This window comes from Pseudomonas putida (genome assembly GCF_050989985.1).
Taxonomy (GTDB): Bacteria; Pseudomonadota; Gammaproteobacteria; order Pseudomonadales; family Pseudomonadaceae; genus Aquipseudomonas; species Aquipseudomonas putida_AI.
Window position 1 is genome coordinate 3241981 of record NZ_CP158815.1, and the last position, 57671, is coordinate 3299651.

49 protein-coding genes and 5 pseudogenes (1 of these 54 running past the window's edge) are annotated in these 57671 nt (G+C 56.4%); 30 read left to right on the forward strand and 24 right to left on the reverse strand.

From position 1 onward, the window contains the following. Positions 1-805, reverse strand: a pseudogene (locus ABTV29_RS15085) (diguanylate cyclase); it reaches 272 nt to the left of the window's first position. 703 nt (positions 806-1508) lie between these two features. Here ABTV29_RS15085 and ABTV29_RS15090 point away from each other — a divergent pair. The 3 genes and pseudogenes from ABTV29_RS15090 (at position 1509) to ABTV29_RS15100 (ending at position 5520) form a co-directional block, all read left to right on the forward strand. Next, entirely contained in the window at positions 1509-3410 is a 1902-nt protein-coding gene (locus ABTV29_RS15090; RefSeq protein WP_433771891.1) for a potassium transporter Kup, read from the forward strand. 197 nt (positions 3411-3607) lie between these two features. Then, positions 3608-4981 (forward strand): annotated as a pseudogene (locus tag ABTV29_RS15095) (transposase). A 428-nt stretch (positions 4982-5409) separates the two neighbouring features. Continuing rightward, positions 5410-5520 carry a hypothetical protein gene (locus ABTV29_RS15100; protein WP_433771505.1) on the forward strand — a complete coding sequence of 37 codons (111 nt, stop codon included), beginning with the start codon at positions 5410-5412 and terminating at the stop codon, positions 5518-5520. Between the two features lie 201 nt (positions 5521-5721). Here ABTV29_RS15100 and ABTV29_RS15105 read toward each other — a convergent pair. Then, positions 5722-6627: pseudogene (locus ABTV29_RS15105) on the reverse strand (amino acid ABC transporter substrate-binding protein). Between the two features lie 49 nt (positions 6628-6676). Continuing rightward, the gene (locus ABTV29_RS15110) at positions 6677-7597 is read right to left on the reverse strand and encodes a universal stress protein (RefSeq protein ID WP_433771507.1); all 921 of its coding nucleotides are present in this window, start codon (positions 7595-7597) and stop codon (positions 6677-6679) included. Positions 7598-7870: 273 nt separating this feature from the next. Here ABTV29_RS15110 and ABTV29_RS15115 point away from each other — a divergent pair, with 273 nt between their 5' ends. The 3 genes from ABTV29_RS15115 to ABTV29_RS15125 all read left to right on the forward strand — a co-directional run bounded on the left by ABTV29_RS15115 (position 7871) and on the right by ABTV29_RS15125 (position 10235). Next, the gene (locus ABTV29_RS15115) at positions 7871-8944 is read left to right on the forward strand and encodes an NAD(P)-dependent alcohol dehydrogenase (RefSeq protein WP_433771509.1); all 1074 of its coding nucleotides are present in this window, start codon (positions 7871-7873) and stop codon (positions 8942-8944) included. A gap of 41 nt (positions 8945-8985) precedes the next feature. Beyond that, positions 8986-9207 carry a hypothetical protein gene (locus ABTV29_RS15120; RefSeq protein WP_433771511.1) on the forward strand — a complete coding sequence of 74 codons (222 nt, stop codon included), beginning with the start codon at positions 8986-8988 and terminating at the stop codon, positions 9205-9207. Between the two features lie 104 nt (positions 9208-9311). Then, entirely contained in the window at positions 9312-10235 is a 924-nt protein-coding gene (locus ABTV29_RS15125; protein WP_433771512.1) for a universal stress protein, read from the forward strand. Positions 10236-10288: 53 nt separating this feature from the next. Here ABTV29_RS15125 and ABTV29_RS15130 read toward each other — a convergent pair whose 3' ends face one another. Continuing rightward, the gene (locus ABTV29_RS15130; protein WP_433771514.1) at positions 10289-10852 is read right to left on the reverse strand and encodes an N-acetyltransferase family protein; all 564 of its coding nucleotides are present in this window, start codon (positions 10850-10852) and stop codon (positions 10289-10291) included. Between the two features lie 223 nt (positions 10853-11075). Here ABTV29_RS15130 and ABTV29_RS15135 point away from each other — a divergent pair, with 223 nt between their 5' ends. Continuing rightward, on the forward strand, positions 11076-11987 hold the full coding sequence (locus ABTV29_RS15135; RefSeq protein ID WP_433771516.1) for a universal stress protein: 912 nt from the start codon (positions 11076-11078) through the stop codon (positions 11985-11987). Here ABTV29_RS15135 and ABTV29_RS15140 read toward each other — a convergent pair. Together ABTV29_RS15140 and fnr are read right to left on the reverse strand one after the other, a co-directional pair. Further along, entirely contained in the window at positions 11977-12960 is a 984-nt protein-coding gene (locus tag ABTV29_RS15140; RefSeq protein WP_433771518.1) for a zinc-dependent alcohol dehydrogenase family protein, read from the reverse strand. The two genes, ABTV29_RS15135 and ABTV29_RS15140, sit on opposite strands and share 11 nt — an antisense overlap. A gap of 23 nt (positions 12961-12983) precedes the next feature. Next, on the reverse strand, positions 12984-13742 hold the full coding sequence (fnr, locus tag ABTV29_RS15145; RefSeq protein WP_433771893.1) for a fumarate/nitrate reduction transcriptional regulator Fnr: 759 nt from the start codon (positions 13740-13742) through the stop codon (positions 12984-12986). 235 nt (positions 13743-13977) lie between these two features. Here fnr and ABTV29_RS15150 point away from each other — a divergent pair. Both ABTV29_RS15150 and ABTV29_RS15155 read left to right on the forward strand, forming a co-directional pair. Then, a pseudogene (locus ABTV29_RS15150) lies at positions 13978-14073 on the forward strand (hypothetical protein); the annotation flags it as partial. Positions 14074-14114: 41 nt separating this feature from the next. Then, positions 14115-14999 carry a universal stress protein gene (locus ABTV29_RS15155; protein WP_433771519.1) on the forward strand — a complete coding sequence of 295 codons (885 nt, stop codon included), beginning with the start codon at positions 14115-14117 and terminating at the stop codon, positions 14997-14999. A gap of 50 nt (positions 15000-15049) precedes the next feature. On the opposite strand, the gene ABTV29_RS15160 is transcribed toward ABTV29_RS15155, so the two are convergent. Next, on the reverse strand, positions 15050-15475 hold the full coding sequence (locus tag ABTV29_RS15160; RefSeq protein ID WP_433771521.1) for a potassium channel family protein: 426 nt from the start codon (positions 15473-15475) through the stop codon (positions 15050-15052). Positions 15476-15501: 26 nt separating this feature from the next. Beyond that, positions 15502-17322 (reverse strand): ATP-dependent zinc metalloprotease FtsH, encoded by a 1821-nt coding sequence (gene ftsH / locus ABTV29_RS15165; RefSeq protein ID WP_433771523.1) that lies wholly within the window; start codon positions 17320-17322, stop codon positions 15502-15504. A 101-nt stretch (positions 17323-17423) separates the two neighbouring features. On the opposite strand from ftsH, the gene ABTV29_RS15170 reads away from it, so the two are divergent. The 5 genes from ABTV29_RS15170 (at position 17424) to ABTV29_RS15190 (ending at position 21323) form a co-directional block, all read left to right on the forward strand. Beyond that, complete coding sequence (locus ABTV29_RS15170; protein WP_433771525.1) at positions 17424-17597, forward strand: hypothetical protein; 174 nt, start codon at positions 17424-17426, stop codon at positions 17595-17597. Between the two features lie 142 nt (positions 17598-17739). Continuing rightward, on the forward strand, positions 17740-17994 hold the full coding sequence (locus ABTV29_RS15175) for an Lpp/OprI family alanine-zipper lipoprotein (RefSeq protein ID WP_433771527.1): 255 nt from the start codon (positions 17740-17742) through the stop codon (positions 17992-17994). Positions 17995-18072: 78 nt separating this feature from the next. Next, positions 18073-18993, forward strand: coding sequence for a universal stress protein (locus ABTV29_RS15180; protein ID WP_433771529.1), 921 nt, complete (start codon positions 18073-18075; stop codon positions 18991-18993). Between the two features lie 98 nt (positions 18994-19091). Beyond that, positions 19092-20480, forward strand: coding sequence for an MBL fold metallo-hydrolase RNA specificity domain-containing protein (locus tag ABTV29_RS15185; RefSeq protein WP_433771531.1), 1389 nt, complete (start codon positions 19092-19094; stop codon positions 20478-20480). 351 nt (positions 20481-20831) lie between these two features. After that, complete coding sequence (locus tag ABTV29_RS15190) at positions 20832-21323, forward strand: hypothetical protein (protein ID WP_433771533.1); 492 nt, start codon at positions 20832-20834, stop codon at positions 21321-21323. Between the two features lie 200 nt (positions 21324-21523). Here ABTV29_RS15190 and ABTV29_RS15195 read toward each other — a convergent pair whose 3' ends face one another. Then, positions 21524-22573: a phosphotransferase gene (locus tag ABTV29_RS15195; protein WP_433771535.1), complete on the reverse strand. Its 1050-nt coding sequence runs from the start codon at positions 22571-22573 to the stop codon at positions 21524-21526. Positions 22574-22739: 166 nt separating this feature from the next. Between ABTV29_RS15195 and ABTV29_RS15200 the strand changes: the two genes are divergently transcribed. After that, entirely contained in the window at positions 22740-23627 is an 888-nt protein-coding gene (locus tag ABTV29_RS15200) for a universal stress protein (RefSeq protein ID WP_433771537.1), read from the forward strand. 18 nt (positions 23628-23645) lie between these two features. Here ABTV29_RS15200 and ABTV29_RS15205 read toward each other — a convergent pair whose 3' ends face one another. Together ABTV29_RS15205 and ABTV29_RS15210 are read right to left on the reverse strand one after the other, a co-directional pair. Next, positions 23646-24611: a ribose-phosphate diphosphokinase gene (locus ABTV29_RS15205; RefSeq protein ID WP_433771539.1), complete on the reverse strand. Its 966-nt coding sequence runs from the start codon at positions 24609-24611 to the stop codon at positions 23646-23648. A gap of 112 nt (positions 24612-24723) precedes the next feature. Then, positions 24724-25296: a phosphoribosyltransferase family protein gene (locus ABTV29_RS15210; protein WP_433771541.1), complete on the reverse strand. Its 573-nt coding sequence runs from the start codon at positions 25294-25296 to the stop codon at positions 24724-24726. A 344-nt stretch (positions 25297-25640) separates the two neighbouring features. On the opposite strand from ABTV29_RS15210, the gene ABTV29_RS15215 reads away from it, so the two are divergent. Continuing rightward, positions 25641-26531, forward strand: a complete 891-nt coding sequence (locus ABTV29_RS15215) for a universal stress protein (RefSeq protein ID WP_433771543.1) — start codon at positions 25641-25643, stop codon at positions 26529-26531. A gap of 276 nt (positions 26532-26807) precedes the next feature. Beyond that, on the forward strand, positions 26808-27269 hold the full coding sequence (locus tag ABTV29_RS15220) for a hypothetical protein (protein ID WP_433771544.1): 462 nt from the start codon (positions 26808-26810) through the stop codon (positions 27267-27269). A 301-nt stretch (positions 27270-27570) separates the two neighbouring features. On the opposite strand, the gene ABTV29_RS15225 is transcribed toward ABTV29_RS15220, so the two are convergent. The 3 genes from ABTV29_RS15225 to ABTV29_RS15235 form a co-directional block, all read right to left on the reverse strand. After that, positions 27571-27759: an AbrB/MazE/SpoVT family DNA-binding domain-containing protein gene (locus ABTV29_RS15225; RefSeq protein ID WP_433771546.1), complete on the reverse strand. Its 189-nt coding sequence runs from the start codon at positions 27757-27759 to the stop codon at positions 27571-27573. A 133-nt stretch (positions 27760-27892) separates the two neighbouring features. Then, complete coding sequence (locus ABTV29_RS15230; protein ID WP_433771548.1) at positions 27893-31774, reverse strand: hypothetical protein; 3882 nt, start codon at positions 31772-31774, stop codon at positions 27893-27895. 464 nt (positions 31775-32238) lie between these two features. After that, complete coding sequence (locus tag ABTV29_RS15235; RefSeq protein WP_433771551.1) at positions 32239-33024, reverse strand: response regulator transcription factor; 786 nt, start codon at positions 33022-33024, stop codon at positions 32239-32241. A 134-nt stretch (positions 33025-33158) separates the two neighbouring features. Here ABTV29_RS15235 and ABTV29_RS15240 point away from each other — a divergent pair, with 134 nt between their 5' ends. The 3 genes and pseudogenes from ABTV29_RS15240 to ABTV29_RS15250 all read left to right on the forward strand — a co-directional run bounded on the left by ABTV29_RS15240 (position 33159) and on the right by ABTV29_RS15250 (position 36432). Beyond that, entirely contained in the window at positions 33159-33974 is an 816-nt protein-coding gene (locus tag ABTV29_RS15240; RefSeq protein ID WP_433771553.1) for a carbon-nitrogen hydrolase family protein, read from the forward strand. Between the two features lie 141 nt (positions 33975-34115). Beyond that, the gene (locus tag ABTV29_RS15245; RefSeq protein WP_433771555.1) at positions 34116-35225 is read left to right on the forward strand and encodes a polyamine ABC transporter substrate-binding protein; all 1110 of its coding nucleotides are present in this window, start codon (positions 34116-34118) and stop codon (positions 35223-35225) included. 85 nt (positions 35226-35310) lie between these two features. Beyond that, positions 35311-36432 (forward strand): annotated as a pseudogene (locus ABTV29_RS15250) (P1 family peptidase). A gap of 426 nt (positions 36433-36858) precedes the next feature. Here ABTV29_RS15250 and yghU read toward each other — a convergent pair. Beyond that, positions 36859-37689: a glutathione-dependent disulfide-bond oxidoreductase gene (yghU, locus tag ABTV29_RS15255; protein ID WP_433771895.1), complete on the reverse strand. Its 831-nt coding sequence runs from the start codon at positions 37687-37689 to the stop codon at positions 36859-36861. Positions 37690-38093: 404 nt separating this feature from the next. Here yghU and ABTV29_RS15260 point away from each other — a divergent pair, with 404 nt between their 5' ends. The 8 genes from ABTV29_RS15260 to ABTV29_RS15295 all read left to right on the forward strand — a co-directional run bounded on the left by ABTV29_RS15260 (position 38094) and on the right by ABTV29_RS15295 (position 45681). Continuing rightward, positions 38094-38870 carry a transporter substrate-binding domain-containing protein gene (locus tag ABTV29_RS15260; RefSeq protein ID WP_433771556.1) on the forward strand — a complete coding sequence of 259 codons (777 nt, stop codon included), beginning with the start codon at positions 38094-38096 and terminating at the stop codon, positions 38868-38870. 62 nt (positions 38871-38932) lie between these two features. Next, positions 38933-39610, forward strand: coding sequence for an amino acid ABC transporter permease (locus tag ABTV29_RS15265; RefSeq protein WP_433771558.1), 678 nt, complete (start codon positions 38933-38935; stop codon positions 39608-39610). Continuing rightward, on the forward strand, positions 39607-40341 hold the full coding sequence (locus tag ABTV29_RS15270; protein WP_433771560.1) for an amino acid ABC transporter ATP-binding protein: 735 nt from the start codon (positions 39607-39609) through the stop codon (positions 40339-40341). Before ABTV29_RS15265 ends, ABTV29_RS15270 begins: the two co-directional genes overlap by 4 nt. Positions 40342-40361: 20 nt before the next feature. After that, positions 40362-41597 carry a cysteine desulfurase-like protein gene (locus ABTV29_RS15275; RefSeq protein ID WP_433771562.1) on the forward strand — a complete coding sequence of 412 codons (1236 nt, stop codon included), beginning with the start codon at positions 40362-40364 and terminating at the stop codon, positions 41595-41597. Positions 41598-41633: 36 nt separating this feature from the next. Beyond that, positions 41634-42512: a MurR/RpiR family transcriptional regulator gene (locus ABTV29_RS15280; RefSeq protein WP_433771564.1), complete on the forward strand. Its 879-nt coding sequence runs from the start codon at positions 41634-41636 to the stop codon at positions 42510-42512. Positions 42513-42566: 54 nt separating this feature from the next. Next, positions 42567-43463 carry an allantoinase PuuE gene (locus ABTV29_RS15285; protein ID WP_433771566.1) on the forward strand — a complete coding sequence of 299 codons (897 nt, stop codon included), beginning with the start codon at positions 42567-42569 and terminating at the stop codon, positions 43461-43463. A 38-nt stretch (positions 43464-43501) separates the two neighbouring features. Then, positions 43502-44938, forward strand: a complete 1437-nt coding sequence (gene hydA / locus ABTV29_RS15290; RefSeq protein ID WP_433771568.1) for a dihydropyrimidinase — start codon at positions 43502-43504, stop codon at positions 44936-44938. After that, positions 44935-45681, forward strand: coding sequence for a 2-keto-4-pentenoate hydratase (locus ABTV29_RS15295; RefSeq protein WP_433771570.1), 747 nt, complete (start codon positions 44935-44937; stop codon positions 45679-45681). The genes hydA and ABTV29_RS15295 overlap by 4 nt, the downstream gene beginning before the upstream one ends. Positions 45682-45897: 216 nt before the next feature. Here ABTV29_RS15295 and ABTV29_RS15300 read toward each other — a convergent pair whose 3' ends face one another. The 5 genes from ABTV29_RS15300 to ABTV29_RS15320 form a co-directional block, all read right to left on the reverse strand. Further along, positions 45898-46509: a DUF3885 domain-containing protein gene (locus ABTV29_RS15300; protein WP_433771572.1), complete on the reverse strand. Its 612-nt coding sequence runs from the start codon at positions 46507-46509 to the stop codon at positions 45898-45900. Positions 46510-47048: 539 nt separating this feature from the next. Next, the gene (locus tag ABTV29_RS15305; protein ID WP_433771574.1) at positions 47049-48113 is read right to left on the reverse strand and encodes a Rieske 2Fe-2S domain-containing protein; all 1065 of its coding nucleotides are present in this window, start codon (positions 48111-48113) and stop codon (positions 47049-47051) included. A 27-nt stretch (positions 48114-48140) separates the two neighbouring features. After that, positions 48141-49214 (reverse strand): Rieske 2Fe-2S domain-containing protein, encoded by a 1074-nt coding sequence (locus tag ABTV29_RS15310; protein ID WP_433771576.1) that lies wholly within the window; start codon positions 49212-49214, stop codon positions 48141-48143. A gap of 86 nt (positions 49215-49300) precedes the next feature. Then, positions 49301-50254 (reverse strand): PDR/VanB family oxidoreductase, encoded by a 954-nt coding sequence (locus ABTV29_RS15315; protein WP_433771578.1) that lies wholly within the window; start codon positions 50252-50254, stop codon positions 49301-49303. A 164-nt stretch (positions 50255-50418) separates the two neighbouring features. Beyond that, positions 50419-51654 (reverse strand): FAD-dependent oxidoreductase, encoded by a 1236-nt coding sequence (locus ABTV29_RS15320; RefSeq protein ID WP_433771580.1) that lies wholly within the window; start codon positions 51652-51654, stop codon positions 50419-50421. Positions 51655-51875: 221 nt separating this feature from the next. On the opposite strand from ABTV29_RS15320, the gene ABTV29_RS15325 reads away from it, so the two are divergent. Next, complete coding sequence (locus ABTV29_RS15325) at positions 51876-52853, forward strand: LysR family transcriptional regulator (protein WP_433771582.1); 978 nt, start codon at positions 51876-51878, stop codon at positions 52851-52853. Here ABTV29_RS15325 and ABTV29_RS15330 read toward each other — a convergent pair. Next, entirely contained in the window at positions 52811-53254 is a 444-nt protein-coding gene (locus ABTV29_RS15330) for a GlcG/HbpS family heme-binding protein (RefSeq protein ID WP_433771897.1), read from the reverse strand. The two genes, ABTV29_RS15325 and ABTV29_RS15330, sit on opposite strands and share 43 nt — an antisense overlap. Positions 53255-53265: 11 nt before the next feature. Next, positions 53266-54615: an amidohydrolase family protein gene (locus ABTV29_RS15335; protein WP_433771584.1), complete on the reverse strand. Its 1350-nt coding sequence runs from the start codon at positions 54613-54615 to the stop codon at positions 53266-53268. Between the two features lie 260 nt (positions 54616-54875). Here ABTV29_RS15335 and ABTV29_RS15340 point away from each other — a divergent pair, with 260 nt between their 5' ends. Further along, positions 54876-55262, forward strand: coding sequence for a nuclear transport factor 2 family protein (locus ABTV29_RS15340; protein WP_433771586.1), 387 nt, complete (start codon positions 54876-54878; stop codon positions 55260-55262). Between the two features lie 78 nt (positions 55263-55340). Here the strand turns inward: ABTV29_RS15340 and ABTV29_RS15345 are convergent, their stop codons facing one another. Together ABTV29_RS15345 and ABTV29_RS15350 are read right to left on the reverse strand one after the other, a co-directional pair. Further along, complete coding sequence (locus ABTV29_RS15345; protein WP_433771588.1) at positions 55341-56498, reverse strand: alpha/beta hydrolase family protein; 1158 nt, start codon at positions 56496-56498, stop codon at positions 55341-55343. Between the two features lie 59 nt (positions 56499-56557). Continuing rightward, a complete protein-coding gene (locus tag ABTV29_RS15350; protein ID WP_433771590.1) occupies positions 56558-57520 on the reverse strand; it encodes a LysR family transcriptional regulator in 963 nt (320 codons plus the stop codon). Between the last annotated feature and the right edge of the window lie 151 nt (positions 57521-57671).

Genomic DNA, 57671 nt, shown 5'->3' on the forward strand with positions numbered 1-57671 from the left:
CGCAGCGACCGGCTAGGTCACCTTTGCGAAGATTTTTCTTAAGTTCGGCGCTCAGCTGGCGTAGCACGCTGTCGCCAACGAGATGGCCGTAAGTGTCGTTGATCTGTTTGAAGTGATCGATATCAATGATCGCGATCACCGTTTCGAAGCTTTCCTGCCGGCAGGTGAAAAACTGCAGGTGAAGCAAATCCTTCCACGCCCCATGATTGAGCAGGCCGGTGAGACTGTCGGTACAGCTCAGGGCGCTAAGACGGCGCTTGTGGTCGGCGAGCTTAATGGCCAGGCAATATCAGACCCAGCCCAGTGCTAATGGGTAGAGCGTCAGCATCGGCAAGCAGGCGTAGATATGTAGGGCGGTTACAGTAAGTTGCACCTGCGGGCCGAACAGTGTCATCGCAAGCAGAATTCCGACAACTTGGGCCAGCGCGCCATGCACGAATAAACGCTGGCCGCCTGCAGCTACGTTGTTCATCGTCATCATCGAAAGGATGGTTACGGCAGGTAACGGATTGAACTGCATGGTCGCGGTCCAGAACCCACCCATCACTGAGTCGTAGAGTAAGTTGCGCCGCTCCGCCTGATACGGCTCACTAGCACGGGTGGCCAATTGATAAGCCAGATGCGGCCAAACCAAGCCGTTGAAAAGCAACAGTACCCATACCCATCCCGGCAGGCCCAGCGGCGCAATGGCGGCCAGTACGCTCAGCATGCCAATCGCCAGGCCAATAACGCGTGGCAGGTAGATTCGTTTGGCAAAAGACCGTCCTTTGCCAATCTTATTTTCCGTTATTCCATTACTATTCATCTTTCGCTCCCTCGATCGTTATTGTCTATTGCTGGAGTTGCTGCTAATCGCGTAATTCGCATAAACATTCTTCAATATTAACGCGAGGGTGAAGAGCGTTCTTGCAAGCGCTCTCAAAGCTTAGGCAAACCGCTCTGGCTCCTGGCCCGCCACGATCGTACAAGTCTCGCTGGCGTTTCGATCATAATATTGTATCGCCAGCAGAGCGACTTCTGAATCTGTCCTGGCTGGCTTCATAGGCACATCTGACGGGCTGATTATGGCCGATTGTGTTGAAAAATCTGCTTCGGTTTCCACGGCAGAAAGTACGCGTCCGAGATTGAAGTCCTGAATTTTCGCAGAGGTCTTCGGGCTGAAATTTTACGTAGCAGCGTGCTGAAAACTGCGTTCACCGCCCAATGTTCTGGGAGTTTTGGAAAGCCGACTTTTTCAACAGAATAGGCCGATTGCTGCCTGTCGCGGGTGGGCGCAAACGCCCAATTGCCGATCATTTATGTTTGTAACATCAGGGGGCGATTTATCAGAATGGCTTGGGGCTGCCGTTTAACTTTTACGCTTTCTTTACGGTAGGCGTTTTTGTCCGCAAGGATACTGGCCGCGATTTTTCAGACCGTCCAAGCGCCTGCAGTTCTAATGACGCTGGCAATGTTTTGCCCAAGGATGGCGTGAACTTCCTTCCCCCGAAATTTGAGTGAAGCTACCCTTGAGTAAAACGGTGACCAGTGAACCTGTAGAATCCCCATCCAAAACGTCAGGAGTGGGCTTGCTTGTCGCCGCCGTTGGAGTGGTTTACGGGGACATTGGCACCAGCCCCCTTTACACGCTGAAAGAAGTCTTTTCCGGCCACTACGGAGTTCAGGTGAATCACGACGGAGTGCTAGGCATTTTGTCGTTGATCTTTTGGTCACTGATCTGGGTGGTCTCGATCAAATATGTGCTGTTCATCCTGCGTGCCAACAACCAGGGCGAAGGCGGCATCATGGCGTTGACGGCATTAGCCCGCCGCGCGGCAGCATCTTATCCGCACATGAGTAAGGTACTGGTGCTACTCGGCCTGTTTGGAGCGGCACTTTTTTACGGGGACAGCATGATTACCCCGGCTATTTCGGTGCTCTCTGCGGTTGAAGGACTACAGCTGGCGTTCGACGGAATCGAGCACTGGGTAATGCCCTCATCAGTGATCGTGCTGGTGGCGCTGTTCTTGATACAGAAGCACGGCACGGCTCGCATCGGTATTCTGTTCGGCCCAGTGATGGTGCTGTGGTTTGTAGTGTTGGGTGCGCTGGGGATCTATGGCATTTTCCAGCGGCCGGAAGTACTGCAAGCGCTCAATCCATATTTGGGAGCGCATTTTTTTATCGCTCATCCGGGAATCGGTGTAGCCATCCTTGGTGCGGTGGTACTCGCGCTGACAGGTGCCGAAGCACTGTATGCCGACATGGGGCACTTCGGTCGAAAGCCCATTGCCCGCGCGTGGTTCATATTGGTGTTGCCAGGACTGGTACTCAATTATTTTGGCCAAGGTGCCTTGATCTTGGAGAATCCGGAAGCGGTGCGCAATCCGTTTTATTTGCTCGCGCCTGGTTGGGCCCTGCTACCGATGGTCGCGCTCTCCACACTGGCGACCATCATCGCTTCTCAAGCCGTGATCTCCGGCGCTTTTTCCCTGACTCACCAGGCCATCCAGCTTGGGTATGTCCCTCGCATGTTTATCCAGCACACCTCCAGTCAGGAGCAGGGACAGATTTACATCGGCACGGTTAACTGGGCGTTGATGGTCGGTGTTGTGCTGCTGGTGCTTGGTTTCGAGTCGTCCAGCGCTTTGGCCGCAGCTTATGGCGTCGCGGTGACGGGCACCATGTTGATTACCACCATCTTGTCCTCGGCGGTGGTCCTGCTTCTATGGAAAACCCCGCGCTGGTTGGCCATTCCGATGCTGCTCGGATTTCTGCTAGTAGACTGCCTGTACTTTGCGGCCAATGCACCAAAGATCTTCCAAGGCGGTGCGTTCCCGGTGATTGCTGGTATCGGCCTGTTCATTTTGATGACCACCTGGAAACGGGGTCGCAAGATCATTGTTGAACGGCTGGACGAAACCGCACTGCCTCTACCACTGTTCATCGGTAGCATCCGCACGCAACCTCCCCATCGCGTGCAAGGCACGGCGGTGTTTCTAACGGCTAGGGCCGATGCCGTTCCGCATGCGCTGCTGCACAACCTGCTGCATAACCAGGTTTTGCATGAGCAAGTGGTGTTGCTCACTGTGGTGTCTGAAGACAGTCCTCGTGTGAGTGCTGACCAACGGTTTGAGGTTGAAACATATGGCGAAGGGTTCTTCCGGGTCAATCTGCACTTTGGCTTTATCGAGGAGCCCGATGTTCCCTTGGCGTTGAGTCTCTGTCACTTGGCTGAACTGGACTTCAGTCCGATGCGCACCACCTACTTCCTCAGCCGAGAAACGGTGATCCCGACCAAACGCGCCGGTATGGCTCGTTGGCGAGAAAGCCTGTTCGCCTTTTTACTCAAGAATGCCAATAGCAACCTGAAGTACTTCAAGCTGCCGTTGAATCGGGTGATAGAACTGGGTACACAGGTTGAGATGTAAGGAATTAGCAAGGCCGCACTGGCGGTCTTGTTTGTTCGAAGAGTAAGAGGCATGAAGACCACCGTGATCAGCGTCTGTTTCAGCAGTTGATCCCGGGCTTCATGAGTATCTGCTCCTGGCCGATTCTGTTGAAAAAGTAGCTCCCCCGTCTGGCCTGCGGCAAAATTCTCGCATCGGCCAGCAGGGAAGCACGCAGCATGATGGGACAGTTATCGAGTGGGCAGGAGCGACTGTTTTACTCGTTCAACCTTGAAGATCACATCCCCGCCAATCACCTTCTGCGCAGTATTGATCAGTGTCTCGATCTGAGTGACCTGCGCCACTACATCGCCGATTTTTATAGCCCGATTGGGCGCCCGTCGATTGATCCTGAACTGATGATCCGCATGCTGATCGTGGGCTATTGCTACGGTATTCGCTCCGAGCGGCGGTTGTGCGAAGAAGCCCATTTGAACCTGGCGTATCGCTGGTTCTGCCGGTTGAGTCTTCAAGATGAAGTTCCTAATCACTCAACCTTTTCCAAAAACCGGCACGGCCGTTTCCGGGACAGCGGTCTGTTTCGCTGGTTGTTCAATGAGGTGCTGCGTCGCTGCATGGATGCGGGTTTGGTCAAGGGCGAAGGCTTTGCCGTGGACGCCAGCATCATCAAAGCGGATGCGAGTCGGCAGCGCGGCGTACCGGGTGATGAACCGGTCAACTGGAGCGATCCGGCCCTGAGCACCCGCGCCGTGGGTGAGTACCTTGAAGCCCTCGATGAAGAGGCTTTGGCCGAAACGCTACCGAAGCGTTTATCACTGACTCATCCGCAGGCTCGCTGGACCGCGGCTCCAGGTGGCCCAGCGTTCTACGCTTACTCCACGAATTATCTGATCGATACCGAGCACGGTGTCAGCGTGGATGTGGAACCCACTCCGGCTCATCGCACGGCCGAGGTCGAGAGCACCAAGATCATGATCGACCGGGTCGAGGCGCAGTTCGACATCAAGCCGGAGCGCCTCATCGGCGACACTGCTTACGGCACCGCACCAATGCTGGCCTGGATGGCGGTAGAAAAAGACATCGAACCGCACGTGCCGGTGTGGGATAAAACCGAGCGCAAGAGCGGCAGTTTTTCGAGCAACGATTTCCACTGGAATGAAGAGGCTGAGGAATGCCGCTGCCCGGCCGGCAACGCATTACGTAGCGAATGGCGAGCCTTCAAGAACGAGCGTTCGCATGTTACCAAAGCCAACACCATCATCTTCCAATCCCGGTAGACCGACTGCGCTGCTTGCCCGATGAAAGCCAAGTGCTGCCCGAACACCGCGTTCCGCAAGATCGCTCGCAGCGTCCATGAAGCCGCTCGTGATGTGGCTCGGCGCATCGTAGCGACAGCGCAGTACATGCGCTCTCGCCACGAACGTAAGAAGGTCGAAATGTTGTTTGCCCACCTCAAACGTATCCTGAAACTGGATCGCCTGCGGCTACGTGGCATGAGTGGCGCGACCGATGAGTTCACGCTGGCCGCTGCGGTGCAGAATCTGCGACGGCTGGCCAAATTTACCTCTCAAGGGCCACCGGTCACGGGATAGATGCGTCTGCGCTCAGCCAAAAACCTCAAATTAACCCACTAACAGAGTCGCAAAGGTCAATGAGGAGCCGAAAAACCACTCAATGTGGTGAGTAGGTTCTCCAATGGCGATCGTGCCCGAGTTCAGGCGATCTGAAAATCCGACTTTTCAACAGAATTGGCCGATTCCTGCCCGTCATGACAGGCTGAATCGACCCAACCGTTCTTCCTGCCTTACAAGCTAACCAAACCCACAATGCCGAATCCGGGTACACCCGCTTTAATTTCCCGGAGGCCCAAAGTTTGGCAAATACCAGTGGTGTTTCGCTGATAATTGCTTGCATCAAGGCTTGTGCACTGTCGTGACGTATCAGAGACACCGATTGGCCCGCGGACAGGGCACTGAAATCATCGCGGCCCTAGCTCAACCCAGCTCTGGCGAGCTTCCGCATGTACCCGGCATTGACCCATGAGTTCGCTTGCTACACCAACCTGCAATCGGTGGTCTGGGCCCAGGAGGAGGCGCGCAATCAGGGGGCATGGAAGTACGTGGATGACTAGCTGCGCGATATTGTCCCGGCAATGGCATCGCTGCGTTATGTCGGCCCACCACCCGGCGCCTCCACGGCCCCCGGCAACATGGTGATGCATGTGGAGCAACAACGTCTGGTGATGCAAAGCGTGTTCTCATGAAATGGAGCGTCTTAACCTCGCTGGTTGTCGAACAGTGCGATTTGTAGCCTGGTACCCAGGCATCATCAATCAGGGTAGGGCATAGAGCTTGAATAACATACGAGAGGTGTCGCTTATCCCCTCTAAATGTTCGTCATATGCATGCTCAATTTCGCCACTACGGTACATTTCAGTTAACGCGCTTTCGACCAACAGTCGGAAGTTTTCATCGTCGTGATCGACCATCATTGAGGTCGTTGAATACTCAAAAATTCGATCAAACAGTACAAGGTTCCCGGTAGCGTATTTGTCGTCGAGGCCATGTTTGAGTATTGTGCGCTCAGCGAAGAAAACATCGGCCTTTCCATCGGCAACACGTTTGAGACCAGCGGCGGTGTCTTGCACTGTCACGAGCGTAGCGACCACCCCTAACGATCGCACTTGTTGATTAATCCACTGTTCGGTCACACCGCCAACGATGGTGGAAAAAGTCATGTTGGACAGTGCGCGATTGATGTCTGTACGCCAGGTCGGGCCGGTTTTAACCACATCCCCGTTCAGTACCCTGAGTAGTGCGTTAGTCGTATTTTTGTTGACTACGGCCGATAGGCCGGACGTGTAGATAGGAATCGAGTAGCTGACGATTTTGCGACGCTCCAGTGTTACTGGCGTCGGTGTGCAGAGAATGTCGACTTTCCCAGTACCGACAGCGCTGATTTCTTCACCCAATGGAACCGGCTGATAACGAACTTGTCATGACGGCGAATTCAACTCGGTTTTTATTGTATTGAAGATGCCCTGACAGAGATCGATCGCATATCCGCTGGCCTTGTCACCGACCTGGGTACTGAACGGTGCGAAGTCAGGCACATAGCCCAGAACTACGGACTGACTGTTACGCACCCGTTCAAGCGTATCGGCCCTCGCGACTACTGGTACGAGGGAAAGTAGGCAGACGAGAAGCAGGTAGGCGACCTTGGCAGGTTGAGCGTTCACTTCTCATTCTCCCGTCATGTGTTTCTTTTGATCGGCAATGATCCATCGCTCAGATGACTTCTGGTGAAACCACCCACACGCTGCATGGCATCTTGTACATCAGATGTTCCACAGTGCTGCCGACTAATCGCTCTATGGCACCGTGACCGACGCGCCCCATGACAATGACATCCGTGTCATAAGCACCGGCATAGCTGCAAAGCACCTTGGCCGGATTGCCCATGATCATGTGCTGGCGCTCGGATGGGATTCCATTGCGTTCACAAAGATCACGGAATGCATCCGCTTGTGCGTCGAACAGGGTCTTGGCTTTGCTCGAAGAAAAAAATGCCGAGCCATTACTGAAGCCAAATTCATCTGCGCTGATGGATGAGAGGTCATGCGCGTAGATCACGTCGAGTTCGGCGTTGCAGGTAGCTGCCAGTTTTGATGCCTCGCGCAGAATCCTGTCATTGAAGCCTTGATATTGCTCATCACGATGGAAAGGGTCGACGGCGGCGACAATTTTGCGCGGCAAGGCGTGGTGCATATGGCTGACAAAATGCAGCGGTACCGGGCACTCGCGCAGCAGATGGATATCCAGTGGGGTAAACATCAGGCGTGACAGTAGGGATTCGTGTTCCAGCGCCTTGATCACAACGGCCATCTGTTGTTCTTTCAGATGGATGAGGATTTCCTGCAACGGCCGCTCCACCCAGACCACTTCAGTGGTGACGTGAACGCCGATTTTACGCAGCGGTCTGGCCTGATCTTCGAGCCATTGACGATGGCGTTCGACGTAGCCCAGGCGCATCTGTTCTCGCGCCTGTTCGTTGACCATTCCAGCCGTCGCCAGCCCTTCCAGGTAATCGAACGCCACGATATGCAGTGCTGCATCCGATGCCTTGGCAAGTGCGGCTGCCCGATCGAAGGCCGGGCTGTTTTCCATCAACGGTGAAACGATCAGCATGAAACGTGATTGTTCAGACATGACGAGTCTCCGGTAGGTAATCGCGCAATTGCTCGCACCAATGGCTACGGCCTTGGGCAAAGCAGCCTTGCACTTATCTTGCTGAGGACCCGGGCGCCCGGTTTGATCTTTGTCAATTGGAAGGGGGCAGAACGATATGGCCCGACGTGCGGTCGTCGAAGTCTGGTCTAGTGATGAAGTTGTTGACCATTATCAATCTTTCGTCCATCGCGCCGGCGCAGTCTTTGGGCTTGTGCTGAACCTTGGCTTGCGCAAGACAAAGGAGAGAACACCATGGCAACCATGAAAGCGGCTGTTTTCGTTGAACGGAATCGGATCGTGCTGGAAGACAAGCCCATCCCTGAAGTTGGGCCGCTGGATGCGTTGATCCGTATCACCACCACAACCATTTGCGGCACCGACGTGCATATCCTGCGCGGTGAGTATCCAGTGGCCAAGGGCCTGACCGTGGGGCACGAGCCGGTGGGGATCATTGAACGGCTGGGGTCGCAGGTACGGGGCTTTGTCGAAGGCAAGCGGGTGATTGCCGGGGCCATCACGCCCAGTGGACAGAGTTACGCCTGTCTCTGTGGTTGCGGCTCACAGGACAGTCCGGACACCCGACATGGTTTCCGGGCCACCGGGGGCTGGAAGTTCGGCAACATCATTGACGGCTGCCAGGCCGAGTACGTGCTGGTACCGGACGCCGTGGCCAATTTGTGCCCGATTCCTGACGGACTCAGTGACGAGCAGGTGTTGATGTGCCCCGACATCATGTCTACCGGGTTTTCCGGGGCCGAACGGGGGGAAGTCTCCATTGGCGATACCGTTGCGGTGTTTGCACTTGGACCCATAGGGCTTTGTGCTGTGGCAGGTGGGCGTCTGAAGGGCGCGACGACGATTATCGGTGTCGATGCCGTGGCTGAGCGGATGAGCGTTGCACGAAAACTGGGTGCGACCCATGTCGTCAATTTCAAGGACGGTAACGTGGTCGAGCAGATCATGGCCCTGACCGATGGGCGAGGTGTCGACGTGTCAATCGAGGCACTGGGAACCCAAGCGACATTCGAGTCCGCGCTGCGGGTACTGCGTCCGGGCGGTCGACTGTCCAGCCTCGGTGTCTACTCCAGCGATCTACGCATTCCCTTGGACGCCTTTGCCGCAGGATTGGGTGACTACAGCATCGTCACCACCCTGTGCCCAGGCGGCAAGGAGCGCATGCGTCGTCTGATGGCGGTGGTGCAAAGCGGTGGAGTGGACCTTTCGCCGCTGGTGACTCACAGGTTCAAACTCGAGGATATCGAGGCGGCCTATGAGTTGTTTGCTCACCAACCGGACGGTGTGATGAAAGTTGCGATTACGCCATGAGGCGTGTACGGGGCGATTCTCGATGTTGAATGGAGGTACCTATGATCATTGATATCAGGGAGAAACCTGCAAGCCATTGCTGGGTCGTGTGCTTGGATGCCCTGCAAGTGAACTTCAATAGCCTGGGAGAAGCGCAATCGTTCGTTGGCCAACTCAATGCACGAATTGAAGCGCCGCATGTTTGGCCCATTCCCTCTTCTGCGGCGGCCATCACCAGATTAATGCCCGACGCCAGAACAGCTGACCCCACGGGGCTCTCCTGAGGGACATCGCGCGGGTAACTGACAAAAATCAAGTTGTCAGAGCAGGTAGCAATCAATCTGTAGTTCTAAAACTGGATTGAAATGGCCGCGTATCGAGGTGTTCCATGTCACAGACTCAACGTTTACTCTTGATCGCCCCTTCGGCCATGATGCATACCCCGGCCTTCGACCGGGCAGCGGCGCTGGCACTGGCGATGCATTTACCGTTGCACATCGTGGCGTTCGACTATTCACAGGTCCTGGCGGTCGCCGGGTTGTTCGCCCCGGAACAATTCAGCCTGGCCCGGGACGGCTATCTGCAAACCCATCGGCAATGGCTCACCGATCAGACAGCTTCGATGAGCAAACATGGCGTCGAGGTTACCAGCGAGGTGGTGTGGGTACAGGATCCATACGCAGAGATCCTGCACTTTATCAACGAGATGCCACTGGCGATGATCATCAAGGACGCCCAGGAGGAATCGGCGCTCAAGCGCGTGTTTTACGCGCCGCTGGATTGGCAACTGTTGCGTGATTGTCCGGTGCCGGTGCATCTGGTGACCACGTCGCGAAATCCCCGGCCACATCACATTCTGGCCATCATTGATGTGTTGCGCGATGAAGATCAGGACCGAGTGTTCAACGACCAGATTATCGACGCTGCGGCGAAACTGGCCACCGTCTGTGATGCCAGTCTTGAGTTGTTGCATGTGTATGACTGGACGGCTGTATATGTTAAGGACATGGGCTTTGGTGCATTGCCGCTGGCTTCCGGGATTTATGAAGCGTTGGGAGCGGCTCAACACGAGGCGTTCGCGGCCATCGCCGCACGCCACGGCGTACCTGTGGATCGTCGTCATTTCAAGGAGGGTGCACCCGTGGCGAGTATTTGTGAATTCGCCGCTGAACATGGCACGGATGTCATCGTCATGGGCACGGTGCAGCACAAGGGTTTGAGCAAACTGCTGGGTACGACGGCCGAACAGCTTTTACATCGGGCGCCGTGCAGTGTGTTGGCGATTAAACCGGAGCGAATGCTGCAATCCTGAGGACTGGATCGCCCCGCGATGGACCGTTGGCCGGAACATCGCGGGGCGATTTTTTACAAGTTAAGACGATGGATGACCTGACGGGTGTCGTCGGGATCATTGTGCGTCTCAAAGCGCAGTGCCTTGGCCAGGTCGCGCATGGGCGTATTGCTGGCGGCGTCCACCGAATACATCTGGTGATAACCGTTGTGGCGGGCGGCCTTGATCAAATGCTCCATCAGTAATGTGCCCAGACCCAGGTGCGTCCATTCATCGGAGACCGTGACGGCGCATTCACATTCATTTTCGCCGGTGGCTGCGTAGCGGCTGATACCGATCTCGACCAGTTGACCGTTGTCGTGGACCAGGGCGATGTAGGCCACACGCTGTTTGTTGTCGGTATCCATCAATTGGTTGAGCATCGTATCGCTGGGTTCGCTGATCTGCGCAAGAAAGCGCAGGTGCCGCGACTCGGGCGAAAGCCGTTTGATAAAAGCATATTCACGGTCGCGATCCTTTTCCGTCAGCGGCCGGATCAGTACGTGGCGGCCGTCCCTGAGCGCTTCGATCCAGTATTGGCCGGCGACCGCGGCATAGGCGGCCGCGGCCCGATCATTGTGGTCTTTGACGGTGAGCATGGGATATTCCTCCAGTGCGGTTTTGAAGGCTGAGGGTGGAAAAAACAGCCGCCTTTGATTCCTTTCTACGCCGCTGCCTGCACTGGAATTTGATCTGGATCAGAGTCCCGTGTCTGGGGCGTCAATTCGTGCGTGTTTGATGTAAATCAACCTCTGGAAGGTATCAGAGCGCAGTGTTGAAGCATGCCGGCACATGAAGACCGGGGTCGAACGGAGGTGTGTGATGAGTCAATATCAACGGTTACTGCTGATTGTCGATCAAAACCTGCAACTCTCCCCGGCCGTAAACCGCGCCGTCGCGCTGGCCAAGGCCGCCGGTGCAGCTCTTGATGTGCGGGCCTTTGTCGAGCCGACCCCGGTGGTGCATTTGTGGGATGAAAAAGTCGACGACACGGAGCTGCAGCGCTATGTGCGTCGCTACCGCCGCTGGGAGGCCGAAGAGTTCGATAGACTCAGCGACCTGGAGCTTGAGGTAACGGTCAATGTCGTCTTCACCACCCATCCGCTGCTGGACATCTTGAATACGGTCGAAGACCTCAAGCCCGACTTGCTGATCAAGGACGTGACCTTTGAGCCTGCGCTCAAGCGGGTATTCATTACACCACTCGATTGTCACTTGCTGCGTGAATGCCCGGTCGCCGTGCACCTGGTCAACCAAGTCCGGTACAGCTTGCCCCACCGGATCGTGGCAGCCGTGGACCCGTTCGATCCGGAGACACAAATCAGCGGCTTGAATGACACCATCATCCAGACGGCCAATGCCCTAGCCCTGCAATGTGATGCGCCGTTACACCTGCTGTACGCCTATGACTTGTCGCCCGTCTTCAACAGCGACGCGCCATTGGCCGGGGGTGGTTGGGGCGCTGACGTTATCGAGGAACTGCGTCAATCCTTGCACCAGGCCTTTATCGCACTGGCCGAGCGGTATGGCGTGCCACCTGAGCGACGCCATTTCATCATGGGATTGCCGATGCCAGTGATCAGTGGATTCGTCGAGGAATTCCTGGCCGATGTGGTGGTGATGGGCACTGTGCATCGAGTGGGGATCGATCGCTTGATTGGCAGTAATACCGAGCGGGCGTTGTACTCGGTGCCGGGGAGCATTCTGGCGGTCAGGCAGCGCGTCACGGGATGAGGACGATCGCGCCGTTGAATTGGCCGGCCCGCAACCGTTCCAGCGCCTGATTGGCATCATCGAGGGCAAAGGGGGTGACGTCACAGTGTACGGCTGTGTGCTGCAACTCCTCGAAAAACGCGGTGCCATCGTCGCGGGTCAAGTTGGCCACCGATCGAACGCTGCGCTCGCCCCACAAGAGCCGATAGGGAAAGGCGGGAATGTCGCTCATGTGAATGCCTGCACAAATCACGCAGCCACCCTTGACAGTGACGGCCAGTGCCAGCGGCACCAGCGCCCCGACTGGAGCGAAAATCAGACTGGCATCAAGCAGGTGCGGCGGAGGTTGATCCGAAGGCCCGGCCCATTCGGCGCCCAGCGATCGGGCATAAGCCTGGCCTTCGCTGTCATCTGGACGGGTGAAGGCATACACCTTCTGCCTGCGTCCACGGGCGATCTGGATGGCCAAATGTGCCGCCGCGCCAAAACCATAGAGGCCCAAATGGTGGGCGCCCTTGGCCATTTGCAGGGCCCGAAAGCCGATCAGCCCGGCACACAGCAGCGGAGCGGCCTGCGTGTCGGAAAGTGCCTCGGGAATTGGAAAGCAGAAACGTGCGTCGGCGACAGTGTACTCGGCATAACCTCCGTCCAGATGGCAGCCGGTGAACCGGGCCTTATCGCAGAGGTTTTCCTGACCCGAGCGGCAGAACGCGCAGTGGCCACAGGTCCAGCCCAGCCAGGGCACACCCACCCGTCGACCGATCCACTCTGGCGCAATGTCGGTACCAACGGCCAAGACTTCACCCACAATTTCATGCCCCGGCACCCGTGGCAGCCGTGCTTGGGGCAACTCGCCATCCACCAGATGCAGATCAGTACGGCATACGCCGCAGGCCAGGACTTTGACCAACAATTGCTGTGAGCCAGGCGTGGGAATGGGACGCTCTTCGAGCTGTAACGGTTGGCCGGGGTGATGCAGGACCATGGCACGCATGAAGACTCTCCAAGCGGCAGGTGTCACCTCAGGTGACGATGGCAGCCCACGATCAGTTGCTTTAGCCCGTCCAGGTCCATGATGCTGACTTCGCGGCCGCTTATTTCCACTAACCCTTGGTCACGCAGGTGTGCGATACCCCGGCAGATGGTTTCCAAACGCAGGCCCAGGTAAGAACCTATCTCCTCTCGACGCATTTTCAGTACAAAGCTGCGGGAGGAATAACCCCGCGAATTCAAGCGTTGCGACATATTCAGCAGGAAAGCGGCCAGGCGTTCATCCGAGTTCATATTGCCCAGCATCATCAGCATGTCGTGATCATGCACGATTTCCCGGCTGAGGATTTTGTTCAGGTTGTGCTGCAATGAAGGCAGTTCCCGAGCGAGTTTTTCCAGGTGCGCGAAATGGATGGGGCAGACCTCGCTGTCCTCCAGAGCCACCGCATCGCAGGTATGTTGATCCGTGCTGATGGCGTCCAGGCCGAGCATTTCACCTGGAATCTGGAACCCGGTGACCTGCTCGCGACCATCAATCGAAAGCACGCTGGTTTTGAACGAACCGATTCGCACGGCATACAGCGAGCGCAGCGGATCGTCTGCGCGGTAAAGTGCTGTGCCTTTTTTGACCTTGAGCCGTTGCATGATCAGCGTGTCCAGACGCTCGATTTCCGAACCGGACAGACCAAGCGGCAGACACAGCTCCAACACACTGCAACTGGAACAGGCAGTTTTGAGATGTTGGTCGCGATACGATCGAGTTTCAGTCACATTGAAGCCCTCCATATCAGCTAATAAAGCATAGTTACTCGAACGATCTGAACGTGGGGGACAAGTCAAAAAATTGAGGGAATCGACGAGCGGAACCTCACCAGGCTTCGTTCCGGATAAATATCTGAACGGATCTAGATGATTCGCTAGCCGCTGCTTTGAAACTTGAGGTAAATCAAGTTTCACCTCTTCCAGACTCACAAAATCAACCCATATTGATCGGTGAAGTAGCGGCTGGTGGAGAATTGCGATGAGCGACTTTCTGAATACCGAGCAACTGGAGGGGCTGGATGCCTATTGGCGGGCATCCAATTATCTGGCGGTCGGGCAAATCTACCTGAAGGACAAGGCGGTCGCATTAAACAGTCAACTGACTGGAGGCCAGTCATGAGCCAGTATCAACGGTTGTTACTGATGATTAACCCGGCCCTGCGCCATTCTTCGGCAATCAACCATGCTGCGGCGCTGGCCAGGGCCAGCGGTGCGAGTCTGCACATTGCGGCGTTGATTCCACCGATCAAAGGCCTTTCGATGCTTGAAGCAGGTAACCAGGGAAAAATTCGCAAGCACTCCTTGCAGGCTAATCGAAACTGGCTCCAGGTTCAGGTCGAAAACCTGCGTGGCAGAGGGATCGAGGTGACGATGGAGGTGGCTTGGGCTGATGACATGAAGCAAGACATCATCGATCACGTCACGCAGATGCAACCCGACCTGTTGATCAAGCAGATCCAACGTGAATCAGCACTCAAGCGGGCCTTTTTCACCGCGTTCGACTGGTACTTGCTGCGCCACTGTCCGGTACCGGTCTATCTGGTGGGCGGTAGCAGTTTCCTGCGACCACGCAAGGTGGTGGCAGCGGTCGAAGTGTCGGACATAGAGTCAGCCGATAATGAATTGAACGACCTGATCATCAAGCAGGCACGCAGCCTTGCCATGCAATGTAATGCCGAGCTGCATTTGCTGTACGCCTGTGACATCTCGGCTGCCTATCTGGCGGACTTCGGGAGCTTCACACTCGCTGAACTCACTAAATCGCTTCGCACGGATCTTGAAAAATCTTTTCTCAGGCTGGCCGGTCAGTGCGGGGTGCCTTCTGACCTTCGACATTTTATTGAGGGCCATCCGGTCAGGGTATTGAGCGAGTTCGCCCACGAACATCATGTGGATGTCATCGTGATGGGCAAAGTCCAGTCCCGCGGGGTGGGCAAGCTACTGGGCAGTACGACCGAGCACATCCTGTACCAGGTGCCTTGCTGCGTTCTGGCGGTCTAGAACCTATCGCGGTCAGGTGATCGTTAAGTCCTTTATGAGCGCAAAAGGGCTTACTTGCGCTTCCAGTACTTCTGCATTTCAAGAAACAGAAAGGAGGCGGTCCACGTAATCAGTACCAGTCCGGTCAGGGCCTCCAGGCCGGTCAAGTATTTGAGGTTGCCCAGCGGTGAAATATCGCCGAAGCCGATCGTTGTGTAGGTGGTGAAGGAAAAGTAAACGCAGTCCATCAGCGTACCGTCGAAGTTGCCCGTCAGGCTGCCCCATTTGCCGGAATGCACCATCAGGTAATAAACCACTGCAAAGCACCAGACCTCTATCGCGTGGGCCAGCAGGGCGCCGAATACCCCGACGACAATTCTGAACCGACTCCATAGCTTGAGCCGGGGTAGCCAATCGTTCAGACGTAATAGACATTCGTAATGGATCACGACGGCGATGACGACCACCAGCGTATTGATCAGCGTGACTGCCAGCATGGCCAGACTCCATCTTCCACGGGTGTTTACGGCGAATCAGGGGCACGCTGTACTGGCATGAGCGCTGGAAAGTCGTCGGGCGTCAGGGTTTCCTTTTCAAGCAACAGATGGGCACCGGCGTCCAGATCGGCACGACGGCTTTCGAGCAAAGCCTTGGCTCGGCCATAGGCTTCATCGAGCAGCGCACGAATACCCAGGTCGACTTCCCTAGCAGTCTGTTCCGAATAGTCTTTCTCACCCGTCGCCGACATGCGTTCACCCAGGTAAGTTGTGTTTTGCCGCTCCAGCACAGACTGACCGAGTTCAGTACTCATGCCAAACCGGGTGATTAATTGACGGGCGATATCTGTTGCATGGACCAGGTCATCGGCGGCTCCAGTGGAAATCTGACCATAGGCGAGGAATTCGGCGGCACGTCCTGCCATCAGGACGACGATCCGGTCCTTGAGCATTTGACCACTAGTCAGGAAGTGATCTTCCGTCGGACGCTGTAGGGTGTAGCCCAGCGAGCCAATGGCACGGGGCACGATAGAGACTTTGTGCACCGGATCCATGGCCGGCAGACTGCTGGCGGCCAGTGCGTGCCCCATTTCGTGGTACGCCACCACCTGGCGTTCTTCGGGGCGCAGCACACTGCTTTTACGCTCAATCCCTGCGACGATGCGTTCTACGGCGGCTGTGAAATCGTCGAGCTTGACCGTTTCGGCACCACGACGGGTAGCAACGATGGCGGCTTCGTTGACCAGATTGGAAAGGTCAGCGCCGGTGAAGCCTGTGGTGAGGTCGGCGATATGCTCGGCATTGATGGCGGGGTCCACGGTGATTTTTTGCAGGTGGACCTTGAGGATTGCCTGGCGACCTTTTCGGTCGGGGCGGTCGATCAGCACCTGCCGATCGATCCGGCCAGCCCTAAGTAACGCCGGGTCGAGAATCTCTGGTCGGTTGGTGGCGGCGAGCAGTACAACGCCCTCACGGGGATCGAATCCGTCCAGCTCTGACAGTAACTGATTGAGCGTTTGTTCTTTTTCGTCATTGCCGCCAAAAGCGCCGACGCCGCGCATTTTGCCCAGTGCATCCAGCTCGTCGATGAAAATGATGCAAGGCGCCGCCTGCCGCGCTTGTTCGAATAAGTCATGTACGCGGGCGGCGCCTACCCCCACGAACATTTCGACAAATTCAGATCCCGATATCGAGAAAAAGGGCACGCCGGCTTCACCGGCGATGGCTTTGGCCACCAGAGTCTTGCCGGTGCCCGGTGGGCCGACCAACAACGTACCCTTGGGGATATGCGCCCCCAGACGTGAGTATTTGGCTTTGTCCTTGAGGAAAGAGACGATCTCTACCAGTTCGGTCTTAGCCTCATCAATGCCCGCCACATCGGCAAAGGTCACGCCGGTTTCGCGCTGCACAAACACTTTGGCCCGGGACTTGCCGATGCTCATCAATCCACCGAGCCCTTGTTTTTCCGCCAGTCCGCGAAACAGAAAATGCCAGATCACCATGATCAGGACAAACGGTAGCAGCACGCCCAGCAGGCCATTGAGCAACTTATTCTCGTTGACCCCGGTGAATCCGACACCCGAGCGACCAAGATCCGCCGCCAACGCCGGATCCACCCGCACCGTGGAGAACTGGTTATGCCCATTGATGGGCTCCTGCAGTTTTCCACTGATCTGATCCTTCTCGACCCGTAAATCGCTGACCTTCTGCTCATTAAGCAATTGCACAAACTGACTGTAGGGAATGCTTTGCACGACATCGCGTTCGAAAAACAGTATTTGAAACAGGGTCAGCACGCCAAACGCGATCGCGAAGTACGACAGGTTCCATTGGTGATTTTTTTTCATGGGCGTGGCTCTGTATCAGTGGCACTGACCAATTAGTCGTAGTTATAAACTCGGGATGGCAGTCCCCTCGGGGCATGGCCTCGGATTATCAACGAGCGCTCATGCATGACACCGTTGTGGCTCTAGATGTCGGGCTGGAGCTCGAGTTCTTCCAGAATGGTTTTGCGCCGGACCAGGTCGATCACGATGAAGCCCTCTGTGAAGTTCAGCGGGTAGGGCGAACGAAGATTGCTTGTCAGTATATTTTCTACGCCTGGGCACAGGAAAATCGTTGAGGTAAATCAACAATGCCCCTATCAGCAAGTCAGCGGACCGTTCTGGCACTGATTTAGTTGATAAAAATCAGGGTTCCCATCGAATACCGCCAGATACTTGAAACACAGCATCTGCAGTTGCGATCACGTTGAGGGGAATATCATGAACAAGTACTTGTCCGTTGCATTTCTAGGCACTGTGCTGGCGATGACTGCCGGTTGCGCTAATAAACACGCTCAGGAAATTGATGCACGCTTGGAGTCCGCCGAAAACAACGCCGCTACGGCACGGCTCAGGGCCGATGAGGCGTACATAAAGGCTGAGTTGGCAGCAGCAGCGGCCGTGCAGGCGCAAAGCACAGCCGATGAAGCTAATGAACGCGTGAGACGGATGCTGGAAAGGGCAGGTCGCAAATGACAAGCGATTGCCTGAGGTCCCCTGATGGGGACTAAGACTTGCAGTCAGAAAATTAAACGTTTCAGGGAGAGGCGCGTGATGCTCAAACTCAAACGCATTCTATTGATAGCCCCCAGTGAAATGACCCTCACCCCAGCCTTTCAGCGTGCGCGCGCGTTGGCCTGTGCAACCGGTGCGCAGTTGCACATCGTCGCGTTCGATTATGTCCCGGCATTGGCGGTAGCCGGTCTGCTTGACCACGATGCGATGGCCCAGGCGCGAGAAGGTTATTTGCAGGTGCACCGACATTGGCTGGAACAGCAAGCCCGGTTTCAACAATGCCTCGGCATGCAGGTCACCACTGAAGTGGTCTGGGCCAGATCGAGCGTGACGCATTTACTGGAGTACGTGAATGACTTCCGCCCGGATCTGGTGATCAAGGATTCTCATTACATTCCGGCACTCGATCGAGCCTTTCATCGACCGTTGGACTGGCACTTGCTGCGCGAGTGTCCAGCACACGTACACCTGGTAACCAGTGCTGCGCACCCCAAACCCTTGAAAATTCTCGCGTCGGTCGATCTGTCCCATCTGGAAGAACTGACTCAGGGATTGAATGATCGAATACTGGACCTTGCTTCCACGCTGGCAGCCAGTTGTGGTGCCGAGCTGCACTTGCTCAATGTCTGTCGTTGGTCAGTGATGAACGATGCGTCGATGAGCGTACCAACAGGCAGCCTGGATGACAGTTTGAGGGCTGCAATCGAGGATGCCCAACAAGAGGCCTTTGACGTACTGGCCGAGCGCTATTGCATCACGAACGCACGTAGGCATTCACTGACAGGCACCCCCCACAAGATCATCGGACTTTTTGCTCAGCAAAATGCCTTTGACATGGTGGTGCTGGGTACGATCTATCCCCACGGCAATAGCTGGTTTATCGGTAGTACCGTCGAGAATGTAATGAATCGGGCGCCGTGCAGTTTGATGATTGTGAAACCATTGCCTTCGCCCGACTGAAAGTCACACCGACGAGCTTGTAGTTGATAAAAGTCAACTGACCCCGAGCCAAAAGGAGCGATCAATAGCGCTCCCCCTGAAAGTTCAAGGAAACGGCCATGCGAATCACATTTCTGGGTGCCGCGGGTACGGTTACGGGCAGCAAGTACCTGCTGGATCATCGTAACCGGCATGTGCTGATCGATTGCGGTCTATTCCAAGGCTATAAACAGCTGCGATTACACAACCGGGACCCGTTTCAGCTGCCGGTCAGCGACCTGGACGCCATCGTGCTGACCCATGCCCATCTCGATCACAGCGGTTATCTGCCCGTACTGGTGCGCAATGGTTATCGCGGCCCGGTTTATGCCACGCCAGCAACCTGTGAGCTGGTGAAAATCCTGCTGCTCGACAGTGGCCGCTTGCAGGAAGAAGAGGCTGAGTTCGCCAATCGGCATGGTTTCTCAAAACACCAACCGGCGTTGCCGCTTTACACTGAACAGGACGCCGAGCACGCCTTGAAACTGTTACGGCCGGTTGAGTTGCACCACCCGTTTGAAGTTGTCCCGGACATGACCGTCAAGCTTCGAAGCGCCGGTCATATCCTGGGTGCGGCAACGGTGCAAGTTTGCGCCGATGACTTGAGCGTGGTGTTTTCCGGGGATTTGGGACGACCTGATGACCCTTTGATGTTCGCTCCGGAAGCCGTCGAGCAGGCGGATTACCTGCTGGTGGAGTCGACGTATGGCGACCGCAAACATCCCGTCGAGTCGCCGCAGGAGCAATTGGCTGAGGTCATCACCCGTACTGCGCTGCGCCGGGGAATTACCCTGGTGCCATCGTTCGCGGTGGGACGTGCCCAGTTGTTGATGTATCACCTGTATCAGTTGAAACGCAAAAGGGCGATCCCCGATATTCCTCTCTACCTGAACAGCCCGATGGCCACCGACGTCACGAGCTTGTACCAGCGTTTTCGTAGCGAACACAGATTGTCTCAAGAGGACTGCGAAGGGATGTGCCACGTGGCGCAATTCGTTCGGACCGTCCAGGATTCTAGAGAACTCGATCAGCAACGTACCCCGGCGGTCATTATCGCCGCCAGCGGCATGGCAACCGGTGGGCGGGTGGTCCATCACCTCAAGGCGCTGGCCCCCAATCCGGCTAACACGTTGTTGATGCCGGGTTTCCAGGCCGGTGGTACGCGAGGCGCACAGATTATTGCGGGGGTGCCTTCGGTGCGTATTCACGGCAAGGATGTACCGATCCGGGCTGAAGTCGTGCCGATGCAAACCTTGTCCGCGCACGCTGATGCCGATGAAATCATGCAGTGGCTACGTGGGTTCAAGCGACCTCCCAAGCACACCTTTGTGGTGCATGGGGAACCTAACGCTTCGGATGTGCTGCGCCGTCGCATCAGCCTCGAGTTGGGGTGGTCGGTTTCGGTGCCGGAGTATCGCGATAGTGTCGAACTCCCTCCTATCGATGTCCCCGAAAACTCACCGCATTGACAAAAAATAGCCCCCGGCCGGTCTCAAGGCAGGGGGCAAATTCGGCAGCAATCAAGTGATTATTGATCCTTCGTGGTTTTAGTGCATAACCACTCCCGCAAGGTAATCCTCTGCGAGCCGTGCCTGTTTACATCTGACTCTTTGTGCCCGCCGCGAAATGTGAACTTCGAAGAAGCACTTGAGCATTTGACATATATCAAGTCCTTTCTGGGCAACTCGCTAATCATCTAGAGGAATCAGGCGATTGTTATGCTGATATCTGTAATTTTGGTGAATGCGGGCGAACCCAAGTACCGCAATCAGTTGACTGATTAGATTTTGGTTCGGCTCACCCCACAAAGGCAGCGCGAAATGAAAAATACCCGATCGGCCGTGCTCTTCCTCGCCGCATCGCTATCCCCCTTATGGGGGGTGGCAGCAGAGCAAACTCAAGCGACGCAGACGCAGCAACAAACTCCAAATGTTGCCGAGTTCGACAAGCAGATGTCCCAGGCGCAAGAAACCTTCAAGAAAATGCAGCTGCAGATGGAGAAAATTCAGCAGACCCAAGATCCTCAGCAGCGTCAGAAGCTCCTTCAGGAGCATTGGAATACCATGCAAAATGGAATGAGCATGATGAACGGTATGTGGGGGCCCGGAATGATGGGGTGCTGCGCAGGTGGTGGCATGATGGGAGGCAACATGATGGGGTGGCAGGACTACTCGAACTTGACCCCGGAGCAAAAGAGTCAACGCCAGTACATGATGGACAGGTACACGGGGATGCAACAGATGATGATGGATCACATGATGTGGCACCAAAACTATATCCAGGGGCAGCCACCCGCCAAGCCTGGACAATAGGTGTTTGGTCGTATTTTCTCGCGGAGTGCGTTCTTGGTTAACTCGGGACGTACTCCTAAGCTTTGCACTTTCACCTGTGGCTTGCGATTGATTCGGGGCGCCCTCTGAAACCGGGATGAAGGCACTTAAGAATGCGTTGGACGATGCCATTTCGGTGCCGCGGGCGGCGATTGCAGAACTGAATGATGGGCGCGACCTGTTCAATACGAGGAGAACTCGTTCATTGTCAGGTCATGGCGTACCAGGCTTTCGCCTTGCAAGTAAGCCAGCGCCTGATGCATCAACCGGACGGCTTTTTCTTTTTTCTCATACCGCTTGGCCGTATCAGCTTGGCGCAGTGCGCCATTTGCCAGTGAAAAGCAGCGCGTCGCCGCTCGCAAAGAAAGAAAAAATGCCAAGGGCTGGCAATCTTCCTCCATGACACTGTGATTCACGTAACTGGATAGCAAACACGAACTCAACCTGTTCAGGCCATGATGTTGCAAGTCCATAAGCACAAAGGCCAGGTCGTAAAGCACGTCGATGCAGGCGATCCGTTCACTGAATTCGATCCCGTCGAAAAGTGTCGGCTGATTGTCGAACAAGCAGATATTGGCCAGGCGCATATCACCATGACAGCGTCGAACGCGGCCCTCGCGGCGACGTGATTCGAGGCACCCAATCAATGATTCCAGCGTCGTCTTCGAGATACGGGTGATCGCGCTGGCAGTCGCGATGTCCAGGATCTGTGGGTAGCGACACATTTCCCTGTGGTTTTTCTCGATTTCTCTGTACAGATCCGGGATGCGACCGAACGATGGGGTTACTTCTGCGCGAGCATGGAAGCGGGCGATTTCGATACCCAATCTTTCCATCATGGATTCGGTCAGTCGCCCTTCAACGGCCATGCGCTCGAACAGCAGGTTTTGAGCAAATCGGCGCATCACCACGAGCCAGTCGACCACGGGGCCACAACCGTTGAGCTGTAACGAACCATCTTCTCTGCGATTGATTGGGCAAAGGCTCAAATACAGCGTTGGCGCGGTTCGTCGGTTGAGCAGCAGTTCTGCCTCGCAGGCACTTTTACGGCTTTGCAGGCTGAGGAAGTCCAAATCGGCAAATGCCACTGCGCGTTTGAGCTTGTAGGCGCGATTTGCATGCAGAAAAATCACGGAACCATGGGTTTCGATACGTTCCACCGGACGGTTGGACGCGTCGTAACTCGACGGTCTGGAGAGAAAGGCAATGACCTCGTCTTGCACGTTATTCATTTGCTCATCCTCATTTCCAGGCTGTCCACGAACCTATTGGCAGTGTGAGGAAGGGAAGTCCCGGTACGTTTGATATTTATCAACGCCAGCAAGATTGAGGCAGAGCAATCTGACTCAACGCTGGTGTTGAAGCTGGCGGTGAGTCCCCTCTGTCCGGAGTCCAATCATGAGCCAGTATCGACGGTTGTTACTCATCATCCACCTAGCCCTGGGGCATTCTCCGGCCATCAGCCATGCTGCTGCACTGGCCCGCGCGAGCGGTGCGAAGTTGCATATTGCGGCCCTGGTTCCATCGTTGAAGCTGTTGTCGCTACTCGAAGTTGGCGATCGAGAAAAGGCCAGGGAACATTACCTGCAGGACCATCGCGATTGGCTGAAGGATCAGGAAAAACTACTGCGCGGTAGTGGGGTTGACGTTACCACTCAGGTGGCCTGGGCTGATGACATGAGGCAAGACATCCTGGATTTCGTTGCAGTACAGCAGCCCGATCTGTTGATTAAGGAAATTCAACATGAATCAGCGTTCAAACGCGCGTTCTTCACCCCACTGGACTGGAACTTGCTGCGTCAATGTCCTGTACCGGTTTATCTGGTGGGCGGGTCTGGCCACGCCTTGCCACGCAAGGTAGTGGCGGCGGTTGACGCTTCGGCGGGCGAGTCTGAACACAGCGAACTCAATGATCGAATCATTCAGCAGGCCTCAAGCCTCGCCATACAGTGTGATGCCGAGTTGCATCTGCTCTATGCCCATGACATTTCAGAAGACTATTTGGAAGAGTTGAGCGATAGCTTGAAACTGTCACTGTTGAGCAAAGGGCTGCGCAAAGAGTTGGAGGCGTCGTTTCTGCTGTTCGCCCGGCAGTACGGTGTACCCGCCGACCGCCGGCATTTCGTTGTGGGTCACCCCGTCACGGCAATCAGCGAGTTCGCCAGCGAGCATGATGTGGATGTGATCGTGATGGGTAGAGTCCAGTACCAAGGCCTGGAGCATCCTCTGGGCAGTACGACCGAACACATACTCTATCAGGTGCCCTGCAGCGTACTGGCGGTGTAGAGACGCACGGGCAAATGCTCAGGCGTGATCGAAGGCTCCATTTTCCGCCAGGAAGGTAGCGATCAGGGCGCTAGTGTCGAGTGTGTGCAGGTGAAGCGTTGCGCATTCCTGGGAAAGGCGAAACGGCGGCATGGAGTCAGTGATCGCAATGTGTTCAAACAGAGGCGGGGTGAACATCTGATCGCTCGCGGCAAACAAACCGTGGGTGGCGGCTGCGAACAGTCGCACGGCGCCAGCCTTCTGGCAGGCAAGGCCGGCATGCTTGAGCGTGTCACCCGTGCTGATCAGGTCATCGAAAACGATGGCTGTCTTGCCTGAGACTTCTCCGATCAAGAGGGTGCCAGTCAGGGTGGCATGATCGCGGTGCTTTTCCATCAGAGCACTGCCGACTGAACGTCCCAGCTGCCGCTCCAGGGCTTGACGAAATTGCTCGGCGCGCTTGATGCCCCCTGAGTCCGGGGAAACCGCAACCACTTCGGCATCCCCCACGAGCCCGGCGAAATGCGCGGCGAACAGTTCGGTGCACTGTAGGTTCCAGGCAGGGATGCGAAAGGCGTTGTCGAATGCTGCCGGATTATGTACGTCCAGGGCGATCAGGCGATCCACGCCACTGGCTTCGAAAAAGGCGGCCACATAACGCGTAATGGTCGGGTCTTGCGGCTGGTTGCGTCGATCCTTGCGCCCGTAGCAGAGGTAAGGGGTCACCACCTGCACATGACGAGCGCCAGCATCCTTGAGTGCACCGCAGAAGAACAGCAGGCGACACAGTTTATCGTTGGCGCTCTGCTGGCCGTCCCCATACAAAGAATGGAACACCACGACGTCGCGGCCGTTGACCGGTTCCAGCGGTCGGCATTTATGTTCGCCGTCTTCGTAGTCGCGCTCCTCATGACGTGCCAGTTGGCAGCCAAGCCGCTGAGCGACGCGGCTTGCATAAAGCTCAGTGTCTTGCAGGGCAAAAAGAAGCGGGGACAGGGTGAGCATGCATGAGCTCCTTGGAGGCCGGCTATCAAAGGCGCCTCACCTGAAATGGCACTTATAACCTAAAGCGCATTGCCGCTGTGGAGCCTGAGGACGGGACAAGCTTTGAACGGTCTCAGGGGCAGCGGGCAACACCGTGACGAACCACGTCAATGCAAAACTCCGTCTCGTAGGGCGGTACGTTACATTCGACGATGTCATCGGCCGCCACTTGAAGATGCACGCCGACAATGTCGGCATGAATCGGCTGCCGGCAAACATGGCGGTCAACCAGAACCGCAGTGTAGACCCGACGCGCGCCGAGTTGTGCCAGATACGCGCAGGTACGCAGGAGTGAATGGCCTTCGAAAAGCACATCATCGATAACCAGAAGGGTGGTATTGGCGAGGTCCAACTCAGCCAAGCGCGGATTTTCGGTCAGTTGCGTGTTTGCATGCAGCACCTGGAGGTCATCGGCATAGCGTTTGACCTTAAGGGGGTACAGCGGCAGTTCCGGTTGACCGGTCTGACGTGAAAGATGCTGGCGCAGACGCTCAGCCAGCGGCTCGCCTCGGCGCTGGATACCAATCAGTGCCGCTTGAGAGGGCGGCAACAGGGCGGCGGCCTGGCGCGCCATCGCCTGTAGCACCGCATCGAGTTCATCGCTGTCGTACAAGCGCAGCCGTTGACTCACCCGTTGGGTCGACATATCCATCTCCCAAAACCCTGAACACTGCACCCGTGCGAGCGCATCGTGTGATCAACCTAACCCCGTTGGCTTTGGCACGATTGATATTAATCAACCGCGGTGAAATGAAATGCTCATTCACCAAGGAAACGCCAATCCCATGATCGCGGGTGCAGAACTTGCCAAGGGACCGGGAGATGGCCATTGAACGGACTTGTGCGGGCACTTGATATAAATCAACGCCAGAGCGGTATCAACAGAGGACTCTGAACGGGAAACGCGGGTGTCTGTTGCACGAGGACACATCAACAGTCCGTATAGAGGGCAAAGGTAAGCTCCAAGCCCTACCTGTCTGGAGTCAGATCATGAGCCAGTATCAACGCTTGTTACTGATCATCAACCCGGCCCTGCGTCATTCCCAGGCCATCAACCATGCGGCGGCCCTGGCCAAGGCCAGTGGCGCGAGCTTGCATATCGCCGCGTTGATACCCTCTTGGAAACTGTTGTCGCTGCTCGAAGAAGGCGATCGGGAAAAGGCTCGCGAGTGCTACCTGCAAGACCATCGCGATTGGTTGAAGGATCAGGCGAAAAACCTGCGCAGCAGGGGAGTCGATGTGACGACGGAGGCGACTTGGGTCGATGACATGCAGCAGGACATTCTTGATCACGTCGCGGAAATGCATCCCGACCTGTTAATCAAGCAAGTGCAGCATGAACCAGCGCTCAAACGTGCGTTCTTCACTCCGCTGGACTGGCGCTTGCTGCGCCGCTGCCCGGTCCCGGTGTATCTGGCCGGGGAAGGGGGGCTTGCCTTACCACGTAAGGTGGTGGCAACGGTAGACGTTTCGAATACCGAGCCTGAGGTCAGCGAGCTCAATGAGCGGATCATCAAGCAGGCTTGCGATCTCGCCTTGCAGTGTCAGGCCGAGCTGCACTTGCTGTTCGCCTGCGACACTTCCATGGTTTATCTGGGTGGGTTAGGCGGCGGTGGCGTGGCGCTTGCGGAACTTGGAAGGCAGTTGCACAAGGAACTGGAAAATTCGTTCCTCGATTTGGCTGATCAATTTGGTGTACCCCCTGATCGTTGGCATTTCATTGAGGGGCACCCTGTTTCGGTGCTGAATGAGTTCACCCATGCTCACAGTGTGGATGTGATCGTCATGGGCAGAATCCAGTCTCATGGTTTGGACAAGCTGTTGGGCAGCACGACCGAACACGTCCTGTATCAGGTGCCTTGTAGCATTCTGGCGGTCTAGAGCGACAGTGCCAGGTATTACAAAGCGACAAGTATGAGGGCTTGAGGAGGTATTCCTGTGATTCAGAGTCCCTCATTGCCAACCACGCGGACTTCATCGCCCGGGCAGGGGACTGCCAATGATGACATCGCCGCGATTTTTGACGATATCGCTGGCGCTAAACGCTGGCGTCCGGCTGAGTGCAACTGGCAGGTTGTTGCAGGCTGCTTGATCTAAGTCAAACGGCAGTCTGTTGTTAGCTCCATGCTCATGTCACACATGGGTGAGGGGCTTGTCATGAAGATCAACAAGCTGATTGGAATTCACGTTGTGCAAGGTTGGTGGCGGGGCAGAGGTGCAACACTTACAAGCCTGCGTCGGTCGGGTAAATGGCGCTGGAAACGTGAAGTAATCTTTCTGCTGTTGATTTCACTGATGTTGACGGTGGGTTATTTCACGGCTTGTCACTTTGCCTCCCATTCGTTGAGGGAACTGGTAGACACGTGCTCCGCGCGTTTCGAGATGGAACTTGAGAATGCCGAGATAGAGCCTCCTCGAGATGCTTTACCCCAATCCTTATGCGAGTGTTTGGCACATGCGTTTCTCGACAAAAACGGAGTTGTGCAACTCGCGTTAGTCGACCGCCACCTGATGGATCTACAGGCTCTTGAGCCTGTAACAGAGGAGGATGGGGAAGTCTGTATCAACACCCTTTGGGAACCTAACCCCGGGTTGGCCAAGCGTCTGGCTCTTGAATGACAGAGGCCGATCCGCGCTTATTACACCTACCCCGCCCCTGAGAGCAGAAGATGAGCAAGCATCTGGTTAATTCAGTCATGTTGATGCTCCTTACCTCTGTGAGTAGAGAGCCCGGCCTACCAATTGGAAAAAATGCCAGCACTGATCGTTTACCGATAAACCGTGATTCTCAGTGGTATTTCACCATCGCGGGGTTTTACACAACCCGAAGCCAACTCTTGATGCAGGACAGGGGGCAGCGCGTACTCCAAGTGAGTGTTTGATCCAACGGATAAGTGTCCGCTTCTGGCCGATTCTTGCCTTAGGGTTTCGTATCAGCGTCACGAATTGGCTTTAGCACTATCGATCCGTCAACCAGCTCGATGGTCAATAAATCACCAAGACCGACGTTAATTTCTGCAAGGACATCCGGAGGGAGATCAATGATCACATCTCCACTGCCGTCGCCTGGGTCCTGACATTTCACAGTCGTCCGCACAGAATCACTCATTGGAAACTCACTCCACTCTCGGCAGATGAACTGAGTCCATATCCTACGCCCGTACATGGGCGACAGACAGCTTGGCCGATTGCTGCCGGTTAGGAGGGGCAGCTACTGGCTTATGGAGGTGTCGGGCTAGCGTCTATTCGAAGCTACCCGTACGCTCGCGCTCTTCTTCGTCCTCGCGAAGCTCTTCTGCTGCGATTCTTCGCTCAAGGCTCGCTCTAGCTGTCGCTAATACTGGCTTCAGCTCTTCTTCGTTGCCGAGATTCAGCGCATCGAGAAGCGGAATTCGTTTCTTCAGGATTTCGGACAAAGACCCGGACCAGCCTGAAGGTGTAAATCGCATTAAATAGCACTCGATTACAGCCTTCTTATCAGGAGCATTAGCGAGCACAGCGAGCGCGGCCTCCGAAATAACCAGCTCAGAATCATCCACAGAGTCGATATTGGCATGCTCTTCACTCGTTCGACTTCGGCTATCGAATAGCTTACAGCTCCGAGCCGCGAACACGTAACGATCAGGCGGCGAGGCAGTACACCAATCGATCAATGCGTCCACTGGGACTACGCTGAGTGCTGTCTCTTTCCGATCATTGTAAGGGCGCCCAATCACCGGCGACATCTGACGGTAGTATGCTTCATCACCGGGAACATAGATCGCGTCGAGCGCTCGTCGCGGCATGTGCCTGAGGAACGGCGAGATTGCGTCTTTGATGACATCCCTATCGGAATAACTACATTCCTTCGTGCGCGCAAAGGCAACCAGACCATTCAATACCTCCAGCGCTGCTTCGGAAGAAGCTAATCGCTTCAGCGAAAACTCCAATATGCTCTCAAGGCGGTAACCGCTATTAGCACGATCCCCAAGAACCTTTCTCCATTCGGCTGAGCCCAGAAGATTTAGGCAGGTCGCCGCCAGTGACTCCTTATACGCATCTTCGTGATCTGACGCGCAGTGGACGACCATGGAAAGGACGTCAAGAAACACGGCACCACCATCAGGCAGCAGTGCTATCGCAGAAAGCAACTCACCAATATCTGCAACAGACAATGAGTCGGTTTGTCTGCCCATACCGAGGTAGGAGTATTGCCAGGCAGGAGTATTTCCGGCCTTGATTGATTGGTGGATTCGAGCGTAAGCCGCTTGGTTCATCGGTATGCTGTAATGCAGATCCATGATCCACTTGACCCAAACTGCGTCACTCACCGCGCTGTCGAGGAACTCCTCGGCATAAGCGGGAAATACTTGATGCCAGCCGTTAAGCAAGCCGCGAAGGAAAAAGACACCAACCGTGCCGGAAGTGGCAGTGGCGATATGTTCCTTTGCCGCATCCAAAATCCAGCTCGGGTCCGCAACGTGCTTTCCAACTCCAACCCCCAAATGAAATGCACTGGCTCCTGACTTGGTTGAAATCAATTGCGGGAGTAACTCCAAGAGAAGACCTTCAATGGTGGCAGCAGCCTCCCCAAGCTCCTCCATGGCGTGATTCGATCTGCGAATGCGCTCACCAGTCGTTTCAGCGCGCTGATCTGCATCATCGTCATCAAGATCTAGGTCGAATTGATTCGATTCTAGAAGTCGAGCTCGAATCATGTCAGGTATAGCCTTCGGCTTGAGAAGATTCTCCAGCTGGCGCAGCTCATTCTGAATTGACTGATCGCATTTGCCCAAGTCAAAGCGAAGGATGCTTTTGACTCCAAACCAACCTTGAGGCCAGCTCACGGTTGAAGCCAGTTCTTTTACGGCTGCACACACTTCTGGCCTCAGATTCGCGCCAACCCAAAGACCTCTTAAACGGCGCCCCAAAATAGTTCTGCAACTGTCAGCAAGGTCGGACTTCTGCTTACCAATGTCGAGTGCCATGCGGATGAATGGCATAAACCACGCCTCAATGTCTGAGCGAGATACTGGAGCCCAACCCTCGCTCCGCTTTCGAGCTCCGAAATCGAATCTACTCACGGAGGTAAAATGCCATGCCTCAAGCGCCGCATCGAGCGCCAACAGCCCCAACTGCTCTCGCTCGGCATCGCCGGATTCAAGCAATTTTCTGACGAACTCTGCCCTTTGATTTGGGGGGGCATTCGTACCGGATAGCACGCAGAAAAACAGAGACTTTAGAATTTGCACAATAGATTCTTGCCCGCGATTTTCCTGGGGATTTTTTAAGGCGAGCCGGACAAGAATATCGGCGGCGATATCGAAATCTTCTTCTTCGAACGCAATGGCTTTCAACGTGTGCGCATACTGAGCAAGCTTGCTGTTTTCGTCCGAAAGAAATCTAGGAATATTGGCAGCCCGTCCAATCGCCGCTAGGGCGTCGCTCGGAGATACAGGTGCAATGTTGTGAAAGATCTCATGGCCAATGTCATTGAGAGCCGTTAGGTTGCCAAAACGCCCGGATGGCGAGAGCCAGTCCCGTATGAGCTCGGCAGCTTTTGCGCTTTCATGTAGGTAACCAAGTCGCCGCGAGAACGACCGGACAACACGGTCGGTAGCGGTATCGGCAAAGATATTCACGATTTGCGATTTGGGTATCACTTCTAATGCTTGGGCTGCGAGTCGATTGGCAATCGCGTGTGGCAAAACAGCACGCCATTTGCTGCGCGCCTGTACGAGACCTCTTCGCTGTAGATCAACCAATTTCCTCTGTAAGGTGATCAATGAAACGTCAGCAATAGCGGAAATCTTGTTGAGTTCCGAGCCAGCGCTATCGTCCTCGCCGTCGAACGAGTACAGGATACTGGCCGCTTCCGCGCATCTGAGGAGATCTTCATTCTCGACGTTCTTCTGATGAAACAGGCGCTTGAACAGCTCGGAGTCTCGCAACCGTGCAAGTTCACCAGTCGTCGTTACCGTCGCGGCCAACGCAAACGCGACGCGAGCGTTACCGTCTGAGAATGCCGTGATGGTATCAACATCACTGATTGATAGGACCGGATAGCGCCGCTGAAGAAGCTGCCTGATTACCTCATCGGAGGAGCCTTCGAGCCGGTAGCACCTCGTGGCGTCTGGTAAGTCGTCTCGAACGTCGTACTCAACAGTAACCAGGCCAATCTTGTTGCCAGACGTCTTAAGCTGCTCGGTGAGCTTTTGATGAGTGTCAGCTCCACAATTGTCCACGACGAGAACACAGTGACTTCCGTCTTCAATCAGCGCTTCGAGCATCGCTGAAGGTTGAGGTGAAGGTCCATCTGAAAGGTCCGTGTACAGCACGTCATCAGCACTCAGCGGAGCCTGATTCGCCTGTACACGCGGATCGAAGAGCGCCTGTACTAATCTCGTTTTGCCGACGCCAGATAAGCCGACAATGCGTACGCTTGCCCCCTTCGACAGATCGATACGCAGGCGATCAATGGTGGCTGAGACATTAATGCCCTTCTCTGCGTCGGGCGTGAACACTTTGACTCGATCATCGAGCAGATATTCTGAGTCGACAGTCGTCTCCTGGTAGGCCCAACCCGAGTATGGGCGCCAACCCACAAGTGGCTTGCCTAGCTGGTGTTTGACCCAAGCTACGATCGCTGGGTGTTGCTCGGCCCAGTCTGCAATCTTTCTTGCGTCATAGAAGGCAACATGCGGCGAGGAGCCGAAGCCATTGGCCGACAAGCAATCTCTCATCGCATTAAGTCGTAGATCTAGAGCGGACTCGGAGGTGTCGTCTCGCGTCGCGGCAATGACGTAACTTCCTTTGGTCGTAGCGAGGTCGCGTATTGCTTGTCTTAGCACTCCCTTGGGCGCCATTTCCCCAGGTATCTTGCTGGGGGGGAACGCTTCGGCCTTTACCTGAAAGGCTGTGTTGTCATTGGGCAGATAGCCAGATATCCCCAGTGGCGGATTTATCTCTACCCTGACGTCCACCCCTCCATCTTTTGCTCTTTGATCGCCACCCCAAGTGACGGCCGACTCGGAGCCCCCGTACTTGCGAATCTCAGCCCGACACAATCTTGCGATTAGTGCGCGCGCCTGCTCGTCGTTCAGGGCTTTTATGTCCGCTGTATCTACGTGAAATAGTGTGTGCATTTTGGGGGCGTCAGGCTGACTGAAGCCTTAGTTTATAGCCTGAAGGCGCTTTTGACACAGCAAGGACTAGCGAGACGTAATAGTCGAGGGTTGGTTCCATCCGGCTAGCATGGCTGCCAACTAAACCGGGAGATCCAGAATCCTCCGGGTATTCACCTCTGGCCGGTAACCGCAGCGATCTGGATGACACCGGGTGTGCACTTTGCGAACTCGGGATGCCTCCATCGCTTGACCGAAAAACAACAATAAGAAATGTTGCCAAGATCAGCAGCCGCAACTCACTCGAGGGAAGGGCTGCTTTTGGCCGTTTTCTGCCTGTCACGAAGGACCACAACCCAAAGCGGTTATTCAGTTTTGCCGCACTAAAGCCGGACTTTGATAGACAGGTAATAATTCGCTTGATGTGTAAATGTGGCGGCGAAGCCGATTATCTTAGGAACTGAAGCCATCAGGAAACGACGGCTTCAGCTCTGTGCATTCAAGAACAGTGAGAACAGCTCGGACTGAGATTTAATGCCGAGCTTGCTGTACATGTGCTTGCGATGGACCTTCACAGTCTCTGCGGAAATCGCCAGCTTGCGCGCGATCTCCTTGTTCGAGCAGCCGCTAAGCATAAGCCGGCCGACTTCCAGTTCGCGGGCGGAAAGCGGCGTTTCCAACTGCTGGTCAGTGGAGTCCAGCCAGCTCTGCCAGCTGGGTGGGGGCGACGTTTTCTGCTCCAGCGCTTCCCGCTCGAATGCCATGCGCTGACGCATCAGTGCGGCGACCCAAGACTGGATGAGTGTGAGTAGGGCGGTCTGCTCTGCACTGAAGAGACACTCACTTCCCAGCGAGAGGCTGAGGGTGCGTTCCGTGTCGAGCTGGACGTTGATATGTACTTCGTCAGCAACGACATTGAGGCGGAAGTAGCGTTGGTAATAGTCGGTTTGTTCGAAGCACTCCGGCGCCACGTCGGCTAGCCAAAACAAACCGTTCTGCGGTGCTTCCCTGTTGGCCAGATAAAAGGGGTCGAGCAGATACAGGCCTTTGAGGTAGTCCTGAAAGAGCGGATCTGGCCCGCCATCCTTGCCTGGGCATTCTGCGAGTACCTGCGGTCGGCCATTGCTGAAAATCAGCACGACCCAACTGTCCACCGGAATGTATCTATCCAGCTGACGCACCAGAGCCAGCCAGAAATTAGGGCGGTCAAGTGCCTCGATCAGCCTGCCGATGGCCTGGTGCCAAGCCATGTCCTGCAATGTAATGCTCACGTTTCTACCCATACGGGGTTACCCCATCGAAGTAATTACTTTCCGTTTTATGGCTCTCCATACTTCATTTCAGCCCTGGCGGGTGCTGTTCAGTTTGGCGATTGCGAGCCCACATACACGTGAAAGGATCACCGATGAAGATTGAACTTGTACAACTTTCCGGTCGCGATGGCGATACCGCTTATAACCTGGAGCGTACGTTGCAGGCCATCGCTACCTGCGCCGTGGATACCGATCTGCTGATTTTTCCAGAGACCCAGTTGATGGGATTTGCCAGCGCCCAACAGCTCGCCGAAATCGCCGAGCCCGTTAACGGGCCAAGTGTGCAGGCTGTGCAACTCGCCGTACGCGGACGGAACGTCTCAGTGGTGATTGGTCTGGCTGAGAACGACTCCGGCACCTTCTACAACACCTCCTTGCTGGTCACCCCGGAAGGGATCGCATTGAGTTATCGCAAGACTCACCTTTGGCCGTCGGAACGTGGACTGTTCCAACCAGGAGACCGCTATGCCACTGCGCTCTGGAAGGGCATCCGTGTCGGTATCCTGATTTGCTACGACATTGAGTTGCCGGAAAGTGCTCGGGCGCTCGGCCAACTCGGCGCCGAGCTGATATTGATCACTAACGGCAACATGGATCCTTACGGCCCTGTCCACCGCACTGCAATTATGGCTCGCGCTCAGGAAAACCAGGCATTCGCGGTGATGGTCAATCGAGTGGGCGACGGCGACGAAGGTCTCGTTTTTGCCGGTGGGAGCGCCGCTATCGATCCCTTCGGGCGCACGCTATTCGAAGCCGGCCGCGCAGAGTGTCGGCAGGTGGTGGAACTCGATCTCGACCTGCTGCGCACCGCCCGCCAGGAATATGACTACCTCAGTGACCGTCGCCTGCTCCTCACCGGCGAGCAGATTGAGCACGGTGATGGTCGACGTGAACTTCTGATCCCCTGAATAAGTCGCGGGGGTGTAACTGCAACACAGCGATTGTTCCGTCTTGACGCCTGTTTTGACCCTGCCACAACAATAATTCACACACTAGCAGGAGCAGTGCTCGTGTCCCCGGACTCAGCGCTAACGCTCTGGAGCATCCCCATGAAACCGATTCGTTATATGCAATTCGCGCTGGTCTCATTGTTCAGTTTTGGCCTGGTCTGCGCCGAGGCCGATGACGCTCAAAAGCCCAGTGTTCATATCTACAACTGGTATGACTACATTGCCCCGAACACGGTAAAAGACTTCCAGAAAGAAGCAGGCGTTAGCGCTGTGTACGATGTGTTCGACAACAGTGACGTCATGCAAAGCAAACTTATGGCTGGCCGCAGTGGTTATGACGTAGTAGTTGCCAGTGCTGACCTGCTACCGAACCTGATCAAAGCCGGTGTGCTGAGAAAACTGGATCGCTCAAAGTTACTCAACTGGTCCCATCTCGATCCTGACATCCTCGCCAAGTTGCAGAGCAATGATCCCGGAAACAGCTATGCGGCCCCTTATTTGTGGGGGACTACTGGCATCGGCTATGACGCGGACAAGGTTAAATCGATACTCGGCCCCGATGCGCCAGTCAATTCCTGGGACTTGATTTTCAAGGAAGAAAATCTAGCCAAACTCAGTCAATGCGGTGTGGCCATGCTGGACGCTCCTGGCGAGGTTATTCCCATAGCCTTGCACTACCTTGGGCTGCCATACAACAGCCAGAACCCGGACGATTACAAAAAAGCTCAGGAACTGCTGCTGAAACTGCGTCCCCATATCGTCTACTTCGATTCTTCCAAGTTCATCTCTGATCTCGCCAATGGAAACGTCTGCGTCGTGCTGGGCTGGGCGGGGGGTGTCTCCGATGCGCAGAAAGCCTCCGAGCTGGCAGGCAACCATCGAAACCTTGTTTACAGCATTCCACGCGAAGGTGCCCCGGTGTGGGTGGAAAGTCTGGTACAGCTCAACGATGCGCCGAACCCGGAGCAAGGGTTGGCCTTCATCAACTATATGTTGCGCCCCGAAGTCATTGCTGAGTCATCCAACTACCTGAGCTATCCGAACGCCAACAAGGATGCCACTGCGCTTGTCGATAGGAAGATCCGCGACAACCCAGGGGTGTATCCGTCCAAGGATGTGCTGGCCACGCTTTTTTCCCTGGAACCACTACCGCTGAAGATGGAGCGCATTCGGACCCGTGCGTGGAACACGGTCAAGACCGGCAACTGATTGGCAGAACCGGTTCTGCTGATGGTTGACCAAGCCCCATTCATGAAACAAACCAAAACAAAAGCGAGAGATCATGAAAGACACGATGAAGCCACGCGCCCGCGACCTGAATATTCAGTTCGGCCAACTGCAACCCGGTCCCCTCAACGCCATCACCGATGTGCCGGGCGTTCGGGTCGGTCACAGCAATGTGCGAGGACGCACCGCCAACGGCCGCGACGTCCTGACCGGAGTAACAATCATCGAACCGCGTTTCGGTTCCACCAGCCAGCAACCGTGCTTTGCCGGCGTCCATGTGTTGAACGGCAACGGCGACGCAACCGGTCTCGAGTGGATTCGCGAAGCGGGTCTTTTGACAAGTCCCGTCGCCTTCACCAACACCCACAGCCTGGGCGTGGTGCGCGATGCACTAATTGTGCTGGACCGTGAATAACAGCCGGATGACGGCCGTCTCTACTGGAACATGCCTGTGGTGCTGGAGACCTATGACGGCCTGCTCAACGACATCAACGGTTTTCATGTGAAGCCCGAGCATGTGGCCGAAGCGCTGAGTAATGCTGTGATTGGGCCCGTTATCGAAGGCGCGGTCGGCGGCGGCAGCGGCATGATCTGCCACGAATTCAAGGGCGGTATAGGCACCGCATCGCGGCGCCTGAGTAGCACTCAGGGCGGCTGGACTGTTGGCGCCATTGTCCAGGCGAACCACGGCATCCGTAACGAACTGCGCGTCGACGGCTACCCGGTCGGACGCTACATGGAACAGGCAGACTCGCCGTTCCTCAAGGCTTCGCTGCCGCACCCGGGCATGGGTTCGATAGTCGTTTGCCTGGCCACCGATGCGCCGTTGCTGCCGCACCAATGTACGCGCCTGGCACAACGCGCCAGCCTCGGTCTCGCCCGCACTGGTGGAGGTAATGAAGACCACAGCGGTGACATTTTCATCGCCTTCTCCACCGGTAATCATGTGCCGCCGGCTGCATACGAAAGTAAGCGCGCGCCGACCACCGACAACCTGAGCATGGTCAACAACGACCACATCAGCGAGTTGTTTCTTGCCGCCACCGAAGCGGTGGAAGAAGCCATCATCAATGCCTTATTAGCCGCTGACACCGCCGAAGGCAACGGCCATGCCGTTCCAGGACTTGATTGTGAGACGCTGCTCAAAGCCTTGCATCAGGCCGGCTGGCCGGGAGCTGCGAATGGTTAACTGATCTAGCGGTACTCAGGTGGTGTGCTTGTACCGAGTTCATGCCACCTGCATCCTCAGATTCCAGGGAAGACCTCGCAACCTAAGACTCACGCGACGTTTAAGTAAGAGCTATTGCTTTTGCGGCATACCTGAATTGCAGGAGTCCTACTGCGGCGATCTAACTGGTCAATGACCTAATTGGTGAATATAAATTAAGAAACGCCACTTACCTCCTCAGAAGAAATGATCATCGTCGACGACTCCCCAGCACGGTGTATCAACTGCGGGCCAATATTCTCTTAGGTGTGTGCACTCATGCATAGAGCACCGCATGCCGAAATCTTCGACGTCGATGTCGACAATTTTAAATGACCGGTTTTTGGCTGAAACCAGACATTCGCTAAAGTCGGAAATTAACCTCTCACCGTCCACATCTCCCACTGGTTACTTGATCAACGCATCAAAATCGGCCGCATCATGGCGCTCACGCAGGAATGTTCCGGATGCGCCGGCGGTGCGATTGACGATACGGCCTCGAATCACTGCCGGGCGTTTGGCGATGGCGTTGTACCAGCGCATGAGGTGGGTGTATTGCTCGACGGCGAGGAACTCGGCGGTGCCATACACACCGAACAGGCTGCCCGGATGCCACGGCCAGACCGCCATGTCCGCGATGGTGTACTGATCGCCCGCCAGGTATTCATGGGAGGCCAGATGCGTGTCCAGTACATGCAATTGGCGTTTGGTTTCCATGGCGTAGCGGTCGATCGCGTACTCGATCTTGATCGGCGCGTAGGCATAGAAATGCCCCAGGCCGCCGCCTACGAAAGGCGCAGTGCCCATCTGCCACATCAGCCAGTTGAAGGTCTGCGCTCGCGCTCGGGGATCGGTGGGCAGGAATGCGCCGAACCGTTCCGCCAGGTAGACCAGGATCGAACCGCTCTCGAAGACTGGCGTGACCGGGTTTGTGCTCTGATCCACCAGCGCTGGAATCTTCGAGTTGGGATTGATACCGACGAAACCGCTGCCAAATTGATCCCCTTCGAAAATGTCGATCAACCAGGCGTCGTACTCCGCACCCGAATGCCCGAGCGCCAGTAGCTCCTCCAACAGAATGGTCACCTTCTGGCCATTTGGCGTGCCCTGGGAATACAACTGAAGCGGGTGTTTACCGACCGGGAGAGCCTGCTCGAACCTGGCGCCTGACTCGGGACGGTTGATGCTTGCGAATTGACCGCCATAGGCGGTTTTCGGCTGCCAGACTCTGTCCGGCATATACCCGGCGGGCTGATTGTCGAGGGCGTTGTCTGACACGGAACACTCCAGGGTCGGGTATCGGTGGGGTTTCGAGCAGCTGGGGGCGGTTTTGCGTCCGCTGTCTTTTGCGCGACGCGCCACCAGACGAGTGATGAATCAATGCTGCTGCAATGGGCGCGCGCGCGGAACCCGCATCAAACCCAATTCACTATTACGGCCGCTGAAATGATGGGCGTGTTTGCCAGTGCTTTAGTCGTGTCTTGTTTGCCAGTCATTGGCAACCCGGTTGAAGACGACGTTGGAGTAAAAAATTCACTGATAAGTGGTATTGAAATAAATAATTCACTGATTTACTCTCGATCCCACGTTGTACGAGATCTACCGCCGTTAGCACCTAAAAAAACAAACAATCGGGAGCAAACATGAAAGCGAAAGTGATGTTGGGATTGTTCATGACCGCCGCAGTGGCGCTGCCAGCCTGGTCGGCTGACTGGACTGTAGGTGCTAACGTTGGCAACGTGCCTTGGGAGTTTCAGGACGCCAAAGGGGAGTTCGTCGGCTTCGAGGTCGATGTTGTAAAAGAGGTGGCCAAGCGCGCCGGAAAAAGCGTCGAGTTCGTCAACATTCCTTTCAACGGCCTGTTCAGTGCCGTGCAATCCAAACGTGTCGAGATCGCTATTTCGTCGATCACCATCACCCCTAAACGACTGGAGTCGGTGGCCTTCGCACAGCCTTATTTCGACAGCGATCAGTCCCTTACCGCGTTGACCACGTCCAAGGTCAAGAAGCTGGAAGACATGGGCGGCAAAGTCGTGGGCGTCGATACGGGTTCGACCGGTGACATGTGGATTGGCCAACACAAGGATGAGTACAAATTCGCCGACGTCTCGCGATATGAAGGGCTGTCGCCGGCCATGCTTGATCTGGCTTCCGGCCGTATTGATGGCTACCTCAGCGACATTCCCGCGGTGCTCTACTACATCAAGGACAAGCCGCAATACACCATCGTCGCTCGCATTCCCACCGGTGAGCGCTACTCGCTTATGCACGCCAAAGGCTGGGCGATGACCGATCAGGTCAACGACATCATCAGCAAGATGAAAGAAGACGGCACACTCGGAAAGATCCACAAGCAATGGTTCGGTACCGAAGCTGATAAAGATTCGAGCACCCTGCAAGTGACCGCTGTCCTCAAGTAAGCCTTGCTGCTGTTGCATAAGTGGCGACACCCGTTCGCCACTTGTATTGACCGAGGTATCCCATGGATCTTTTGCAGACATTTTTTAATTGGAATGTGCTCGTCGAGTCGCTTCCGCTGATGATGCGTGGTCTGGGCGTCACCATTTTGCTTGGGGTGGTCAGTATTGCCCTGGGCCTGGTGGGGGGGCTGGTGCTGGCTTTGTTGAGGTTGTACTCCTACGCACCCGTCCGAGCGTTCGCACGTATCTACATCGATATCATGCGTTCCATTCCATTGCTGGTTTTGCTGGTCCTCATCTATTACGCGCTGCCTTTTGTGGGGATTCGACTGTCGTCTTTTGCGGCCGCCGCCAGTGCGCTCTCGCTGGTCTCCTGCGCCTATAGCGCGGAGATCTTTCGGTCGGGCATCGAGGCCATCCCCCGCGGGCAGTTCGAAGCCTCGGCTTCCCAGGGCATGAGTTTTTTCAACACCATGCGCGACGTCGTTCTGCCGCAGGCGGTTCGCATCGTAATGCCGCCCATGACGAGCAATTGCATCAACGTCATGAAAGACACGGCGCTCGCCTCGGTGGTTGCGATGCCTGACTTGCTCAAGCAGGCCACCCAGGCGCAGGCATTGGCTGCCAACCCGACACCGCTGGTAGGGGCTGCCTTGCTGTACCTGTTGCTGCTGTTGCCGTTGGTGCAGATGGTCAGCTGGATTGAACGCCGTAACGCCTCGGGAGGAAAAACCGCATGAGCACCTTGATCGACATCGAAAAACTCGACAAGTACTACGGCAACTTCAAGGCGTTGAGCGATATCAACCTGCAGGTTGAAGAAGGTGAAGTGGTGGTCATTCTTGGGCCGTCTGGCTCGGGGAAGTCGACCTTGATCCGCTGCATCAACCTGCTTGAAGACTACCAGCAAGGCCATATCCGCGTGGCCGGTGAGCGGGTTGAACATGGCCCGCGACTGGCCGCCATTCGCAGCGAAGTCGGCATGGTGTTCCAGAGCTTCAACCTCTATCCGCACCTCACTGTTCTCGACAACGTGTCGCTGGCGCCGATCCGTGTTCGGGGCTTGAGCCGGCGCGATGCGCACGCCAGGGCCCGAGAGCTATTGGTGAAGGTCGGCATGGGTGATCACGCGCACAAATACCCCAGCCAATTATCTGGCGGTCAACAGCAGCGTGTTGCAATTGCCCGGACCATGGCCATGGAGCCTCGCGCCATTCTGTTCGATGAACCGACGTCCGCGCTGGATCCGGAAATGGTTGGCGAAGTGCTCGATGTCATGCAAAACCTCGCTCGCTCCGGCGTCACGATGGTCGTGGTCACTCATGAAATGGGCTTTGCCCGTCGGGTTGCCGACCGGGTGATCTTCATGGAAAGCGGACGCATTGTTGAGCAGAACATCCCTGAACCGTTTTTTACCGCCCCTAAGGAAATACGCACACAAGCGTTCCTGCAGGCCATCCTGCATCATTGAATCCGGCTGGAGAAAGTAGAGTGAATCCTCTCGATATCGATTACGTGCGCAAGCAATTTCCGGGTCTGGCCGATGGTTATGCCTATATGGATAACGCCGGAGGTTCGATGGTGTTGAGCACCGTGGCTGAGCGGGTCTGTGATTACATGCTCAACAACAGTGTGCAACTAGGTGCTTCCTACCAGCCTTCCGTTGTCGCCGGCGAACGGGTGATGCAGGCACGCCACTCGGTCATGCAGTTGATCAACGCCGAGCATCCCGAAGAAGTGATCATGGGTGGCTCGACCACCCACCTGTTGCAAATCCTGTGTCGCGCCATCGCCCCGTCAATCGTCCCGGGTGATGAGATCATCGTCACCAATTGCGACCACGAGGCCAACATCGGTCCCTGGGTCAAGTTGTGCGAAAGCCGGGGTGCGACCTTGCGTGTGTGGCAGGTCAATGTCGACACGTGTGAGCTTGAACTGGATGACCTGCAGGTTTTGTTGAATGACAACACCCGCTATGTGGCGATGACCCACACCTCGAATATTCTCGGCTCGGTCAATCCAGTGGCCGAGGTGGCGCGGCGTGTCCATGCGGTGGGCGCCAAGCTGTGTGTGGATGCCGTCGCTTATGCGCCACACCGTCTGGTGGATGTGCAGGCCAGCGGTGCCGACTTTTACGTCTACAGCTTCTACAAAACCTTCGGCCCGCACTTTGCCGTGCTCTGGGGGCGTCGTTATCTGTTGCTTGAACTGCCGAGCCTGAATCACTTTTTCATCGGCCAGGACGTGGTGCCTTACAAATTGCAGCCGGGCAACGTCAACTACGAGTTGTCGTTCGGTTGCATCGGCATTACCGACTACCTGCTCGACATCAGCACCCGGCTTGGCGCCCAAGGTAGCGAGCGCAAGTGCATGCAGGCGGCGTTCGATGCCTTCGAGGTGCAGGAAGATCTGCTCGCCGAGCGTCTGCTGGCATTTTTGCGCCAGCGCGAGGGCGTGCGGATCATTGGCAAGGCACATACCCGTAATCGGGTGCCAACGATCAGTTTCGTGGTCGAGGGCGTTCAGTCAGAGGCTGTCGTGCGCAAGGTCGATGAGCACCGGATCGGCATTCGCTTTGGTGACTTCTATGCGCGGCGGCTTATCGAAGCCCTGGGCCTTGACCGCTTTGGCGGGGTAGTGCGGGTGTCGTTGGCGCATTACAACACGCTGGAAGAAGTCGACCGCCTCATCACGGCGCTGGATCAAGCAATCGATGTGTTGCGTTGACAGGCCTACACACTACTAATTTGACGAGCCTTCATCATGGCCTTACCTGAAACCCTTGCAGAGCTGCGTGACTGTATTGCGGCCCAGCACGATCAACTGACCGGTCGTCTGCGCGATGCTGCCCGATTCCTGATCGACAACCCGCATGAGATCGCCCTCAACACGGTAGCCGAACTGGGCAAGCGTTCGAGTATCGCACCGGCCGCTTATATTCGGCTGGCTCAGGCCCTGGGCTTTGCGGGTTTCAAGGATTTGCAACGGCTGTTCCGCGCACCGCTGCAGCAGGCTGCCGACTCTCAGAGCGAACGCAGTGAGCGCATTCGACACTACGGCGGTGAGACGTTGCTGGAAGACCCGAGCGACGTCGGCGCGATTCTGCGTGAGTTCAGTCAGGCGAATATCGTTTCCCTGGAACACCTGGCTGATGGGGGGGAGCAGGCCAATATCGAAGCGGCCATCGCCCATCTGCAAGTGGCGCGTACCACCTTCGTCATCGGCATGCGTCGTGCCTTTCCGGTGGCGGCGTATCTGAGCTACGCATTGAGTCGCGTGGGCCGGCGCACCGTGCACATCAGCGGTGCTGGCGGCACCTTGCCGGAGCAGGTCAGCGCCATTGCCGAGGATGATTTGCTGATAGCTGTCAGCTTTCCGCCGTACGCCCATGACACCGTCGAGGCTTGTCGTCAGGCGCACCAGGCAGGCGTGACGCTGGTGGCGATCACGGACAGCGTTCTGAGCCCGATCGGACAGATGGCCGATACGGTGATTGAGGTCAACGACGCCGAACTGCTGGGCTTTCGTTCGCTCACTGCTTCGTTCTGTATTGCGCAAACCCTGGCGATGGGGCTGGCCTTCAGCGAGTGGCAATCGGATAGCACCTTCAGTCATGACCGGCTGAAAGACATCGACTGTTAAGTCGCAACTTTCGCTACGAACTTATTTAACCAGTCACTTCAGGAGAACATCCCGATGGTTTCACCTGCACGCGATTTAGTGGGTTACGGTAGAAAACGCCCGCAAGGCACCTGGCCCAATGGCGCACGATTGGCCATCAGCCTGGTGATCAACTACGAAGAAGGCTCCGAACGCTCACTCGCCATGGGCGACCCGGACCAGGAGTCGATGACCGAATGGGGTAGCTATTCAATTCCCGACGGCACACGCAACCTGGCGATGGAGTCGATGTATGAGTACGGCTCGCGCGTAGGGATCTGGCGGATTCTGGATATCCTCGACCAGCAATCGGTACGGGCGACGTTTCATGCGTGCGCCGTGGCGTTTGAGCAGAACCCCGACGTTGCGCGCGCTGCGGTGACCGGTGGTCATGAGATTTGCAGCCACGGTTATCGCTGGGAGGAAGTGTTTCGCCTGACCGAAGAGCAGGAACGTGAACACATGCGCCTGGCCATCGAGTCGTTCGAGCGCACCTGTGGCAAGCGTCCCGTTGGCTGGTATTGCCGCTATGGCGCCAGTGTCAACACACGCCGCCTGGTCGCTGAGGAGGGCGGTTTTCTCTACGATTCCGATGCCTACAACGACGACGTTCCCTACTTCGTCGAGGTCGAGGGCAAGCGTCACCTAGTGGTGCCTTACACCGCTGACGTGAACGATTTCCGCTACTGGAACTCTCCGGGGCTGTCCCAGGCATCGGACTTTTTCGAATACATGAAAGAGAGCTTTGAGGTCCTCTATGAGGAGTCCGCTGAAGGACCGCGGATGATGTCGATCGGGCTGCACCCACGCATGGTGGGCCGTCCCGGGCGGGTCAGGGCGATCAAGCAATTCATCGAGTATGCCAAACAACACGGCGGTGTCTGGTTTGCCACGCGCGAAGAAATCGCCCGTGCCTGGCTTGAACGAGCTTGAGCGTGACCGCAGCCGGCGACTTCTCGAGGAGGCCTGATATGCAAGCTTTCGATACGGTGATTCGCAACGCCCGCGTGGTCACCGCCGCGGACACGTTCACCAGCGACATCGGTATTCGTGACGGGCGCATCGTCTCCCTGGGCCTGGATCTGCCGCAAGGTCACCAGGAAATCGACGCGGCAGGCCGGCATGTGACCCCTGGTGGCATCGACAGCCACGTGCACTTCGACCAGCCGACGGGCGACGGCTCGGTGATGGCCGATGACTTCTTCAGCGGCACGGTCTCGGCGGCCTGTGGCGGCACCACCACCGTCATCCCGTTCGCCTGCCAGCAGAAGGGCGAAAGCCTGCGTGCTGCCGTCGATGACTACCACCGTCGGGCGGGTAACAAGCCGGTGATCGATTATGCCTTCCACCTGATCGTCACCGACCCCACCCCGCATGTGCTGCGTGAAGAACTGCCGGCCTTGATTGCTGAAGGCTATACCTCGTTCAAGATCTACATGACCTACGATGCGCTGAAGCTGGGCGACCGGGAGATTCTCGAGACGTTGTCGGTCGCGCGCCGTGAGGGTGCCATGGTGATGCTCCACGCCGAGAACAGCGATTGCATCGCCTGGCTGACCGAGCGACTGCTGGCGGCCGGGCTGACTGCGCCGCGCTACCATGCCGCGTCGCGGCCGATGCTGGTGGAGCGCGAAGCGACCCATCGTGCCATCGCCTTGGCCGAGCTGGTGGACGTGCCGATCCTGATCGTGCACGTGTCGGGCCGCGAGGCCGTGGAGCAAATTCGCTGGGCCCAGAGCCAGGGGTTGAAGGTCTACGCCGAAACCTGCCCGCAGTACCTGTTCCTGACCGCCGATTCGCTGGGGTGTGACGACAGCTTCGACGGTGCCAAGTGCATCTGCAGCCCGCCGCCGCGCGATGCCACCAACCAGCAGGTGATCTGGGATGGCCTGGAGAACGGCTCGTTCGAGATTTTCTCGTCAGACCACGCCCCCTTTCGCTTCGATGGCCCCGATGGCAAGAAAGCCCACGGTGAAGCGGTGTCGTTCGATCAGATCGCCAATGGCATTCCCGGTGTCGAAACCCGCATGGCACTGCTCTGGTCCGAAGGCGTGCGCAGTGGGCGCATCACCCCGCAAAGTTTCGTTGCGCTGACCTCCACCAATGCCGCCAAGCTGTATGGGCTGTATCCGCGCAAAGGCAGTATCGCCATTGGTGCTGATGCCGACCTGGTGATCTGGAACGAAGGTAAGCCGGTGCACCTGTGCAACGAAATGCTGCACCACAACGTCGACTACACGCCTTACGCCGGCATGACGCTGAGCGCCTGGCCGGCCATGACCCTGTCTCGCGGTGAAGTGGTCTGGGACGGCGAACCGCGCGGTGAGGCGGGTCGCGGCCGGTTTCTGCCGTGCGAGCGCCCGGCGCCCGCACAACAGCGCCGACGCAAGACTGAGTTGCCATTGTGAGTGCGGTCACGCAGGTGGCCGCGAGCCTGATTCGTGGTTGGCGTGAGGGGCGCCAGCAACCGTTGCCAATGGTGGAACTGGCTAGCGAGGCCGAAGCCTATGCCGTGCAGCGCCAGGTAGCGGATGCCTTCGGCTGGTTCCCCTCCGGGCCACCAGCGGCCTGGAAACTGGGCGGCGCTCCCGGAGGGCTAATCAGTGCCGCCGGGGTGCCGGCAACGGCGGTACACCCGTCGGGTTGGCAGGTTCCGCCGGGCGATGCCTTCGGTGTCGGGATCGAGGGAGAATTGATCGTGCGCCTGTCGCGCGACCTCGACCCGCACACTGATCTGGCCAAGGCCCGTGCGGCGGTCGATGCGTGGATGCCGGGCATCGAACTGTGTGGCACGCGCTGGCTGCAGGGCGATCAAGCCGCGCCACTGCTTCGGCTGGCCGACCAGCAACTCAACCGCGCGCTGGTACTCGGTGCCCCGCAAACGCTGGGGGAATTGCCGGATTGGTCAAGGCAACAGGTGGCGTTGCGAGTGGACGGGGAGCCGAAGTTCGTTGGCGTTGGCAGCCATCCATTCGGTGAGCCGCTGAGTTCGTTGCCGTGGCTGGCGCGTCACGCGGCGGCACTGGGCAGTCCCTTGCGAGCCGGTGACTTGGTGGCTTGTGGTAGCTGGACCGGAATTTTCTGGGCGGCGGCCGGAGTGCAAGTGGAAGTCGAGTTTGCCGGGATAGGACGGGTTGCCTTGTCGACTTGATGCATTTCAAAGGCATGCTGATTTCAGTTCACGGAGCCCGTCGGCACATTACTCCTGCTTAAAAGGCGTGGGCTTTTGTGGCTTGTTTGCGGGCATTCCCCCAAGCCCTTTCTCTTCATTGGCCACTGTCCAGACGTTTGGAGGCCGTTCCATAGTTGCCAAGCTGACCCAAAGGCGACGGTCGATCTTTGCGCTAGGTTCAATGCCAAATAGAAGCTAGATCGAATGCTTTGCGAATGTGATATCCATCAGCGGGCGGTCATGGTCCAGCAGGTATGCATGATGACGGCGGTACAACTGTAAGAGCAGGCTTGTATTGGGGCCAATCACATCCATGCCCCTATCGTCATATGGGAAAGCCACGATGCGCTTTTTCACATTGAACAGATAGAAATCACATCTGGGCTTAGGCTGTATCACGGCGAAGTCTTTAGCCAATGAACACCAAAGAATTGCTTGAAGCAGGGTCACAGGCGCTTCAAATGCTACGTTGATCCAATACTCCGGTTCATTTTCGCAGTACCACTCACCTGGGTCTATTTCTTCGCTCCAGACTGATCGTTTTGTGGGTATCTCAATGCCGGCAGATCGAAGATCGTGAATCGCGGCACGATGAGCAAATGGATTGCTTCCAGAGTGAATGCGTAGGCAAGCAACAAGTGTCGGTTCACCAGCAAAGATATCGCTGCAAATCTTTGTTGATTTTCGCAGTGCTAAAAGGAACTGCTCTATTACCCCGCCGGTTTCGGAAAGTTCAAAGCGCAGCCCTCCTGGGATACGAATAGAAAAGAGGTCTAACAAAAGCTTTGCCCCCAAAAACGCTCCCAATCTCAAGCTCTAAATTCATTTAATCTCTTCGTGGCTATCAGCCCGGCTCCATGGTTTGGGCGGTGCTGCAGGATATTACTGTAGACGTAAGGGGTTGAGCCAAGCTGGTCAGCGAGAGGCTGCTTTTGGCCGATTTCTGCCTGTCGGGAAGGATTGCAAACCCAAAGCGGACGTTCAGTCCGCTAGCTCCCTACGGCGTCAAGTTTGCTGATGTCAAGCAGGTGATCTTTTCGTAAGAATTGTGCGGTGTCTGCAGCAGGCCTGGTGAAGCGGCTATCTCACGGATATAGGCGAGCTACGCGACCTTGCGATTGCCTTCGAGCGTTGCGACGCAACTGCATAGACTACTAATCGTTTGATGGGGGTAGGAACTAGACCCACTGATGCTCGAATTCTGAACACATGAATTTCCACGATGGCCTGCTGCAAAATGAGCATAGAAGCCGGTCGAAACATCCGCGTACTAATCGCTTAAATTTCGAGCTTCTTGCGTAAAGTGTCCTCCTAGTGAACAGCCGGCAACTTCCCTGATTCTTTGACTAATCGGCTTGAGTCGCGATCAATGGAGAGCTTTCACTTTCACGCTCGCGCGCAAGTACCCTTTCAATCACACGGCGGGCCTGTACGCCCCCTGCATCAATGTTGAGTTTCAGCAGTTTTCTGTCCGGATGATCCAGAAGATTTTTTTGCTGCATTTCCAGCATGTCCAAATCTTCCGCAAAGATCATTCCTTGTCCTTCCCGGATACTTGCTGTTAGTTCGGTGTCTTTGGGGTTGAAGTTTCTCGCCATGCCCCAGAAATACCAGATGGACGTTTCTGTCTCTGGGGTGATGAAGTCCACGACGATGCTGGCGGCTTTATGCTGTGGGTCTGCTTGATAGCCACCTTTTCCCGCGTGGGCGACACCTACCTCGATCATCACGTGGCTCGGGGGGGTAAATTTGCAGATCTGCCAGCGATCCACAGGTACGTCATCGTCCAGACCATTGCCACGCAATGCCATGCGCCAGAATGGGGGCGCCGAGATGTTTTCCATATGTCGGGCCGTCACAACCACATCGCCTTCAACCGTGGTCACTGGCGGTGCCTCATCGATTTCTTTTTGCCCAATGCTGGAAGCGTGGACGTAAGTCTCGTGTGTCAGGTCCATGAGGTTGTCGACCATGAGCCTGTATTCACAATTGATGTGGTATAGCCCACCTCCATAGGCCCATCCGTCGTTTACCGCCCACTCCAGGTGGTGGATCAGGTCTGGATCAGCCTTGGCTTGATCTCCAGGCCACACCCAAACAAAGCCATAGCGCTCGACGACTGCATAGACCTTGTTGCAGGGGAAGCCGCGCACCCGCTGCCCGGGCATGGAGACGGTCACGCCATCTCCCCCCATAACCAGCCCGTGATAACCACATACCAGGTTTCCGTTATCGATAAAGCCGAGAGAAAGCGGGGCCCCACGGTGGGGGCAAAAGTCTTCGACGGCCATCACCGCGTTTTCATGGCTATAGTAGAAAACAATTTTCTCGCCGCAGATTTGTCGGCCTAACGGCTTCGCGGCTAGCTCATCAGGTGTACAGGCGACGTACCAGGCGTTCTTCGGAAACATGGGCGTACCTACAGTTTTTATTGTTGGTTACGGGTTGTCTTTCATAAGTCGATCGACGATACGCCGTGCCCGGTTGGGGCCGACGTCGACGTGAATGTCGATCATCGGTTTTGCGCCGAAGCGGAACATGTTGGCGTATTGAGCCTCAATGATCTGTTTGTCTTCATCGAAGGTCAGTGCGGTCTGCTCGATGACTTTGCGTTTGGTTCCCTCGGGGTCCGAAACCGGGTTGGTCGCCATCGTCCAGAAGTAGTGGCAGGTCGTCTCGGTTTCTGGGGTGATTCCGTGGAACCCTCGCATGTGAAAGCCGCCCCGGTCTGGGTCCGTCACCGGCTCGCTTCCAGCGTCAACCGCGCCTGTCCAGATCAAGAGATGTGACAGGTGAAATTCGATCTCCTGCCAGCGGTCGATTCGACCTTTGAATGGATAGGCCGCCGTGTAGGTGGGTGGCGGTTCAGAGTCGGGCATGTACCGCACTACACGAACGGCACTTTCATCACCGGTGACTTGCATCTGTGCGTTCATATGGATCTTCGCGTTGCCGCCGATGGTATGCAGGTGCACGTAACCCAAATGACTGAGATCCAGCAGGTTGTCGTGGATGAGCTGCCAAGGCGCCTGGTAGTGATACACGTCGCCGTCGAAGAGGTACTTTCCACTAGAGTGATGTGGATACTCTGGCGGGGGACTCAACGGTAAGTCCGTCGGTTTTTTTCCATGCCACAACCAGATGATTTGGTCGCGCTCGACCACATGGAATGCTCGCACTCGCGCTTGACCAGGTACTTTTACCTGGCCGGGAATCTCCAGGCACTGGCCTTGGCCATTGAAGAGCAGGCCGTGGTAGCCGCAGCGGATCGCCCCATCTTCAAGTGTGCCAAGCGATAGGGGGAGTGCGCGGTGGCAGCAGCGGTCTTCGAGGGCCGAAGCCTTGCCCTCTTTGTCACGGAAAAGTACCAACGGTTGGCTGAGGAGCGTTCGAGCGACGGGCTTGTCTTTCAGCTCCCAGGAAAAGCCTGCCACATACCATTGATCCTTTGGAAAGCCAGCTGGCTCAGAGGCGTTTTTGGGGTCGAACTGCTGAATAGGCACTGCTTTCACGATCGGTCTCCTTTTTTATTATTTCGCCCTCCAGTGCGAATAACTGCAGCTGGGTAAGAAGCGTTGGAGCGTTGGGGTTTATGGGTTCAGATATCCAGAACCAGCAATGGCGTTCTGGAGCGCGAGCAGCAGGGTGTGAATTGATTGTTCACGGCGTGTTCCGATTCGGTCATGAACATGTCGCGGTGGTCTGGAATACCCTGGATGACTCGGGTCATGCATGTTCCGCAAATGCCCTGTTCACAGGACAACGGAATATCAATACCCGCCTCGATGAGCACTTCTGCGACGCTTCGATCTGCAGGAATGAAGTACGAAGTACCACTACTGGCGAGTTTTACTTCAAAGCTGCCGTGATCATCTTTGGCAGTGACGGCAGCGCTGAAATATTCGCGATGGAGCTGATTTTCTGTCCAGCCATACCTGCGCGCCTCGTTGAGCACAAACTCCATGAAACCACCGGGTCCACACACATACAGGTGGTCCTGCGGATCAACACTGGCGAGGACAGCTTCAGTCGAAAGTTTTTGGGCCGAATCCCCATCGTCGAAATGGAGGTGGACATGCTCGGAAAAGGGCGAACTGCGAAGGCGTTCGACGAAGGCCGTCCGGTCTTCGGAGCGGGAACAGTAGTGGAGTTCGAAACGCGCACCTGCCTCAGTCAACCGCTCTGCCATGCAAAGAATGGGGGTGATGCCTATACCTCCCGCAAAAAGGATCGACTTGGTTGCGGCACCTTCCAGAGGGAACAAGTTTCGAGGCTCACTGATTCTTAGGCAGCTTCCCGTTTGAACGAGGTCATGCATGGTGCTTGAGCCACCGCGGGAGGCAGGATCAAGTAGTACGGCAATCTGGTAGCGCTGATGATCATCGGGTGAGTTATAGAGAGAGTATTGGCGCACCAAACCGTTTGGAAGATGAACATCCACATGGGATCCCGCGCTGAAAGGCGGCAAGGAAGTTCCATCCAGAGCGACCAATTCATAACTGTAAATGCCCTCGGCCTCTTTGTTTTTATGGCCGACAATGACTTCTAGCATCGTTGTAATTCCTCAAATGACGTCCACCGCCGAATCATGGCCGTCTTCTGACGGCGCAGTGATTGGTGGCAAGTGCGAGAGTAGGAAGGCGAGGGGGAGCTAACAAATCGTTTGTCTGGATGCGAGGTATCCGGAGTGCGGATACCTCCCGGCGTCCGAAGGACTCAATCTACGGGACTGAGCACGGCCCGCAGTAAAGCTTGCGCTTCGCTTGTCACCCCTTTGCTGATCATCTTTCCAGGCAGGCTGGAGTGATCCAGGAACAGATCGCGCAGGCGATTCAAGGGGGCAGGCACCCCGTGGTACAGGCGGCCCAAAAAGCGCGCGAATGCCGTGGTCTGATTCGTGTAGTCGACACGTTGATCGTCGTAGCGCTTGAGCCCGCCATTGAGAGCCTGCAGATTGCTGAGATCGCGCCCTTGCAGGTATTTGGCGAGGAAGAATGCATCCTCGATCGCCATGCCCGCGCCGTAAGCCGCGTAGGGGGAAGTCGGGTGAGCTGCGTCGCCCATGATCGTCAAACGGCCCTTCGACCATTGCTTGAGTGGGGCGCGATATTTCACTACCCAACGGAACAAGTTATGCGAAGTGTCAGTAGCCTCGAGAATTTGTGGGGCCGGATACGAAAAGTCTTTGATTCGCTCCTGGACGTAGGCTGCCGGGTTGGCGGGTTCCGCCTGATTTTCTGCGCACTTCTCCACAAACCACCATTCGAAGCAATCCTTTCCTTTGTACCGTAGTGGTGCAAAGCCCATCTGGTAGGAGTGGTTGTGCTGAATAACGATTTTCTTGCGCTCCGGACCTGTTAGCTCACACCAGCCCAGCCATACGGCGATACCCAGGTGTTTAAGCTCTGAAGGCCCCCAAAGCTGCTCACGTACTTTGGACTGAACGCCGTCGGCGCCAATCACCAGATCTGCTTCATAGCTTTGGCCCTCGGCAAAATGTACCGTCACACCATCGCTGTGTTCTTGATAGTGGGTGAAAGTGTGGCTGGGCTTGACCATGTCGGCAGGAGCCGCTGCCAGCAGGCGTTCGTAGAGTTCGCTGCGCATCATTCCTGATTGCCAGCCGGTAACCCCGGCCTGTTTCATCAGGTCCATATCGATATCAAAGTTGACTCGCACTCGACCATCATGCCGGCGAAACTCGGGAAGGCCTGCAGCAAATATGTCGTCTACCTGTACGCCCAACCCACGAAGGATGACGATCCCGGTAGCGTTGAGAATGATTGCTCCACCTAAAGGGCGCAGTTCCGGGTGCCTTTCGAAAACCTTGACGTCGAAGCCTGCCTTGGTCAAAGCCACGCCGGCTGCAATCCCTCCCGGTCCCGCACCGATGATTGCCACCCGCTTGCCCTTGGTCCCCAAACTGATCGGTGCTTTCACGTTAGTACCCATCTGCCTCTGCCTCGCTCTTGTTTTTATCTGTGCGTCGTGGATGTCGATTAGCGCATGCAGGTAACGATAACGGGCGGAGCAGTGATCGGGCCAATCGCAACTTTCGCTGGGAGGTATCGCCAACCACGATGACAGGTATCTGGATTTGTTGTTTGAGTTGTGAACACGAATCCGGGAGCGTGCCAGCGAACACTCCTGCATGAATCGGCAACGGAAAAAGCATGCGCTATCGACGCCTGGACCTGAATCTGTTGGTTGCATTGGATGCCTTGCTCAGTGAGTGCAGTGTCAGCAGGGCAGCCGAACGTTTGTGCCTAGGCCAGTCGGCGACCAGTTCGGCGCTCGGACGCTTGCGTGAGCATTTCAATGACCCTTTGCTGGTTCAGATCGGTCGGCGTCTGGAGCCCACGGCATTGGGCTTGGAACTGCTTCCCAAGGTGCGTGAAGCTCTGGCACTGACGCGGGAGATAGTCGATGCGCCAGTGAGTTTCGATCCTGCCGCCTGCGAGCGGCATTTCACCGTGGTGGCTTCCGATTACGTGGCCGGGGTACTGCTGCCGGCGGTCAGCCTTGAGTTGGCGCGAGTCGCCCCTGGCGTGCGCCTGAGTCTGCGGGACATGCCCGTGCCGCGAGACGGCGACGTGGTCAGCGAGGCGCTCGACTATCGCCGCAGTGATTGTGTGATCGTGCCTCAGCGACGACTGAACCCTGCTTACCCCCAAGTACCGATCATGACTGATGAGCTCTGTTGTATCGTCTGCGCACGGCAACCACAGTACGCCCAGCAGTTGACCCTGGCCGATTACTGCGCTGCCGACCACGTGGCGCGTGAGTTTGCCGATGGGCGAAATCTGGCGATGGATGCGATGAACCTGCATGAACTGGGCATTCAACGGCGAGTGGCGGTGACCCTTGAAAGCTTTGTACTGATGCCGGAATTCATCGTCGGTACTGCGCGGATCGCCACCGTTTTCCGTCGGCAGGCAGAGCGCTTTGCTCAGTATTATCCGCTGCGTATTCATCCGGCACCGCTGGCGTTCCCCGAAGCAGTTCAAGTGCTGCAATGGCATCCCTATCAGGATCATGATCCGGCGATGCGGTGGTTTCGCGGCCTCTTGCTGGAGCAGGCCGCGCAACTTGATCTTCAGAAGATTAATCAAGTGGCCGGATCACCGTTGTCGGCCATCAACCCTGCCTGAGCGATGGCCTGTATCGCACAGTGCTCGTCATTGTCCGAGGTGTCGCCGCTGATGCCGATGGCTCCGAGAATTTGCCCCACGTCATTGCGGATCAGTACGCCACCCGCCACGGGAATAACCTCGCCGCCCGTCAGGCTGTTGATTGCATCAAAAAACGCCGGCACCGCTTGCGCGCGTCGCGCCAACTCACGTCCACCAAAGCCCATCCCCAGGCAACCGCGTGCCTTGCCGGTGGCAATTTGTGGGCGAAGAAAACTGGCGCGTTCATCGCGCAGGATCACCAAAGGATGGCCAGCCGCATCCAGCACAGCGACGGCCAGGGGCTTGAAGCCCGACTCTCGCGCAACACCAATAGCGTTGCCGGCGATGGTTGTGGCAGTCAGTAGATTCAATTCATGCATGGACTGGGTACTCATAGTGCCCACTTACCCAGTTGGGCAACGCGGTCGCGGGTGTAGAGGTCAGTCCATTTCAGCGAGTTGAAATCGGACACTTGTTTGGGGTTGTAGGGGCTGCGCTCCATGCGCACGGGCTGGCCGGCCTTGTAGACGGCCTTGAGGCGGGAGCGGTCTTGCAGAATACGGATATCGTCTAGCGGTGACCCGTTGAGCAACAGGAAGTCCGCTTGTTTGCCCACTTCCAGAGAACCGAGGGTTTCACCGCGGGGCATGCAGCGTGCGCCAACCGCTGTGGCGGCATACAGCGCTTCGGCTGGCGTAAAGCCCAGTCGGGTGACCAGCAGCTCAAGTTCCCGAGCGTGCCACTCACCGTAAGGAGTCACCGCAAAACCGCTGTCGCTGCCACAGGCGAAAGGCACCCCGGCGGCCTTGGCGCGTTTGAGCACCGCCGAACCGACTTCCAGCGTGCGTGCGCAGTAGCCGGCGTAACCCGTACTGATGGCCGGATCGTGGGGTTGGCAGAAGTCCACGGTGTTCTGTGGGAAGGTCATGGTTGGCGCCAGGATGCTGCCGGCTTCGAGCAAGGCCTCGATGCACGCGTCGTCCATGTAGAAGGCGTGGAACACCAGATCAACCCCTGCGCGTGCGGCGTACATCACCGCTTCGCGGCCATAGGCGTGAGTCGCCACTTTGCAACCCATTCGATGCGCTTCCTCAACCATTTCGTAAGTTTCTTCGGCCGTGAATGCCGCGATGATTTCGCCATTCGGGCGGCGGTGGGTGCCATCCATGGCGATCTTGATCAGGTCGACGCCGTCCTTGGCCTGCTTGCGAATTTCCGCCAACGCCTCGCTGCGGCTGCTGACCAGTCGCGCGGTGAAGTATTCCGGGGCGCCAACACGGCTCGGGAACCAGTCGTTGAGGCTCTGGCGATTGGTAATGACCCGGCTGCTGGCCGCGATGCGCGGACCTTCGTACAAACCTGCCGCGATGGCATTGCGTACGGCGATACTGAGCTGGCCGCTGTCACCGGGGCAGACCATGCTGGTGACGCCGGCAGCCAGTACGTGTTGCGCGAAGAACATGCCACGCAGGGCGCGAAACTCGTCACTGGTCCAGATATCAATGTCTTCCTCGCTTTGTGCATTGCCGAACGCCAGGTGGGTATGCACATCCACCAGTCCCGGCATGACAAAGTCGTCGCCCGCATCCAGTACGGTATCCCCTGGACGAGACTGAGGCGCTGACGCTGTAGGGCCGACATAACTCAAGAGGCCGTTTTCGACCACCAGGGTTTGCTGCTGGCGGGTTTCCAGGCCGGTGCCGTCGAAAAGGGTTTGGCATTTGAGGTGCAGGGCGTTCATGGCGTGCTCACTTCGCTGATTTTTATGCGAAACGAGGCTATGGCTCTGCCGGGGGCACCACCAGCAGATTGCATCGATGCTTGCGTATTGATGGCGTCAATAGCTGCCGAATGCTCGCAATACCAAGGGTGTCAGCGCGATCTACGAACCTGCGGATGGGGTATCGAAAATGCTGATGGGTGGCATCGCGATCGGCGATTTTCATCCGCAGGATTGGCTGTCTATGGTGCGCGCTTATCACCCAACAGAGAGCAACCGAGATGCCCAACGCCACTGTAAAAAACCAACTGCTGGATCTGGAACACGCGCGCCGCCGAGCATTGGTCGAAGAGGATTACCCACGCGTCGCCGAGTTGTTCGCCGATGATTTGGTGTATGTGCACACCACCGGTCTTGTGCAAGGCAAGGCCGATTATCTCGAATACGCGCAAAGCGCCGTACAGTATTTGGCCATTGAGCGCGGCGAGTTACAGGTTCGTTTCTATGGTGAGCGCCTGGCAATCATGACGGGAGAGCAATGCAATACGTTGCAAAAGCGTGGCGGCGATCAGCCGATTCGTGGCGAAGGTTTTGCCACGCAGGTCTGGGTGCATGGTGCCCAGGGTTGGCAGATCAGCTCGTTCCACGCCACGCGTTCGCCAAGCTGAATACGTTAGCCCGTTAATGCAAAACGCCGGATAACCACAAGGTTATCCGGCGTTTTGCTGTGTGTGGTGCCAGGCGTGTCAGGCCGTACGTCCTCCCAGGTTTTCGGCAACCCAGTCAGCGATGTATTGCCCGGCGTTGATACTGTTGTCGAAGCTGGAGTGCTGCACGCCACCTTCGCGTTCGGTGAATATTTTCAGTTCGCGATTAGGGCTGTTGACCAGTTGTTCGTAGGTACGGTGTGCCCACTTGAGCGGGATCTGCGAATCCTGTTCTCCGTGGGTCACCAGGAACGGCACCTTGATCCGATCCAGCACGCCATCAAGATGCACGTTCTCGGCGATGGCCATGAAATCATCGACATCTTTGGCGCCCCACACCCAACACACATGCGACCAATAGTGCGGCACGGGGAAACTGCCTTCTTTTTCCAGGCGACGCTTTTGCACATCACGCCAGTCATGGTTGGCACCCCACACCACGCCGCAGGCAAAACGCGGCTCAAAGGCTACTGCGCGCGGGCAGTAATAACCGCCCAGTGACACGCCTTCCAGGCCAATACGCTTGGCATCCACATCACTGCGGGTTTCCAGCCAGTCAACCACGCGACTGGCCCAGTGCTCGCTGTCGTAACGAGCAGTCAGATTGTGCAGGCGCAGTGCTTCGCCGGTTCCAGGTTGATCGATGATCAATGAAGACACGCCGCGTTTTGCCAGCCAGGCGGGCAGGCCGACGCGATATTTCATCTCTTTGGTGGAGTCCAGACCATTGACCTGGACCAGGATCGGTGCCGGTCCATTAACGCCTTCGGCGCGCACCAAAAGCCCGGAAATGAGCTTGCCCTCATAAGGGATTTCAACCCGTTCGCAGTTCTCCTGCGACAGCTCGATGCCGCGTTTGAAGGTCTGCAAAAAACGCTGGTACAGCTCGGTTCGGCCTGGTGCGCCATGAGCTTGCAAGCGCTCGCAGGTGAGGTAGTAAGTGGCGGCGCGGTTGTATTTTTCTCCCGCGGACAGGAGCCGGCCATTTCCTTCGTCCTCTTCGGCCAGGCCACAGAGTTTGTCGGCCATCTTCGCCCAGGTTTCGCGGAACGCTTTGGTACCTGCAGCGTCGGGTTGTCTGGCGGCATCTTGCAGCGGCGCGCACATCTCTTCGATTTCACCCATGCGGGCGCCCATCTCTATGGCCAGGTCGACAGAAAGATTCCACACATAGTTGGTTGGGAAATAGCGGAACATGATTGTTGTTGTCCTTGTGGTTGCCTTGGCGATTGCAAGGCAAGTTAAGGACGACCCGACTATTTGGCCAATCGCGACGCGGGATGGGAGGTATCGCGAAAGGCGATGGGAGCCTGGTCCAGATGCTGGATGAATTCGCTTATACGCTCGCGTAACCAGCGATGCATCGGGTCACCATCCACACTGCGGTGCCAGAGCATGAATTCGCGCATGACCGGGATCTTGACCGGTGGTGGCAGGATACGCAGCGGCAGGTACTCGGCGTACAAGCGCGCCAGACGCTGGTGCATGGTGGCGATACGTTGGGTGCCAAGCACCAGCTGGGGCAGGGTGTTGAAGTCGTTGGTAATGACTTCAATTCGGCGATTGAAACCGTACTGGTTCATGAACCACTCTTCGATACTCATGTGTCGGCTGCGACCAAAACCAACGGAGACATGGCCCATTTCCATGTACTGCTCCAGGGTCAGGCTGTCGCCGACTTGCGTATTGCCTTGCCACACCACGCAGACGTGATCTTCCTCGAAAAGCAGCTGCGATGGATGCCCATCGATGATGTAGCGCTCAGGCACGATCATTAGATCGACCTCCCCGCGAATCAGCAATTCAGCGGCGTTGTCACCAGGACCAAGCATCTCGAAAGTGATGTTGGGCGCCTCCTGGTGAATCTTCTGAATGACCTGGGCGAAGAGCACGCTGATCAGGTAATCCGACGTCACCAAACGGAAATGCCGTTTGCTTTCAGTGGGGGCGAACACGGGTTTGGCGGTAATCGAGGACTGGATCGTCAACAGCACTTCGCGCACCGGTTTACCCAGTTCCAATGCGTAAGGTGTGGGCTGCATTTTTCGCCCCACCTGCACCAGCAGTTCGTCTTCGAAGTAGGTTCGCAGGCGCCCCAACACACCGCTGGTAGCTGATTGCGTCATATGCAGGCGTTCGGCAGCGCGGGTGATGTTCTGCTCTTCAAGCAGCACGTCGAGCGCCACCAGCAGGTTCAAATCCAGATGATTGAAACGCATCAGGCACGTCCATTGTTGTATTTATTTTCGCGATACATTCGGACGATTACATCGCCGCGTCAACCCCGCCTGTGACCTGGCGTCAGCGATCTCAGGTATCGCGTTTCCCGATAGGTCGCATCCCGAGACACGATTAGTCAGCTGTCATACC

Coding starts and splice junctions, on each gene's coding strand:
- ABTV29_RS15140 (WP_433771518.1), bottom strand. CDS start 12,960: ATGCGTGCCATGGTCCTGCATCACCCCGGCCAACCGTTACAGCTCGAA.
- ABTV29_RS15285 (WP_433771566.1), top strand. CDS start 42,567: ATGGTTTCACCTGCACGCGATTTAGTGGGTTACGGTAGAAAACGCCCG.
- ABTV29_RS15265 (WP_433771558.1), top strand. CDS start 38,933: ATGGATCTTTTGCAGACATTTTTTAATTGGAATGTGCTCGTCGAGTCG.
- ABTV29_RS15325 (WP_433771582.1), top strand. CDS start 51,876: ATGCGCTATCGACGCCTGGACCTGAATCTGTTGGTTGCATTGGATGCC.
- ABTV29_RS15210 (WP_433771541.1), bottom strand. CDS start 25,296: ATGTCGACCCAACGGGTGAGTCAACGGCTGCGCTTGTACGACAGCGAT.
- ABTV29_RS15335 (WP_433771584.1), bottom strand. CDS start 54,615: ATGAACGCCCTGCACCTCAAATGCCAAACCCTTTTCGACGGCACCGGC.
- ABTV29_RS15200 (WP_433771537.1), top strand. CDS start 22,740: ATGAGCCAGTATCGACGGTTGTTACTCATCATCCACCTAGCCCTGGGG.
- ABTV29_RS15280 (WP_433771564.1), top strand. CDS start 41,634: ATGGCCTTACCTGAAACCCTTGCAGAGCTGCGTGACTGTATTGCGGCC.
- ABTV29_RS15340 (WP_433771586.1), top strand. CDS start 54,876: ATGCCCAACGCCACTGTAAAAAACCAACTGCTGGATCTGGAACACGCG.
- ABTV29_RS15155 (WP_433771519.1), top strand. CDS start 14,115: ATGAGCCAGTATCAACGGTTGTTACTGATGATTAACCCGGCCCTGCGC.
- ABTV29_RS15270 (WP_433771560.1), top strand. CDS start 39,607: ATGAGCACCTTGATCGACATCGAAAAACTCGACAAGTACTACGGCAAC.
- ABTV29_RS15195 (WP_433771535.1), bottom strand. CDS start 22,573: ATGAATAACGTGCAAGACGAGGTCATTGCCTTTCTCTCCAGACCGTCG.
- ABTV29_RS15100 (WP_433771505.1), top strand. CDS start 5,410: ATGTACCCGGCATTGACCCATGAGTTCGCTTGCTACACCAACCTGCAA.
- ABTV29_RS15205 (WP_433771539.1), bottom strand. CDS start 24,611: ATGCTCACCCTGTCCCCGCTTCTTTTTGCCCTGCAAGACACTGAGCTT.
- ABTV29_RS15190 (WP_433771533.1), top strand. CDS start 20,832: ATGAAAAATACCCGATCGGCCGTGCTCTTCCTCGCCGCATCGCTATCC.
- ABTV29_RS15345 (WP_433771588.1), bottom strand. CDS start 56,498: ATGTTCCGCTATTTCCCAACCAACTATGTGTGGAATCTTTCTGTCGAC.
- ABTV29_RS15245 (WP_433771555.1), top strand. CDS start 34,116: ATGAAACCGATTCGTTATATGCAATTCGCGCTGGTCTCATTGTTCAGT.
- hydA (WP_433771568.1), top strand. CDS start 43,502: ATGCAAGCTTTCGATACGGTGATTCGCAACGCCCGCGTGGTCACCGCC.
- ABTV29_RS15320 (WP_433771580.1), bottom strand. CDS start 51,654: ATGGGTACTAACGTGAAAGCACCGATCAGTTTGGGGACCAAGGGCAAG.
- ABTV29_RS15305 (WP_433771574.1), bottom strand. CDS start 48,113: ATGTTTCCGAAGAACGCCTGGTACGTCGCCTGTACACCTGATGAGCTA.
- ABTV29_RS15240 (WP_433771553.1), top strand. CDS start 33,159: ATGAAGATTGAACTTGTACAACTTTCCGGTCGCGATGGCGATACCGCT.
- ABTV29_RS15120 (WP_433771511.1), top strand. CDS start 8,986: ATGATCATTGATATCAGGGAGAAACCTGCAAGCCATTGCTGGGTCGTG.
- ABTV29_RS15260 (WP_433771556.1), top strand. CDS start 38,094: ATGAAAGCGAAAGTGATGTTGGGATTGTTCATGACCGCCGCAGTGGCG.
- ABTV29_RS15170 (WP_433771525.1), top strand. CDS start 17,424: ATGCATGACACCGTTGTGGCTCTAGATGTCGGGCTGGAGCTCGAGTTC.
- ABTV29_RS15230 (WP_433771548.1), bottom strand. CDS start 31,774: ATGCACACACTATTTCACGTAGATACAGCGGACATAAAAGCCCTGAAC.
- ABTV29_RS15185 (WP_433771531.1), top strand. CDS start 19,092: ATGCGAATCACATTTCTGGGTGCCGCGGGTACGGTTACGGGCAGCAAG.
- ABTV29_RS15125 (WP_433771512.1), top strand. CDS start 9,312: ATGTCACAGACTCAACGTTTACTCTTGATCGCCCCTTCGGCCATGATG.
- ABTV29_RS15225 (WP_433771546.1), bottom strand. CDS start 27,759: ATGAGTGATTCTGTGCGGACGACTGTGAAATGTCAGGACCCAGGCGAC.
- ABTV29_RS15220 (WP_433771544.1), top strand. CDS start 26,808: ATGAAGATCAACAAGCTGATTGGAATTCACGTTGTGCAAGGTTGGTGG.
- ABTV29_RS15130 (WP_433771514.1), bottom strand. CDS start 10,852: ATGCTCACCGTCAAAGACCACAATGATCGGGCCGCGGCCGCCTATGCC.
- ABTV29_RS15350 (WP_433771590.1), bottom strand. CDS start 57,520: ATGCGTTTCAATCATCTGGATTTGAACCTGCTGGTGGCGCTCGACGTG.
- fnr (WP_433771893.1), bottom strand. CDS start 13,742: ATGGAGGGCTTCAATGTGACTGAAACTCGATCGTATCGCGACCAACAT.
- yghU (WP_433771895.1), bottom strand. CDS start 37,689: ATGCCGGACAGAGTCTGGCAGCCGAAAACCGCCTATGGCGGTCAATTC.
- ABTV29_RS15330 (WP_433771897.1), bottom strand. CDS start 53,254: ATGCATGAATTGAATCTACTGACTGCCACAACCATCGCCGGCAACGCT.
- ABTV29_RS15110 (WP_433771507.1), bottom strand. CDS start 7,597: ATGTCTGAACAATCACGTTTCATGCTGATCGTTTCACCGTTGATGGAA.
- ABTV29_RS15215 (WP_433771543.1), top strand. CDS start 25,641: ATGAGCCAGTATCAACGCTTGTTACTGATCATCAACCCGGCCCTGCGT.
- ABTV29_RS15175 (WP_433771527.1), top strand. CDS start 17,740: ATGAACAAGTACTTGTCCGTTGCATTTCTAGGCACTGTGCTGGCGATG.
- ABTV29_RS15180 (WP_433771529.1), top strand. CDS start 18,073: ATGCTCAAACTCAAACGCATTCTATTGATAGCCCCCAGTGAAATGACC.
- ABTV29_RS15160 (WP_433771521.1), bottom strand. CDS start 15,475: ATGCTGGCAGTCACGCTGATCAATACGCTGGTGGTCGTCATCGCCGTC.
- ABTV29_RS15135 (WP_433771516.1), top strand. CDS start 11,076: ATGAGTCAATATCAACGGTTACTGCTGATTGTCGATCAAAACCTGCAA.
- ABTV29_RS15315 (WP_433771578.1), bottom strand. CDS start 50,254: ATGCTAGAAGTCATTGTCGGCCATAAAAACAAAGAGGCCGAGGGCATT.
- ftsH (WP_433771523.1), bottom strand. CDS start 17,322: ATGAAAAAAAATCACCAATGGAACCTGTCGTACTTCGCGATCGCGTTT.
- ABTV29_RS15115 (WP_433771509.1), top strand. CDS start 7,871: ATGGCAACCATGAAAGCGGCTGTTTTCGTTGAACGGAATCGGATCGTG.